Origin of the sequence: Streptomyces sp. NPDC002130, from assembly GCF_040296465.1 — a bacterium.
GTDB lineage: Bacteria > Actinomycetota > Actinomycetes > Streptomycetales > Streptomycetaceae > Streptomyces.
This window is the reverse complement of record NZ_JBEOXI010000047.1, coordinates 1-42,738: the sequence shown is the minus strand read 5'-3', so window position 1 is coordinate 42,738 and position 42,738 is coordinate 1. Positions and strand designations below refer to the sequence as shown.

At 70.5% G+C, this 42,738-nt stretch carries 45 protein-coding genes and 1 tRNA gene; 21 read left to right on the top strand and 25 right to left on the bottom strand.

Features of this window, described 5'->3' with window-relative positions; all coding sequences use genetic code 11:
- Positions 1-636: UTP--glucose-1-phosphate uridylyltransferase (locus tag ABT116_RS11995; protein ID WP_351631302.1), on the bottom strand; the 636-nt coding region annotated here is incomplete at its 3' end.
- A 168-nt stretch (positions 637-804) separates the two neighbouring features.
- On the opposite strand from ABT116_RS11995, the gene ABT116_RS11990 reads away from it, so the two are divergent.
- Complete coding sequence (locus tag ABT116_RS11990) at positions 805-1,353, top strand: 5-formyltetrahydrofolate cyclo-ligase (RefSeq protein ID WP_502983858.1); 549 nt, start codon at positions 805-807, stop codon at positions 1,351-1,353.
- A gap of 58 nt (positions 1,354-1,411) precedes the next feature.
- On the opposite strand, the gene ABT116_RS11985 is transcribed toward ABT116_RS11990, so the two are convergent.
- Complete coding sequence (locus tag ABT116_RS11985) at positions 1,412-4,249, bottom strand: penicillin acylase family protein (protein WP_351631296.1); 2,838 nt, start codon at positions 4,247-4,249, stop codon at positions 1,412-1,414.
- Positions 4,250-4,487: 238 nt separating this feature from the next.
- Between ABT116_RS11985 and ABT116_RS11980 the strand changes: the two genes are divergently transcribed.
- The 6 genes from ABT116_RS11980 (at position 4,488) to mscL (ending at position 10,440) form a co-directional block, all read left to right on the top strand.
- Entirely contained in the window at positions 4,488-6,017 is a 1,530-nt protein-coding gene (locus ABT116_RS11980; RefSeq protein ID WP_351631294.1) for a potassium/proton antiporter, read from the top strand.
- Positions 6,018-6,282: 265 nt separating this feature from the next.
- Positions 6,283-7,575 carry an MFS transporter gene (locus ABT116_RS11975; protein ID WP_351631291.1) on the top strand — a complete coding sequence of 431 codons (1,293 nt, stop codon included), beginning with the start codon at positions 6,283-6,285 and terminating at the stop codon, positions 7,573-7,575.
- 67 nt (positions 7,576-7,642) lie between these two features.
- Positions 7,643-7,960 carry an FmdB family zinc ribbon protein gene (locus ABT116_RS11970; RefSeq protein ID WP_351631289.1) on the top strand — a complete coding sequence of 106 codons (318 nt, stop codon included), beginning with the start codon at positions 7,643-7,645 and terminating at the stop codon, positions 7,958-7,960.
- Positions 7,961-8,038: 78 nt separating this feature from the next.
- A complete protein-coding gene (locus tag ABT116_RS11965; RefSeq protein ID WP_351631286.1) occupies positions 8,039-8,899 on the top strand; it encodes an S-methyl-5'-thioadenosine phosphorylase in 861 nt (286 codons plus the stop codon).
- A gap of 449 nt (positions 8,900-9,348) precedes the next feature.
- Entirely contained in the window at positions 9,349-9,864 is a 516-nt protein-coding gene (locus ABT116_RS11960; protein WP_351631310.1) for a hypothetical protein, read from the top strand.
- A 117-nt stretch (positions 9,865-9,981) separates the two neighbouring features.
- Positions 9,982-10,440, top strand: a complete 459-nt coding sequence (gene mscL, locus ABT116_RS11955; protein ID WP_351631284.1) for a large conductance mechanosensitive channel protein MscL — start codon at positions 9,982-9,984, stop codon at positions 10,438-10,440.
- 49 nt (positions 10,441-10,489) lie between these two features.
- Here mscL and ABT116_RS11950 read toward each other — a convergent pair whose 3' ends face one another.
- Positions 10,490-10,669 (bottom strand): hypothetical protein, encoded by a 180-nt coding sequence (locus ABT116_RS11950; RefSeq protein ID WP_351631282.1) that lies wholly within the window; start codon positions 10,667-10,669, stop codon positions 10,490-10,492.
- 56 nt (positions 10,670-10,725) lie between these two features.
- Here ABT116_RS11950 and ABT116_RS11945 point away from each other — a divergent pair, with 56 nt between their 5' ends.
- The 4 genes from ABT116_RS11945 (at position 10,726) to ABT116_RS11930 (ending at position 15,519) form a co-directional block, all read left to right on the top strand.
- Complete coding sequence (locus tag ABT116_RS11945; protein WP_351631280.1) at positions 10,726-11,958, top strand: low temperature requirement protein A; 1,233 nt, start codon at positions 10,726-10,728, stop codon at positions 11,956-11,958.
- Positions 11,959-12,165: 207 nt separating this feature from the next.
- Positions 12,166-13,197 carry a P1 family peptidase gene (locus tag ABT116_RS11940; protein ID WP_351631278.1) on the top strand — a complete coding sequence of 344 codons (1,032 nt, stop codon included), beginning with the start codon at positions 12,166-12,168 and terminating at the stop codon, positions 13,195-13,197.
- 166 nt (positions 13,198-13,363) lie between these two features.
- A complete protein-coding gene (locus tag ABT116_RS11935; protein ID WP_351631276.1) occupies positions 13,364-14,581 on the top strand; it encodes a L,D-transpeptidase in 1,218 nt (405 codons plus the stop codon).
- 191 nt (positions 14,582-14,772) lie between these two features.
- A complete protein-coding gene (locus tag ABT116_RS11930) occupies positions 14,773-15,519 on the top strand; it encodes a DUF6227 family protein (protein ID WP_351631273.1) in 747 nt (248 codons plus the stop codon).
- A gap of 17 nt (positions 15,520-15,536) precedes the next feature.
- Here the strand turns inward: ABT116_RS11930 and ABT116_RS11925 are convergent, their stop codons facing one another.
- The 5 genes from ABT116_RS11925 to ABT116_RS11905 form a co-directional block, all read right to left on the bottom strand.
- On the bottom strand, positions 15,537-15,695 hold the full coding sequence (locus tag ABT116_RS11925) for a hypothetical protein (protein WP_351631270.1): 159 nt from the start codon (positions 15,693-15,695) through the stop codon (positions 15,537-15,539).
- Between the two features lie 117 nt (positions 15,696-15,812).
- The gene (locus ABT116_RS11920; RefSeq protein WP_351631268.1) at positions 15,813-17,873 is read right to left on the bottom strand and encodes a PTS fructose transporter subunit IIABC; all 2,061 of its coding nucleotides are present in this window, start codon (positions 17,871-17,873) and stop codon (positions 15,813-15,815) included.
- A 191-nt stretch (positions 17,874-18,064) separates the two neighbouring features.
- Positions 18,065-19,012, bottom strand: a complete 948-nt coding sequence (gene pfkB / locus ABT116_RS11915; RefSeq protein WP_351631265.1) for a 1-phosphofructokinase — start codon at positions 19,010-19,012, stop codon at positions 18,065-18,067.
- The gene (locus ABT116_RS11910; RefSeq protein ID WP_351631262.1) at positions 19,009-19,770 is read right to left on the bottom strand and encodes a DeoR/GlpR family DNA-binding transcription regulator; all 762 of its coding nucleotides are present in this window, start codon (positions 19,768-19,770) and stop codon (positions 19,009-19,011) included. Before ABT116_RS11910 ends, pfkB begins: the two co-directional genes overlap by 4 nt.
- Positions 19,771-19,994: 224 nt before the next feature.
- Entirely contained in the window at positions 19,995-21,500 is a 1,506-nt protein-coding gene (locus tag ABT116_RS11905; RefSeq protein ID WP_351631259.1) for an MFS transporter, read from the bottom strand.
- Between the two features lie 62 nt (positions 21,501-21,562).
- Here ABT116_RS11905 and ABT116_RS11900 point away from each other — a divergent pair, with 62 nt between their 5' ends.
- A complete protein-coding gene (locus tag ABT116_RS11900; RefSeq protein WP_351631257.1) occupies positions 21,563-22,546 on the top strand; it encodes a helix-turn-helix transcriptional regulator in 984 nt (327 codons plus the stop codon).
- A 9-nt stretch (positions 22,547-22,555) separates the two neighbouring features.
- Here the strand turns inward: ABT116_RS11900 and ABT116_RS11895 are convergent, their stop codons facing one another.
- Positions 22,556-23,272 (bottom strand): TetR/AcrR family transcriptional regulator, encoded by a 717-nt coding sequence (locus tag ABT116_RS11895; protein WP_351631254.1) that lies wholly within the window; start codon positions 23,270-23,272, stop codon positions 22,556-22,558.
- Between the two features lie 436 nt (positions 23,273-23,708).
- On the bottom strand, positions 23,709-24,707 hold the full coding sequence (locus ABT116_RS11890) for a sigma-70 family RNA polymerase sigma factor (RefSeq protein ID WP_031107295.1): 999 nt from the start codon (positions 24,705-24,707) through the stop codon (positions 23,709-23,711).
- Between the two features lie 194 nt (positions 24,708-24,901).
- Between ABT116_RS11890 and ABT116_RS11885 the strand changes: the two genes are divergently transcribed.
- A complete protein-coding gene (locus ABT116_RS11885; protein ID WP_351631251.1) occupies positions 24,902-25,420 on the top strand; it encodes a GNAT family N-acetyltransferase in 519 nt (172 codons plus the stop codon).
- A 34-nt stretch (positions 25,421-25,454) separates the two neighbouring features.
- Here ABT116_RS11885 and ABT116_RS11880 read toward each other — a convergent pair whose 3' ends face one another.
- Entirely contained in the window at positions 25,455-26,240 is a 786-nt protein-coding gene (locus ABT116_RS11880) for a dioxygenase family protein (protein ID WP_351631248.1), read from the bottom strand.
- Between the two features lie 90 nt (positions 26,241-26,330).
- Here ABT116_RS11880 and ABT116_RS11875 point away from each other — a divergent pair, with 90 nt between their 5' ends.
- Positions 26,331-26,864 carry a MarR family winged helix-turn-helix transcriptional regulator gene (locus ABT116_RS11875; protein ID WP_351631245.1) on the top strand — a complete coding sequence of 178 codons (534 nt, stop codon included), beginning with the start codon at positions 26,331-26,333 and terminating at the stop codon, positions 26,862-26,864.
- Positions 26,865-26,960: 96 nt separating this feature from the next.
- Here ABT116_RS11875 and ABT116_RS11870 read toward each other — a convergent pair whose 3' ends face one another.
- On the bottom strand, positions 26,961-28,508 hold the full coding sequence (locus tag ABT116_RS11870) for an MFS transporter (protein ID WP_351631242.1): 1,548 nt from the start codon (positions 28,506-28,508) through the stop codon (positions 26,961-26,963).
- A gap of 122 nt (positions 28,509-28,630) precedes the next feature.
- Positions 28,631-29,275 carry a TetR/AcrR family transcriptional regulator gene (locus ABT116_RS11865; protein WP_351631239.1) on the bottom strand — a complete coding sequence of 215 codons (645 nt, stop codon included), beginning with the start codon at positions 29,273-29,275 and terminating at the stop codon, positions 28,631-28,633.
- Between the two features lie 323 nt (positions 29,276-29,598).
- Here ABT116_RS11865 and ABT116_RS11860 point away from each other — a divergent pair, with 323 nt between their 5' ends.
- The 3 genes from ABT116_RS11860 to ABT116_RS11850 all read left to right on the top strand — a co-directional run bounded on the left by ABT116_RS11860 (position 29,599) and on the right by ABT116_RS11850 (position 33,075).
- Positions 29,599-30,942: a M6 family metalloprotease domain-containing protein gene (locus ABT116_RS11860; protein ID WP_351631307.1), complete on the top strand. Its 1,344-nt coding sequence runs from the start codon at positions 29,599-29,601 to the stop codon at positions 30,940-30,942.
- A 253-nt stretch (positions 30,943-31,195) separates the two neighbouring features.
- Complete coding sequence (locus tag ABT116_RS11855; RefSeq protein WP_351631237.1) at positions 31,196-32,857, top strand: IclR family transcriptional regulator domain-containing protein; 1,662 nt, start codon at positions 31,196-31,198, stop codon at positions 32,855-32,857.
- 145 nt (positions 32,858-33,002) lie between these two features.
- Positions 33,003-33,075 (top strand) — tRNA-Arg (locus tag ABT116_RS11850).
- Positions 33,076-33,156: 81 nt separating this feature from the next.
- Here the strand turns inward: ABT116_RS11850 and ABT116_RS11845 are convergent.
- The 10 genes from ABT116_RS11845 to ABT116_RS11800 all read right to left on the bottom strand — a co-directional run bounded on the left by ABT116_RS11845 (position 33,157) and on the right by ABT116_RS11800 (position 40,017).
- On the bottom strand, positions 33,157-34,314 hold the full coding sequence (locus ABT116_RS11845) for a tyrosine-type recombinase/integrase (protein WP_351631235.1): 1,158 nt from the start codon (positions 34,312-34,314) through the stop codon (positions 33,157-33,159).
- Positions 34,314-34,526, bottom strand: a complete 213-nt coding sequence (locus ABT116_RS11840; RefSeq protein ID WP_040252376.1) for a helix-turn-helix domain-containing protein — start codon at positions 34,524-34,526, stop codon at positions 34,314-34,316. Before ABT116_RS11840 ends, ABT116_RS11845 begins: the two co-directional genes overlap by 1 nt.
- The gene (locus ABT116_RS11835; RefSeq protein WP_351631231.1) at positions 34,519-35,814 is read right to left on the bottom strand and encodes a replication initiator; all 1,296 of its coding nucleotides are present in this window, start codon (positions 35,812-35,814) and stop codon (positions 34,519-34,521) included. Before ABT116_RS11835 ends, ABT116_RS11840 begins: the two co-directional genes overlap by 8 nt.
- A gap of 150 nt (positions 35,815-35,964) precedes the next feature.
- The gene (locus ABT116_RS11830) at positions 35,965-36,210 is read right to left on the bottom strand and encodes a SpdD protein (RefSeq protein ID WP_351631229.1); all 246 of its coding nucleotides are present in this window, start codon (positions 36,208-36,210) and stop codon (positions 35,965-35,967) included.
- 25 nt (positions 36,211-36,235) lie between these two features.
- Positions 36,236-36,430, bottom strand: coding sequence for a hypothetical protein (locus tag ABT116_RS11825; RefSeq protein ID WP_018471713.1), 195 nt, complete (start codon positions 36,428-36,430; stop codon positions 36,236-36,238).
- Between the two features lie 15 nt (positions 36,431-36,445).
- The gene (locus ABT116_RS11820) at positions 36,446-36,637 is read right to left on the bottom strand and encodes a mobile element transfer protein (RefSeq protein ID WP_351631226.1); all 192 of its coding nucleotides are present in this window, start codon (positions 36,635-36,637) and stop codon (positions 36,446-36,448) included.
- Positions 36,638-36,650: 13 nt separating this feature from the next.
- On the bottom strand, positions 36,651-37,310 hold the full coding sequence (locus ABT116_RS11815) for a DUF2637 domain-containing protein (RefSeq protein ID WP_351631223.1): 660 nt from the start codon (positions 37,308-37,310) through the stop codon (positions 36,651-36,653).
- Positions 37,311-37,398: 88 nt separating this feature from the next.
- Positions 37,399-38,775 (bottom strand): FtsK/SpoIIIE domain-containing protein, encoded by a 1,377-nt coding sequence (locus ABT116_RS11810; protein WP_351631221.1) that lies wholly within the window; start codon positions 38,773-38,775, stop codon positions 37,399-37,401.
- Positions 38,775-39,131, bottom strand: a complete 357-nt coding sequence (locus ABT116_RS11805; protein WP_351631219.1) for an SCO3933 family regulatory protein — start codon at positions 39,129-39,131, stop codon at positions 38,775-38,777. Before ABT116_RS11805 ends, ABT116_RS11810 begins: the two co-directional genes overlap by 1 nt.
- Before the next feature lie 166 nt (positions 39,132-39,297).
- On the bottom strand, positions 39,298-40,017 hold the full coding sequence (locus ABT116_RS11800; RefSeq protein WP_233580483.1) for a GntR family transcriptional regulator: 720 nt from the start codon (positions 40,015-40,017) through the stop codon (positions 39,298-39,300).
- Here ABT116_RS11800 and ABT116_RS11795 point away from each other — a divergent pair.
- From ABT116_RS11795 to ABT116_RS11780, 4 genes are read left to right on the top strand one after another with little or no spacing between them, the layout of a single operon-like run.
- Entirely contained in the window at positions 39,931-40,173 is a 243-nt protein-coding gene (locus tag ABT116_RS11795) for a hypothetical protein (protein ID WP_351631312.1), read from the top strand. The genes ABT116_RS11800 and ABT116_RS11795 overlap by 87 nt on opposite strands.
- Before the next feature lie 20 nt (positions 40,174-40,193).
- Positions 40,194-40,601 (top strand): NUDIX hydrolase, encoded by a 408-nt coding sequence (locus tag ABT116_RS11790; RefSeq protein WP_351026277.1) that lies wholly within the window; start codon positions 40,194-40,196, stop codon positions 40,599-40,601.
- Positions 40,602-40,647: 46 nt separating this feature from the next.
- Positions 40,648-41,073 (top strand): ATP-binding protein, encoded by a 426-nt coding sequence (locus ABT116_RS11785; RefSeq protein WP_351631216.1) that lies wholly within the window; start codon positions 40,648-40,650, stop codon positions 41,071-41,073.
- Positions 41,073-41,453 (top strand): hypothetical protein, encoded by a 381-nt coding sequence (locus ABT116_RS11780; RefSeq protein WP_351631304.1) that lies wholly within the window; start codon positions 41,073-41,075, stop codon positions 41,451-41,453. Before ABT116_RS11785 ends, ABT116_RS11780 begins: the two co-directional genes overlap by 1 nt.
- 190 nt (positions 41,454-41,643) lie before the next feature.
- On the opposite strand, the gene ABT116_RS11775 is transcribed toward ABT116_RS11780, so the two are convergent.
- Together ABT116_RS11775 and ABT116_RS11770 are read right to left on the bottom strand one after the other, a co-directional pair.
- On the bottom strand, positions 41,644-42,216 hold the full coding sequence (locus ABT116_RS11775) for a hypothetical protein (RefSeq protein WP_351631213.1): 573 nt from the start codon (positions 42,214-42,216) through the stop codon (positions 41,644-41,646).
- Positions 42,213-42,738: AAA family ATPase (locus tag ABT116_RS11770; protein WP_351631210.1), on the bottom strand; the 526-nt coding region annotated here is incomplete at its 5' end. The genes ABT116_RS11775 and ABT116_RS11770, both read right to left, overlap by 4 nt.

Sequence of the window (42,738 nt, the reverse complement as noted above, 5' to 3'; positions counted from 1 at the left end):
GACGTAGCGGCCGATGACGGCGTAGTTGGACGGGGCGTCGGCCGGGTCGGGCTTCTCGACGAGGCCGCTGACCCGGACGACGTCGCTGTCCTCGGTGGTCTCCACGGCCGCGCAGCCGTAGAGGTGGATCTGCTCGGGGGCGACCTCCATGAGCGCGACGACGCTGCCGCCGCGCTGCTCCTGGACCTCGACCATGCGCTGCAGCAGCGGGTCGCGGGGGTCGATGAGGTCGTCGCCGAGGAGGACCGCGAAGGGCTCGTCGCCCACGTGCGGGGCGGCGCACAGGACGGCGTGGCCGAGGCCCTTGGGGTCGCCCTGGCGGACGTAGTGCATGGTCGCGAGGTCGCTGGACTCCTGCACCTTGGCGAGACGGCCGGCGTCGCCCTTCTTCTGGAGGGCCGACTCCAGCTCGTAGTTGCGGTCGAAGTGGTCCTCGAGGGGGCGCTTGTTGCGGCCCGTCACCATGAGGACGTCGTCGAGACCCGCGGCGACCGCCTCCTCGACCACGTACTGGATCGCGGGCTTGTCCACGACCGGCAGCATCTCCTTGGGAGTGGCTTTGGTGGCCGGCAGGAACCGGGTGCCGAGGCCTGCTGCGGGAATGACAGCCTTGCTGATCCGAGGGTGCTGAGTCATGTCGGCCACCTTATCCGGTGCCTTTGCATGGAATCTGCGGCTCCGGTTCATAGGAGCTCATATGAGCGTATTGCGACGGTACGGGAGCAACCATTGAGGCCTATCGCACGTCCGGGCGAGCCTGACAAGCGGAGTTTGCGGCGCGGGTTCCTCGCGGTGAGGAGCAGGTTGACGGCGGGTGACCTGCGGGAAACGTCGGCCGCGCTGGCCGGGCGGGCGCTGGAGCTGCCCGAGTTGGCGGAGGCCGGCACGGTCGCGGCGTATGTCTCCGTGGGGAGTGAACCCGGCACCCTCGCGCTCCTGGACGCCCTGCGCGCCCGGGGCGTGCGCGTGCTGCTTCCGGTCCTGCTGCCCGACAACGACCTCGACTGGGGCGCGTACGCGGGCGAGGACTCGCTCGCGCCCGTCCGGCACGGCGGCAGGATGACCCTCCTGGAGCCCGTGGGTGAGCGCCTCGGGCCGGACGCCGTGACCACCGCCGACGCCGTACTGCTGCCGGGGCTCGCGGTGGACGCGCGCGGCATGCGGCTCGGGCGGGGCGGCGGCTCGTACGACCGGGTCCTCGCACGGCTGGAGCGGGCGGGCGCTCATCCCGCCCTGGTGGTGCTGCTGTACGACTCCGAGGTCGTCGAACACGTCCCGGAGGAGCCGCACGACCGGCCGGTGCACGCGGTGGTGACACCGTCGGGGGTACGGCGGTTCGGGCAGGCGCCCTGACGCGAAGCGGCCCTCCACGCGTGCGTGGAGGGCCGCTCGTTCTACCGGCGTCAGTGGCTCACGGCTTGAGCACCAGCTTGTCGGCCGTGCTCTTCTCGACCGCCTGGTCCGAGAAGGCCCACGGCAGCAGTTCGCCGTCGGCCCACTTGTCGGTCTGGTCGACGTAGTGGGCGCTGTAGGCGTGCCCGGAGGCGCCGGTGAGGTTGATCCACTTCGACTTGTCGAGGTCGCCGAGGTTCACCACCATCCGCATGGACGGCACCCACACCACCCCGTAGCCGCCGGCCGCGTTCCAGCCGGTCGCGTTGACCGTGGCCTCGCCGCCGCCGAGCTCCCAGGGGCCGCGGTTGAGGGCGTACTGGATGAAACCGGGGCCCGCGGTGCCGAGGGTCTGGTTCTTCAGGAACAGGCGGTGCAGCCGGCCCCAGCTCCAGGTGTCGATGTCCTTGCCGAGCTTGGCGGTCAGCTCCCAGCGGGCGTCGATCATGGCCCGCTTGAACAGCTGGTCGCGGTTGTGGGCGGCGGGGCGGGTGCCCACCTTGGGGGTCGTCCACCAGTCGCTGTCCGGCTGGTCCATGAGCTTGCGTACCACCTCGAACCACCGGTCGCCGCCGTCCGGCTGCGCCTGGTCGGGGTCGCGCTGGCCGCACTCGCGGACCTTCTCGGCCTCGTCGGCGGGGCCGGTGGTGTTGACCGGCTCGACCCACAGGCACTGGCCCTTGGGCCGCAGCTCCTTGGGCAGCTTGTTGCCGAAGGCGAGCTTGAGGATGTTGCGCCAGACGGCGTTGAAGTAGGCCGCCGCCGCGGAGTCGGCGTCCTGGGTGTAGTCCCAGCCCTCCAGGAGCTTCTGCGCCTCGCGGACGTCCTTGTTCTCCGGGTCGATCTTCAGCAGCGTGGGCACCAGCAGCCGGGCGATCTCGCTGCTGTTGTCCAGTTGCATCTGGCGCATGTCGTCCGTGGAGATCTTGCCGCCGTCCTTGATCTTCGACTGGATCAGGTCGGTGATCCGCTGGCTGCGCGCGCCGTAGCCCCAGTCCGCGGTGAGCGTGTACGGGTACTTGTCCGGGTCGATCACGGCCTGGTTGGCGGTGACGATGTACCCGCGCTCCGGGTCGTACTCGTAGGGCAGCGCGTCCTGCGGGATGTAGCCGGTCCAGCGGTATTCGGAGTCCCAGCCGGGCGCGGGGATGGAGCCGTTGTCCTTCTTCGAGCGGATCGGGATCTTCCCGGGCAGCGTGTAGCCGATGTGGTTCTCGTTGTCGGCGTAGATCAGGTTCTGCGAGGGCACCTCGAACTGCGACGCGGCCTTGCGGAAGTCGGTCCAGTCCTTCGCCTTGTTCATGGCGAAGACGGCGTCCATGGTGGTGCCGGGCTGCAGGGCGGTCCAGCGCAGCGCGACGCCGTAGCCGTCGCCTCTGTCCGGTGCGGCGGTGTCGACGGTGGCCTTCTTGCCGACCTTGACGAGTTCCTCGTCGCGGTCGGACAGCAGGGGCATCCCGTCCTCGGTCTGCCGTACGACGATCTTCTTGGGCTCGCCCCCGGCGACCTTGATGGTCTCCTCGCGGGTCTTGAAGGGCTTGACCTTGCCGTCGTACAGGTAGCCGTTGCCGGTGATCTTCTCCAGGTAGAGGTCCGTGACGTCGACGCCGGAGTTGGTCATGCCCCAGGCGATGTCCTGGTTGTGACCGATTATCACGCCCGGCATGCCGGCGAAGGTGTAGCCGCTGACGTCGTACTGGCAGGTGCTGGAGACGCTGCGGCAGTGCAGGCCCATCTGGTACCAGACGGACGGCAGGGAGGGCGACAGGTGCGGGTCGTTGGCCAGCAGCGGCTTGCCGGTGATGGTGTACTCCCCGCCGACGACCCAGGAGTTGGAGCCGATGCCGTCGCCGTTCACGCCGACGGCCGGCGGGAGGTCGTCCAGGACCCGGGTCAGACCGCCGAGCTGGCTGTCCAGACCCGCGGTGCCCGAGGCGCCGGAGGCGGTGCCCGCCGTGCCTGAGGCGGTGCCTCCCGTGCCGGAGCCGCCGGACGCCGTGCCGGTGGAGGTGCCGCCGGTCCCGTTCGCGCCGGAGGTGCCGCTGGTGCCGGACGCGCCGCTCGTGCCGCCCTGCTCGAACGCCCCCGCCAGCTCGCTGTACTGGCCCTCCTGGACGATCGCCTTGTTGCGGCTGTACGGGTACTGCGGGTACAGGTCGGCGATCTGCTTCGGGCCGAGGCGGCTGGTCAGCAGGGCGCGGTCGATCTCGTCCTGCATGTTGCCGCGCAGGTCCCAGGCCATCGCCTTGAGCCAGGAGATCGAGTCGACCGGGGTCCACGCCTGCGGCTTGTAGTCGTTGGTGAAGCCCAGCGCCGCGTACTCCAGGGAGATGTCCTCGCCGTCCTTGCCCTGGAGGTAGGAGTTGACGCCCTTGGCGTACGCCTGGAGATATTTCTTCGTGGAGGCCGACAGCTTGGTGTCGTACTCCTGCTTGGCGACCCGGTCCCAGCCGAGGGTGCGCAGGAACTCGTCGTTGTCGACCTGGCTCTTGCCGAACATCTCCGACAGCCGGCCGGAGGCCATGTGGCGGCGGACGTCCATCTCGTAGAACCGGTCCTGCGCCTGGACGTACCCCTGCGCCATGAACAGGTCCGCGTCGGAGGAGGCGTAGATCTGCGGGATGCCGTAGTCGTCGCGTTTGACCTCGACGGGACCCGAGAGGCCCTTCAGTGTCAGGGTGCCCTTGGTCTGCGGGAAGGAGGCCCGGACGGTACTGATGGACCAGTACGACCCGTACGCCACACCCCCGATGAGGGCCAGCACGAGGACGAGCACGAAAAGTCGGGCTTTGCGCCCCTTTCTCCTGCCGGACTTGCCGGGCTGCTGACCCGTGGAGGCGGTGGTGTTGGGGGGCATCGCTGTCCTTGCTGTCCTAACGCGAGCGGCAGGTTCGGCTGTGCTTTTAACTGAGCGCTGGAGCAACGATAGGCGCAGGGCCTTCCGCCCCTTGACGCGGAGTCGGGATCAAGCCCGGACGGACGTTCGATCTTGCCCCCGGAAGCGTCAAGAAATCGTCAAGAGTTAGGTAAGGTAACGAAGTAGTTGGCGCGCTGCGCCACAGCTTCATGTGCGATGTACGTGAGCCCACGCGCGCATGCGTGCGGGCCAGGGAAGGATTCGGCCGCTGACTGTTCACCACCTCAACCAGCTCCTGCTCGTCTGCTCGCTCGTTCTGCTCGTCGCCGTCGCAGCGGTACGGATCTCCTCGCGCAGCGGGCTCCCCAGCCTGCTCGTGTACCTGGGGATAGGCGTCGCCATGGGCCAGGACGGCGTGGGCGACATCCACTTCGACAACGCCGAGCTGACCCAGGTCATCGGATACGCGGCCCTGGTCGTGATCCTGGCCGAGGGTGGCCTGGGCACGAAGTGGAAGGAGATCAAGCCGGCCCTGCCGGCCGCCACGGCACTGGCGCTGGCCGGTGTCGCGGTGAGTGTCGGGGTCACGGCGTCGGCCGCGCATTATCTGATCGGGCTGGAGTGGCGGCAGGCGCTCATCATCGGGGCGGTCGTCTCCTCGACGGATGCCGCGGCCGTCTTCTCGGTGCTGCGCAAGATCCCGCTGCCCGCGCGCGTGACGGGCACGCTGGAGGCGGAGTCCGGCTTCAACGACGCCCCGGTGGTCATCCTCGTGGTGTCCCTGTCCACGGCCGGTCCGGTCGAGCACTGGTACACGCTGCTGGGCGTGATCGTGGGAGAACTGGCCATCGGCGCGGCCATCGGGATCGCGGTGGGCTGGCTGGGCTCCTGGGGCCTGAGGCACGTGGCGCTGCCCGCGTCCGGCCTCTACCCGATCGCCGTCATGGCGATCGCCGTGGTGGCGTACGCGGCCGGCGCGCTGGCCCACGGCAGCGGCTTCCTCGCGGTGTACCTCGCCGCGATGGTGATGGGCAACGCGCGGCTGCCGCACTGGCCGGCCACGCGCGGATTCGCCGACGGGCTCGGCTGGATGGCTCAGATCGGCATGTTCGTCCTGCTCGGCCTGCTGGTCACCCCGCACGAGCTGGGCGACGACATCGTGCCGGCGCTGGTCATCGGGCTGGTCCTGACCATGGTGGCCCGCCCGCTGAGCGTGGTGCTCTGCCTGTCGCCGTTCCGGGTGCCCTGGCAGGAGCAGACCCTGATGTCCTGGGCCGGGCTGCGCGGTGCCGTGCCCATCATCCTGGCGACCATCCCCATGGTGGAGGGCGTCGACGCCAGCCGCCGGATCTTCAACATCGTCTTCGTGCTGGTCGTCGTCTACACCCTGGTCCAGGGCCCGACGCTGCCCTGGCTGGGCCGCAAGCTGCGGCTCGGCGACGGTTCGGAGGCCGCCGACCTCGGCATCGAGTCGGCGCCGCTGGAGCGGCTGCGCGGGCACCTGCTGTCCGTGGCGATCCCCGGCGAATCGAAGATGCACGGTGTGGAGGTGGCCGAGCTGCGGCTGCCGCACGGCGCGGCCGTCACCCTCATCGTGCGCGGGGGCGAGTCCTTCGTTCCGCTGCCGACGACGATATTGCAGCGTGGGGACGAGCTCCTCGTGGTCGCCACAGACCCCGTCCGGGACGCGACCGAGAGCCGGCTGCGGGCCGTGGGGCACGGCGGCAAGCTGGCCGGCTGGCTGGGGACGGGCGGGGCGGGCCAGTGAGGGCGTTTTGCGCGGTTTGGGATTTGTAGGGCACCCAGGGGCATGGTGCTCACTTTCACAGGAGAGCAGCCGTTGATCCCTGTACGATGAAGGCGTTACCCAGATCGAACCAACTCTGCCTGACGCAGAGCTGGCGCGACCGTATGGCGGTCGGGACACCCCTCCTCACCGGGCCCCGGCATCTACCGCAGTTCCGCGCAAGAGGACAGCTCTCGGCGCCGCCCGCTACGGGGCCGCGCTACCAGGCGGCAGAAAGGCACGGGCCGTGGCGTCCACGGTCACCTCGAAGGCGTCGGAGAACCCGACGGCTTCCGCCCGCCCGGGATACGGCCGGCTGCTGCGCACCCGCGGCGCCTGGACGTTCCTGCTCCCCGGCTTCGCGGCACGCCAGCCGTTCGCGATGCTGACCATCTCCATCGTGCTGCTGGTGCAGCACACCACCGGCTCCTACGGAGCGGCGGGCGCCGCCGCGGCCGTCACCGGTGTCTCCATGGCCCTGTTCGCGCCCTACAGCGGACGCCTCGCCGACCGCTACGGGCAACGCGCCGTGCTGGTCCCCGGAGTGCTGCTGCACGCACTGTCCGGGCTGACGCTCACGGCGCTCGCGCTGCTGGACGCGCCCCTTTGGGCGGTGTTCGCGGCGGCCGTCCCGACCGGCGCCTCGGTGCCGCAGGTCGGTCCGATGGTGCGGGCCCGCTGGGGCGTCAAGCTCAAGGACTCGCCGCTGATGACCACCGCGGCCGCCTTCGAGTCCGTCACGGACGAGCTGACCTTCGTGGTCGGTCCGCTGCTGGCCACCGCCCTGTGCACGGCCGTCGACCCGGCCGCCGGACTCGTCACCGAGGCCTCGCTGACCCTGCTCGGCGGCCTGCTGTTCGCCGCGCAGAAGAGCACGCAGCCCTCCGTCGCCGGCAGCGGGCACGCGCGCGTGGAGCACGCTTCGGCACTGCGCGTCCCCGGAGTGCGCGTGCTGATCGTGACCTTCCTGGGCATCGGCACCGTCTTCGGCGGTATGCAGGTCTCGCTGGCCGCGTTCACCGAGTCGATCGGCGAACCGGGCCTGAACGGCGTCCTCTACGGCGTCTTCGCCGCGGGCAACATGCTGTCCGGCGTGGTCTGCGGGGCGATCGCCTGGAAGGCGGCTCCGCAGCGGCGCCTGGTCGTCGGCTACACGGCGCTCGCCCTGGCCGCGTCGGGCCTGTGGGCCGCCCACTCGGTGCTGGTCCTCGCGGGGCTCGGCCTGCTGGTCGGCATGTGCATCGCGCCCGCCCTGATCACCGGTTACACCCTGGTCGACAGCCTGGTCCCGGCCGGTGCCCGCACCGAGGCCTTCACCTGGCTGACCGGAGCGGTGGCGCTCGGCCAGGCCGCCGCCGTCACGGTCGCCGGACAGCTGGAGGACCGCTTCTGGTCGGGCGCCGGTTTCCTGGTGCCGATGGGCGGCACGCTGCTGGCCCTGGTGACCCTCCTGGCCCTGCGTTCCCGGCTGGTGGCACGGGGCAACGGCCGCACCGTCGCACGTGGCGTGGGTCACCGCGTGCCGGTGGCAGTGGACTGAGCGGCCGGAATACGTCACTATGGATCGTCGTTAGCACTCATCGAGTGAGAGTGCCAGGAGGAAGACAGTGCCGACCTACCAGTACCAGTGCACCGAGTGCGGCGAAGGCCTCGAGGCGGTGCAGAAGTTCACCGACGACGCCCTCACCGAGTGCCCCAACTGCAAGGGCCGCCTGAAGAAGGTGTTCTCGGCGGTCGGCATCGTCTTCAAGGGCTCCGGCTTCTACCGGAACGACAGCCGCGGCTCCTCGTCGAGCAGCTCCCCGGCGAAGTCGTCGAGCACCTCGTCCTCGGGCTCGTCGTCCTCGGACTCCGGCTCGTCGAGCTCCGCTTCGAGCTCGTCGTCGAGCACCGGCAGCTCCTCCAGCAGCACCACCGCCGCGTAGGGCCTGATTCTTACGGGACCCTGTCGCCCTCCGGGCGACGGGGTCCTCGGCGTTTCCGCCTGCGGTTAGGGTGCGGGCATGGCGAACAAGGCGAACGCGACGGACAGGGCAGGCGCCGGGATCGGCGTCATCGGCGGCTCGGGGTTCTACTCCTTCCTCGACGACGTGACCGAGATCCAGGTCGACACCCCGTACGGGCCGCCCAGCGACTCCCTCTTCCTCGGTGACGTCGCCGGCCGGCGGGTCGCCTTCCTGCCGCGGCACGGACGGGGCCACCACCTGCCGCCGCACCGGATCAACTACCGCGCCAACCTGTGGGCGCTACGGTCGGTCGGTGTGCGCCAGGTCCTCGCCCCGTGCGCCGTGGGCGGCCTGCGCCCCGAGTACGGGCCGGGCACGCTGCTGGTCCCGGACCAGCTGGTCGACCGCACGAAGTCCCGCGCCGGCACCTTCTTCGACGGGCTGCCACTGCCCGACGGCTCGGTGCCGAACGTGGTGCACGTGTCGCTGGCCGACCCCTACTGCCCCGCCGGGCGGGCCGTCGCACTGAAGGCGGCGCGCGGCCGGGACTGGGAGCCGGTGGACGGCGGCACGCTGGTCGTCGTCGAGGGGCCACGCTTCTCGACCCGTGCGGAATCGTTGTGGCACCAGGCGCAGGGCTGGTCGGTGGTGGGCATGACCGGCCATCCCGAGGCGGCGCTCGCCCGCGAGCTGGAGCTCTGCTACACGTCCCTGACGCTGGTCACCGACCTCGACGCGGGTGCCGAGACGGGTGAGGGGGTCTCGCACGACGAGGTGCTCCGGGTGTTCGCGGCGAACGTGGACCGGCTGCGGGGGGTGCTGTTCGACGCGGTTGCCGGGTTGCCCGGGGAGGGCGAGCGGGACTGTCTGTGTGTGAGCGCGCTGGGCGGGATGGATCCGGGGTTCGTGCTGCCGTAGGGGGCTTGCGGGCTTGGGCTCTGGGGCGCGAGGGGGTGTTCGGGGCCGGGGGGGCGTCCAGGGCTGGGGCCTCCGAAGCCGGAGGGCGGCGGGGCCGGGGGCGTTCCGAGGCAGGGGCGTTCCGAGGCAGGGGGCGTTCCGGGGCCGGGGCGTTCCGAGGCAGGGGCGTTCCGAGGCAGGGGCGTTCCGAGGCCGGGGCGTTCCGAGGCCGGGGCGTTCCGGGGTCGGCGGGGGGGCGTCGGTGGTGGAACGTCCCGTTCGGGTGAGGGGATTGTCCACAGGTCGGTAGTGGGTCCACAGGCCTGAGCGGGCGGTGGCGCGAAGCCTCATCGTGGGGAGCGCAAGCCGGTCCCTCGTCGCAGGTGGTGGTCTTCGTGCCCTTCGCTCGTTCCTCGGTCGTGTCCTCTTCTCCCTCCTGGTCGCTCGCCTCGGGCCCGCCCGGGGCGGAGGTGCCCGCGACCCGAGAGGTGCCGCGGTTCGACCCGGTACGCGTGCGCGGCGGTCACCGCTCCGGCCGGCTCGTCCGGCACCGTCGGCGGGCCGTGGCCGTCGGACTCGCGGTCACCGCGACGGCGCTCGTGGCGGCGGGTCCGCGCGATGCCGACGGGGCCCGTGGTCATCCCCGGGCCCGGCCTCCCGCGCACACGGCGACGATGTCCGGTCAGCAGCCCGCGCACCCGCGTCGCGCCACGGGGTCGGTGACTGCCCCGGTCCGGATCTCCGACGCGGCCACCGTGCGGCTGCTGCGGCCCGGTGACCGGGTCGACGTCATCGCCGCCGAGGGGGCGGTGCCGGGTGGCGATGCCCGGGTGGTCGCGCGCGGGGCCAGGGTGACGAAGGTGCCGGAGCCGGTGGAGGGCGCGGGCGACAGCGGGGCGCTGGTCGTGCTGTCGGTGCCGCGGGCCGTCGCGGCGCGGCTGGCCGGTGCCGGTGCCACCGGGCGGCTGGCGGTGACGTTGTGGTGACGCCCGGGGAGCCCCGGTGCCCTGTTGAGGGACCCAGGGTCCCGTCTTGCCCCGGCGTTGACGTAGGTTGCGGAGCGTTTTGTTCCACAAGCTGCTCGTGTGAGGAGACGCCCCGAGGTGAGCAAGAAGAAGGAGCCGAGCATCTTGCAGGGCTTCAAGGCCTTCCTGATGCGCGGGAACGTCGTCGATCTGGCGGTGGCGGTGGTGATCGGTGCCGCCTTCACCAACATCGTGAACGCCGTGGTGAAGGGGATCATCAACCCGGTCGTCGGTGCCATCGGAACCAAGAACCTCGACCACTACAGCTCGTGTCTGAGCTCGAGCTGCAAGGGCGAGCAGGGTATCCAGATCCTGTGGGGATCCGTTCTGGGCGCCACCCTGAGCTTCGTGATCACTGCGGCGGTCGTCTACTTCCTGATGGTCCTGCCCATGGCGAAGTACCTGGCCCGGCAGGAGGCCCGCCGGAAGGCCAAGGAGGGCACGCAGGAGATCATCGAGGTGACCGAGCTGGAGGTCCTGAAGGAGATCCGGGACGCCCTGGTCGCCCAGCGCGGCTCGGGACACGACCGGCAGTAGCGGCGCTGCGGGCGGCCGGACGAGCGCTACGGGCGGCCGCCCGGCCGGTTCAGATGTGGTGGGGCGGCTTCTCGTCCAGGAAGCGCCTGAGGTCCGCCGCACTGCCGCCGGAGTCGGTGCGCTCGCCCCAGCCGCGGTCGGTGTCGTCGGAGGACTGCTGGTCGAGCGGGTCGTCGAAGACCAGCGCGGGCTTCGGCTCGCGCGGCTCGGGGCCGGGGACGGTACTCATGCAACCAGGGTACGGTCGCGGAGAAATTCCCCGTGCCTTCTGCTGTGCTGGGACGCATGACGTCCAGCCCCGCTCCCCCGCCCGTCCCCTCCGGCGCGCCCGGCGGCCGGGGACCGCTGCGCAGGCTCAGGGCCCGTGGCCGCGACGAGGCGCACCGGACGGCCTCGCCGCTGGAACTCTTCTTCGACCTGTGCTTCGTGGTGGCCGTCGCCCAGGCGGGCATCGAGCTGGTGCACTCCGTCGCCGAGGGGCACGCGGGCCAGGGGATCCTCGACTACGCGATGGTGTTCTTCGCCCTGTGGTGGGCGTGGATGAACTTCACCTGGTTCGCCTCGGCGTACGACAACGACGACGTGCTCTACCGGGTCGTCACGCTGGTGCAGATCGCGGGTGTGCTGGTCCTCGCGGCGGGGGTCTCGCGGGCGTTCGGGGAGCACGAGTACCTCCTGGTCTGGCTCGGCTACGCGATCATGCGGGTGGCCATCGCGGCGCAGTGGCTGCGGGCGGCCCGGGCCGGGGAGGGCCCGGAACGCACGACTGCCCTGCGCTACACCGGCGGCGTGCTGGCGTGCCAGGTCGGCTGGCTGGGGCTGCTGTTCCTGCCCGAGGGGGCCCGGCCCTGGTGGTTCCTGGTGATGGCGCTGCTGGAGATGTGCGTGCCGCCCCTCGCGGAGAGGGGCCACACCACGTCCTGGCATCCCCGTCACATCGCGGAGCGGTACGGGCTGTTCACCATCATCGTGCTCGGCGAGACGGTCGCGGCGGCCACGGTCGCGGTGAAGTCCGGCATCGACGAGAGCGACGCGCTGGGCGAGCTCCTCCCCATCGCGGCGGGTGGGCTGCTGATCGTCTTCGCGGCCTGGTGGATCTACTTCGTGGTGCCCATCCACGGCCATCTGCGATCCAACCGGCAGGCGTTCCTGTGGGGCTACGGCCACTACCTGGTGTTCGCCTCCGCGGCGGCGATCGGGGCCGGGCTGGAGGTCGCGGTGGAGGAGACGGTCGGCAAGGCGCACCTCTCCACGCTGGCGGCGTCGGCGGCCGTGACCCTGCCGACGGCTCTGTACCTGCTCACGGTGTGGGCCCTGCACTCGCGCCACTTCAAGCGGGGCATCACTCAGCAGCTGGTGCTGCCGACGACGGCCCTGCTGGTGATCTGCTGCACGTTCCTCGGGCACTGGGCGGTGTTCGCGGCCGGGGTGGTCTGCGCGCTGTCGGTGGGGGCCGCAGAGACCGTGGCCGCGCTCCGGGCCGCCGGGGAGAGCGGGCCGGCGACGCGCACCGGGTGAGGGCGCGTCCGCGATCCGGCCCCGCTGACCGCGACCCAGCTGACGTCGGCCCGCTGACGGTCTACGGGCTCAGGTCGACGGGTTGACGGTCTACGGGCGACGGGCTGACGGTCCACGGAGGACAGGCGCCGGCCCCGGACGGGCTGACACGGCACGCACCGGCTCGGTGCGTTCACCGGGGCCGACGGCTGGACGAGACTGTGCCTCATGACAGTTGACGCACTGACGGATGTCTCCGGCCTGCGGGTGGGGCACGCGACACGCACCGGCGACGGTTGGCTCACCGGCACCACGGTCGTGCTCGCCCCGGAGGGCGGGGCCGTGGCCGCCGTGGAGGTGCGGGGCGGCGGGCCCGGCACCAAGGAGACGGACGCGCTCGACCCGCGCAATGTGGTGCGCAAGGTCGAGGCGGTCGTGCTGACCGGCGGCAGTGCCTACGGGCTCGACGCTGCGGCGGGGGTGATGGCCTGGCTGGAGGAGCGGGGGCGTGGGATCCGGGTCGGGGCGGATCCGGCGCATGTGGTGCCGGTGGTGCCCGCGGCGTGTGTTTTCGACCTGGGTCGGGGTGGTGACTTCCGGGCCCGGCCGGACGCGGCGACCGGCCGGGCCGCGGTCGAGGCGGCCGCGGCGAGCGAGCTCGGCGCCCAGGTGCCCCAGGGGTGCGTGGGCGCGGGCACGGGAGCCGTGGTCGGGGTGGTGAAGGGCGGTGTTGGCAGCGCGAGCACGGTGCTCGGCTCGGGGATCACCGTGGCCGCGCTGGTGGTGGCCAACGCGGCGGGGTCGACGGTGGATCCGGAAACGGGGGTGCTGTACGGGGAGTTGTTCGAGGGACGACGGGTGGAGTACCCGGAGGCGGAGGTCCACGCGGCCGCGCAGCGGCGTCTCGCCGAGACGGCCGCCAGGAGCACGCCGCCGCCGCTCAACACCACGCTCGCCGTGGTCGCCACGGACGCGGATCTGTCCAAGGCGCAGGCGCAGAAGCTGGCCGGCACGGCGCACGACGGCATCGCCCGCGCGGTGCGTCCGGTGCACCTCCTCAACGACGGGGACACGGTGTTCACGCTGGCGACCGGCGACCGCACCCTGGACGCCGCGGACCCGCTCGCCCTGAACGAGATCCTGGCGGCGGGCGCCGACATGGTGACGCGCGCGATCGTCCGGGCCGTGCGGGCCGCGGAGCCGGTGGACGGTCCGGGCGGGGCGTGGCCGTCGTACGGGGAGCTGTACGCGGGCCGTTGAACAGGCGCGCCGCGCACAGCGGATGCACAGCGGACCCGGGATTTGTCGCGGTTCTGTCACGTGACGGCCTTCATGGGGAACGGACGGAACCCGACCGGCCCCCGGGCCCCTCTACTCCCACGTACTGGAGCGGATCACGCAACATCACATGAACTGGGAGCAGCCCGTGACAACGCCGAACATTTCAGCGCGGCGCACTCTGGGGGCCTGTGCCGTCCTGGTGGTCGGCGCCCTGACCCTCACCGCCTGCGGTGGCAGTGCCAACGCCAAGGACGACGAGAAGGGCGGCAAGGGCGGCACCAAGACGTCGGTAGCGAAGATCGCCATCTCGGCGAAGGACGGTTCGACGGGCGCGTCCATCAACGCGACCGGCGTGAAGGTCAGCGACGGGAAGCTGACCGACGTGAAGATGACGGTGGCGGGCAGCGGCCAGGCCGTCGAAGGCTCGATTTCCGGTGACGGCAAGGTCTGGAAGCCGAAGGAGCAGCTGGAGCGCGGGACCAAGTACCAGATATCCGCGACCGCCAAGGACGCGGACGGCCGGACGGCCGCGGCCAACTCGATCTTCACGACGGTGACGTCGTCGAACAGCTTCATCGGCACGTACACGCCGGACAACGGCACGACGGTCGGCGTGGGCATGCCGGTGTCGTTCACCTTCGACAAGGCCATCACCGACCGCAAGGCCGTGCAGTCGCACATCACGGTGACGTCCAGCAGCGGGCAGCAGGTCGTCGGGCACTGGTTCAACGGGCAGCGGCTCGACTTCCGGCCGGAGGAGTACTGGAAGGCCGGCTCCAAGGTCACGATGAAGATCGACCTGGACGGGGTCGAGGGCGCGAACGGCGTCTACGGCGTGCAGAAGAAGACGGTCACCTTCACGGTGGGCCGTTCGCAGGTCTCCACGGTCGACGCCAACACCCAGACCATGACGGTCGTCCGGGACGGCAAGACCATCAAGACGATCCCGATCTCGGCGGGCAGCCCGGAGCACACCACCTACAACGGGCAGATGGTGATCTCCGAGAAGTTCGTCCAGACCCGGATGAACAGCCGGACGGTCGGGCTGGGTGGCGAGTACGACATCCCGGACGTGCCGCACGCGATGCGTCTGACGACGTCGGGCACGTTCATCCACGGCAACTACTGGTACAACAAGGGCAACCCGCCCTTCGGCCGCCAGGGCACCAGCCACGGCTGCGTGGGTCTCGCCGACGTCCAGGGCGCGGGGGGCAGCACGCCCGCCAAGTGGTTCTACGACAACTCCCTCATCGGGGACGTGGTGATCGTGAAGAACTCCCCCGACAAGACGGTGGCGCCGGACAACGGGCTCAACGGCTGGAACATGGCGTGGAGCCAGTGGACCGCGGACAGCGCTTCCTGACCTCTTGGCGAACCACCTGAAGAACCGTCCCAACTGGGGATTTTGACGGACCGAACGGGCCGCGCGGGAACTTTTCGCGCGGCCCGCGCGTTTTCCCGGACGTACGTTTTCTCGGTTCCCGGACATGATGTCCGACCGAGGGGCTACGGTATGCACCCACAAGGTGACATGCAGCAACGCCGGGAGAAACCTTGAGCGTTCCGTACGAGACGGCAGCGTACGAACCCCACGACTCGCCCGAGACTCCGGAGGAGCACCTCGCGCGGCTCCTCGGCCGCGCCCTGAACTCCTTCGAGCTACCGGACGAGGCGATAAGGCGCCTGGACTGCGCGCTGGCGCACGACGGTTCGCTGCATTCCGCGCACCACAGCACGGGCCTGCACCGGGAGACGTACCGGCACACGTGGCTGCTCGCCGACGGTTCGGCGCTCACCCTGTGGGAGCTCGTCCACAACACCGCGCCGGGCGGCGAACCGCAGCACGAGGTGTACGTCGACGAGGAGGAGCTGCGCGCCGCCACCACGCGGCTGCCGCTGCCGCCGGACGCCCCGGACTTCGAACTGCCGGTGACGGTGCAGCTGTCACCGGTCCCCGCCCCCCGGCACGCGTACGCCGCGGAGAACTCGGCGGACCACGCGCGCAGGTTACTGCGCCGGGCGGAGAACGTGGACCGGCCGGGCGTGGACACGGCGGCCCTGCTGGCCACGGCGTCCGGGCACCAGATCACCCAGGCCTTCGGCCGGCCGTGCCGCGCGGGCCGGGCGGGGCTGGGTTTCTCGCTCTACGAGCACGCGTTCCTGCTGCGCGACGGCGACGAGGTCTCCCTCTGGGAGGTCGAGCACACGGCGACGCCTGACGGACGGCACATGTGTGAGGTCTACGCCAGCGAGGACGCGGCGCGCGAGGCGATGGAGCGGCGGGCGGCGCAGCTGTCCTGAGGCGGAACCGAGGCTCCTCAGAGGCCTCTGTCTCCGAGTTGACGCACCAGCTCGGCGAAGGCGGCTCTCTCCTCGGTGGTCAGCTCCACGGACTCCGACCGGGGGCCCTTCTGCCGCTGTTGCGGGAGGGCGGGGAGCGGGTGGCCTTCGGGCCATCGGGAGACGTGCTCGGGCATGCGCCCCAGTAGACACCACGGCCCGGGACTTCGGTCCCGGGCCGTGACTTTCGTGATCTATCTCGCAGGTGGCATGAACGGTTCACACGCCTCGAATGGGGCGAACTCGCACCAGTGTCACGCCGCGACGGGCTGCTTCGTCTCCGTCGCCTGGACCGCGCCGCCCTCGCCGGGGGCCGGTGCCGCGCCCGGGGCCGGCTTGCGCATGCCCTTCAGGACGACGACCAGGGCCGTCGTGACACAGACACCCGCGGCGATGGCGACCAGGTAGAGGAACGGGTTGCCGATCAGCGGGACCACGAAGATGCCGCCGTGCGGGGCACGCAGGGTCGCACCGAAGGCCATCGACAGGGCGCCGGTGACCGCGCCGCCCGCCATGGAGGCCGGGATGACGCGCAGCGGGTCGGCCGCCGCGAAGGGGATCGCGCCCTCGGAGATGAAGGAGGCGCCGAGCACCCAGGCCGCCTTGCCGTTCTCGCGCTCGGTCTGGGTGAAGAGCTTGCCGCGCACCGTCGTGGCCAGGGCCATGGCCAGCGGCGGGACCATACCGGCCGCCATCACCGCGGCCATGATCTTCATCGCCGAGTCGCTGGGGCTGGCCACCGCGATACCGGCCGTGGCGAAGGTGTAGGCGACCTTGTTGACCGGGCCGCCGAGGTCGAAGCACATCATCAGGCCGAGGAGGGTGCCGAGCAGGATCGCGTTGCTGCCGGACAGTCCGTTCAGCCAGTCGGTCATGCCCTTCTGGGCCTCGGCGATGGGCTTGCCGATGACGACGAACATCAGGAACCCGACGATCGCCGAGGAGATCAGCGGGATCACCACCACGGGCATGATGCCGCGCAGTGCCGCCGGGACGTTCACCTTCTGGATCGCCATCACGACGCCACCGGCGATCAGACCGGCCGCCAGACCGCCGAGGAACCCGGCGTTGATGTTGAACGCGATCATGCCGCCGACGAACCCGGGGACGATGCCGGGCCGGTCGGCCATGCCGTAGGCGATGTAGCCGGCCAGGACCGGGACGAGGAAGCCGAAGGCGACGCCGCCGATCTGGAAGAGCAGGGCCGCCCAGCTGTCGGCCTGCGTCCACAGGAAGTGGTCCATCACCGACGGGGCCTTGTTGATCTTGTAACCGCCGATCGCGAACCCGAGGGCGATGAGCAGACCGCCCGCCGCGACGAACGGCACCATGTAACTGACGCCGGACATCAGCCACTTGCGCAGCTTGGTGCCGTAGCCCTCGCTCGAGTCGCCCGCGCGGTCCACCGGGGAGGCCGGGGCGGAACCGGAGGTGACCTCGCCGCGTGCGGCCTTCTCGCGGACCTCGGCGATGAGTTCGGCGGCGCGGTTGATGCCCGCCTTCACCCCGACGTCGACGGTGGGCTTGCCGGCGAACCGCTCCTTCTCCCGTACGGGCACGTCGTGGGCGAAGATCACGGCGTCGGCCGCCGCGATGACCTGCGGGTCGAGCCGGGTGAAACCGGCCGAGCCCTGGGGTTCCACGGTGAGTTCGACGCCCGCCTCCCGGCCGGCGTTCTCGAGCGACTCGGCCGCCATGTAGGTGTGGGCGATGCCGGTGGGGCAGGAGGTGACGGCGACGATACGGAACGGCCGCTCCTCGCCCCCGGCTTCAGCTGCGCCGCCGGCTTCGGCTGTGTCCGTGGCGGCGGCGGGAGAGGCCGCTCCCGCCGACGCCACGGGGTCTTCGGAACCCGCGGGTGCGGGTGCGTCCGGCTCGTCGCCGCGGATCAGCGCCGCCGCGGCCGGCGCGTCGCTCACCGCGCGCAGGGCGTCGGTGAACTCACTGTTCATCAGCTGCCGGGCCAGCGACGACAGGATCGTCAGATGGGCGTCGTCCGCGCCGGCGGGCGCGGCGATCAGGAAGATCAGGTCGGCGGGGCCGTCCGCGGCGCCGAAGTCGATGCCCTCGGCGCTGCGGCCGAAGGCGAGCGTCGGCTCGGTGACGTGCTCGCTGCGGCAGTGCGGGATGCCGATGCCGCCGTCGAGGCCGGTCGGCATCTGGGCCTCGCGGGCCGCCACGTCGGCGAGGAAGCCGTCCAGGTCGGTCACCCGGCCCAGGGCCACCATGCGCTCGGCGAGGGCACGCGCCGCCGCTTCCTTGGTGTCGGCGGACAGGCCGAGGTCGACCAGGTCCGCCGTGATCATGTCGCTCATCGCGGGCTCCTTAGCACGCGTATCGCCCGGTGGGAGGGGTGGGCGGGGAGGGGGACGGGGGTGCGGTGGGGGGTGGCGGGGGTGGAGGCGGGGGGTAACGGGGAGGCCCGCCGCTCGCGCGTCGGTCCGCGCTGCTCGTCGTACGTCATGACACGGGCTCCTCGTACGTCATGACACCTGCTCCTCGTACGTCATGACACCGGCTCCTTCAGCACGCGGTTCGCCGGGACCTCGGCCGTGACCGTCACGGCCGCCGGGTCCAGGTCGCGCGGCGTCGGCATCACGCTGCCGGGCAGCTGGACGGCCGCCGCGCCGTGGGCGACCGCGGAGGCGAGGGCCTCGGGGCCGTTGCCGCCGGCGATCAGGAATCCGGCGAGGGAGGAGTCGCCGGCGCCGACGTTGCTGCGGACGGCGGCCACGCGGGCGCTGCCGAACCAGGCGCCCTCCTCGGAGACGAGCAGCTGCCCGTCGGCGCCGAGGCTGGCGAGGACGGCCCGGGCACCCATCTCGCGCAGTTCCTCGGCGGCCTTGACGGCGTCGCCGACGGTGGCGAGGGGACGGCCGACGGCTTCGGAGAGTTCTTCGGCGTTCGGCTTGACCACGTCGGGCCGCTCGCGCAGGGCCGCGAGCAGCGCGGGCCCGGAGGTGTCCAGGGCGATCCGTGCCCCGGCGGCGTGCGCGCGGGCGACGAGGTCGGCGTACCAGGAGGGGGCGAGTCCGCGCGGGAGGCTGCCGCAGCAGGCGATCCAGGATGCGTCGCGGGACTGCCGCCGTACGGTCTCCAGGAGCAGTTCCCGCTCGGCGTCGGAGAGTTCGGGGCCGGGCGCGTTGATCTTCGTCAGGACGCCGTCGGACTCGGCGAGGGCGATGTTGGAGCGGGTGGCCCCGGCGACGGGGACGGGCGCGACCTCGATGCCCTGCTGGTCGAGCAGGTCGGCGACGAGGGCGCCCGGGGCGCCGCCCAGCGGCAGGACCGCCACCGTGCGCTGACCGGCCGCGGCGACGGCGCGCGAGACGTTCACGCCCTTGCCGCCCGGGTCCATCCGCTCGCCGGTGGCGCGGATGACCTCGCCGCGGTCGAGGGACGGCACCTCGTAGGTGCGGTCCAGAGACGGGTTGGGGGTGACGGTGAGGATCATGCGCGCACTACTTCCGTGCCGCCGCGCTCGATCGCGACGGCGTCTTCGGGGCTCAGTCCGCTGTCGGTGATCAGCAGGTCCACATCGCTCAGGTCGCCGAAGCGGGCGAAGTGCTCCTGGCCGTGCTTGGAGGAGTCGGCGAGCAGCACCACCCGGCGGGCGGCGGCCACGGCCGCGCGTTTCACGGCGGCCTCGGCGAGGTCGGGCGTGGTCAGGCCGTGTTCGGCGGAGAAGCCGTTGGCGGCCACGAACAGCACGTCGGCGCGGATCTCGCCGTACGCCCTGAGCGCCCAGGCGTCCACGGCGGCACGCGTGCGGTGCCGTACGCGCCCCCCGACGAGGTGGAGTTGGATGCCGGGGTGGTCGGCGAGGCGGGCCGCGATGGGGAGGCTGTGCGTGACGACGGTGAGGGAGGCCTCCAGGGGGAGGGCGGCGGCCATCCGGGCCACCGTCGTCCCGGCGTCGAGGATCACCGTGCCCTCGCCGGGCAGTTCCGCGAGGGCCGCCTTGGCGATGCCGTCCTTCTCGTCGGCGGCGGTCGTCTCGCGCTCGGCGAGGTCCGGCTCGAAGTCGAGGCGCCCGGCCGGGATGGCACCGCCGTGCACCCGGCGGACCAGTCCGGCGCGGTCGAGGGCCTTCAGATCCCGGCGGATCGTCTCCGCCGTCACCTGGAACTCCTCGGCCAGCGACACGACATCCACTCGGCCGCCGTCACGGGCGAGCCGGAGGATCTCCTGCTGCCGCTCCGGTGCGTACATGTCCGTTCGCCTCCGCCTCATGCCCGAACGTGTGGTTTCAGCGGGAGGCTACGCCGAGATTTCCGCAAAGTAAACAGGTTCGGACCCAATCGGGCATGAGCAGAAATCAGAAGCAGAGCCGCGAGCGGACATCGGGAGCGGAACGTAAGCGGACATGGCGAGCGGACATCGGGAGCGGAACGCGAACGGGCCCGGCACCGAGGTGCCGGGCCCGTTTCCTGCGGTCAGACCAGCAGCGCTTCCTTCTCCCCCGCCGGCGCCTGCTCGCCCTCCACATGCTGCGCGGGCCGCTTCGGCAGCGCGAACATCAGCAGGAAGATGGCGCCCATCACCGCGGCGACCCAGCCGAGCGCGTTCTGGAAGGCGTCCGCGAAGGCCGGACCGATCTGCTCCGGCCGCAGGTGGTCGGAGATCGTGCCGAAGAACACCACCGACACCAGGCCGAGGCCCAGCGCGTTGCCCATCTGCTGCACGGTGTTGATCAGCCCCGACGCCGAACCGGCGTGCTCGCGCGGCACCTCCGAGAGGATCGCGTCGGTCAGCGGCGCGACGATCAGGCCCATGCCCACACCCATCACCACGAGCGGGAGCGCCATCTGCCACGGAGCTATGTCCAGCCCGTAGTGCCCGGCCTCCCAGATGTAGAGCAGCACCCCGGCCGCCATCACCAGCGCGCCCGCCTGGAGCACCTTGCGCCCGAACCGCGGCACCAGCTTCTGCACCGACATCCCGGCCGCCACGGACACGGCGATCGAGAACGGCACCCCGGTCAGCCCGGCCTTCAGCGGGCTCCAGCCCAGCCCGAACTGCATGTACAGCGTCCACACCAGGAAGAACACGCCGAGCGCGACCCCGAAGACGGTCTGCACAGCGATCCCGGCCGCGAAGCTCTTGACCTTGAACAGCGACAGCTCGACCAGCGGGGAACCGTCCCGTGCGGCCTTGCGCTTCTCGTACGCCACCAGCGCCGCGAGGACGACGAGCGACCCGGCCATCGAGACGTATCCCCACAGCGGCCAGTCCAGCTCGCGGCCCCGGATGAGCGGGTAGAGCAGCATCAGCAGGCCCAGCGTGACCAGCGCGACGCCCACCAGGTCCAGCTTCAGGGCACGCGGCGCCTTGGACTCGCTGATGTAGCGGCTGCCGAGGATCAGGCCGGCGACACCCACCGGCAGGTTGATCAGGAAGATCGACCGCCACTCCCAGCCGAACAGGTTCCACTCGGTCAGCAGCGCGCCCAGCAGCGGACCGGACACCGCCCCGAGGCCGACGACCGCGCCGAACAGCCCGAAGACCTTGCCCCGTTCGTGCGCCGGGAACGTCGCGTGCACGATCGACAGCACCTGCGGCACCATCAGCGCCGCCATGCCGCCCTGCAGGAACCGCGAGGCGACCAGCATCTCCGGGTTGACCGCGAGACCGCACAGCGCGGAGGCGACCGTGAACCCGCCGATGCCGACGAGGAAGATCCGCTTACGGCCGTGGATGTCGCCGAGCCGCCCGCCGGTGATCAGCCCGGCGGCGAAGGCGAGGGCGTACCCGGCGGTGATCCACTGGATCTGGCTGAACGACGCGCCCGCCTCCCGCTGGATCGAGGGGATGGCGATGTTGACGATCGTCACGTCGACGAGGTCCATGAAGGCCGCGGTCATCACGATCGCGAGGGCGAACCAGCGTCGGCGGTCGGTCCCGCCGCCCGCCGTGCCGAGGGTGGTGTCGGTGGAGTTCATGCTTCGAAGTTAGACCCCTACTAGGTCAGATAGTGTCCTATTGCTGCGGCATCCTCGTCGGTATGACGACGGACACCCCGGCTCGGCTGCTGACGCTTCTCTCCCTTCTCCAGACGCCCCGCGAATGGCCCGGCGGCGAGCTCTCCGAGCGGCTCGGGGTCTCCCGCCGCACGGTCCGGCGGGACATCGACCGGCTGCGCGAGCTCGGCTATCCCGTGCAGGCGACCAAGGGTGCCGACGGCGGCTACCGCCTGGTCGCCGGCAAGGCCATGCCGCCGCTCGTGCTCGACGACGAGGAGGCCGTGGCCATCGCGGTCGGGCTGCGCGCCGGGGCGGGGCACGCGGTGGAGGGCCTGGACGAGGCCTCGGTGCGGGCACTGGCCAAGCTGGAGCAGGTCCTGCCGGGCCGGCTGCGCCACCGCGTGACCACCCTCCAGGCCGCGACGACGCCTCTGACCAGCGGGGACGGGCCGAGCATCGCGCCCGAGACGCTGACCGTCATGGCCTCGACGGTGGCCGGGCACGAACGGCTGCGGTTCGCCTACCGGGCCGCGGACGGCACCGAGTCACGACGCCTGACGGAGCCCTACCGGCTGGTGTCGACGGGCCGCCGCTGGTACCTGGTGGCGTACGACATCGACCGAGACGACTGGCGCACGTTCCGCGTCGACCGGGTCAGCGAGCCGTTCGCCACCGGAGCCCGCTTCGTGCCGCGCGAACTGCCGACGGGGAACGCGGCGGAGTACCTGCGGCGCTCCATGCAACAGCGGCAGCAGTTCTACGAGTTCGGGGTCACGTTCGCCGCACCGGCCGACTTCGTCGCCGCCCGGGTGCCCGACTGGCTGGGCACGCCCGAGCCGTTGGACGACCGCAGCTGCCGGTTGCGGGGATCCGTCGGTGACGCCGTGCAGTGGGTGGCGTTCCGGCTGGCGATGCTGGAGTGCGACTTCGTGGTGCACGAGCCGGAACAACTCGTGACGGCTGTCAGGGAGTTGGGGGCACGGTTGAGCAGGGCGGCCGGGGTGCCGGACGCGGGCGGCGTGTGAACCGTCGCGTCACCGTCCCCACGGGAAGTCCCGCAGGGCCGCGAGATTGCGCAGGGCGAGCTCCGCCGGACCGTCCGGACCCTCGACGGGCCCGTCCCCCGCGGCCCAGGCCTCCAACGCGGCACGGACGGCGGCGCTCGCCACAGCGGCGGCGAAGCGCAGCTCGGGGGTGAGCGCGGGTGGCTCACCCGTCGCGGCAACGTTGTCGCCGCCGCCCCCGGGTACCCCGGTCACACCGGAGGTCCCGGGTGTGCCCGCACGTGTCACCCGTTCCGCCAGCACCTCCCCGAGCAGCCGCTCGGACGCCTGGCACACCTCCGCCCACACCCTGCCCAGGGACGGGGTCGCCTCGGCCAGGCGCAGGAGTGTGCGGACCCACTCCCAGGAGGACGCCGAGACGCCTACGCCCGGGGTGAGGGTGTGGTGCACCCCCTGCTCCAATGCCCGCAGCACACCGGCGTCGGGGGGAGCGGCACGCACCGCCTCCACCCAGCGCTGGGCGCCGGTCGCGTAGAGCGGGGCGACGGCTTCTTCCTTGGTGGCGAAGTACCGGTAGAAGGTGCGCGGGGCGATGCCGGCGGCCTGGGCGATGTCCTCCGCGCGGGTGGCGCGCAGGCCGTGCCGTACGAAGAGACCGGCTGCGACCCGGGCGATCTCCATACGTGTTTCGGCCTTCCGCCGCTCGGTCAATGAGGACGGAGGCGGGGTCGGGGTGGTGCTGCTCACGCCCGGCAGGCTATGCCCATGTGACACAATCTGCCACTGGCGGGCCACCCCGTGGTTCAGGTACGGGGTGGCCCGCCCTCCAGAAGCAGAGAGCCGGGCCCCGGCGTCCGGGGGGAAGGACGCCGAAGCCCGGTCTCGGGGAAAGTCCCGGCGCCGGGGGGATTGCGACGGGACGTGGCTGTCGGGGGTCAGGGGCGTGACCCCGGGTCCGAACTGGTGGACCCAGAAGTCTTGTTCCCTGAGTCCGCGGATTGAAGCGGCGTTACAACGCCATGTTTGCGCGGTCTTTCGCCACCCGGCGTACGCGGTGCGCCCCGGGCGCACACGGTCCGTCACCCACTGGCCGTGGGAACGAGTCGTACGCCCGGACGCTCACCGTCTTCCACCGGTCTGACGCGCCCGGCGAAGGCAGGTTGTCCGCCCGGCGCCTCGGGGGTCACGCCGCCGCGTCGAACCCGGTGCTGCGCGCCAGCTTCTTCAGCTCGAGCAGCGCGTGCTTCTCGATCTGCCGGATGCGCTCGCGGGTCAGGCCGTGCTCCTTGCCGACCTCGGTCAGCGTGCGCTCCCGGCCGTCCTCGATGCCGTAGCGCATCTTGATGATCGACGCCGTGCGCTGGTCGAGCCGGCCGATGAGGTCGTCCAGCTCCTCGCTGCGCAGCAGCGTCAGCACCGACTGCTCGGGCGACACCGCCGAGGTGTCCTCCAGGAGGTCGCCGAACTGGGTCTCGCCCTCGTCGTCCACCGACATGTTCAGCGAGACCGGGTCACGAGCCCAGTCCAGGACGTCGGTGACGCGCTCCGGCGTCGAGCCGAGCTCGGCCGCGATCTCCGCGGGCTCCGGGTCCCGGCCGTGCTCGCGGTTGAACTCGCGCTGCACACGGCGGATCCTGCCGAGCTCCTCCACGAGGTGGACGGGCAGGCGGATCGTACGGGACTGGTCGGCTATCGAGCGGGTGATGGCCTGGCGGATCCACCACGTGGCGTACGTGGAGAACTTGAAGCCCTTGCGGTAGTCGAACTTCTCGACCGCGCGCACCAGGCCGGCGTTGCCCTCCTGGATCAGGTCCAGCAGCGGCAGACCGCTGCGGGGGTAGCGGCGGGCGACGGCGACGACGAGGCGCAGGTTGGAGCGGATGAAGACGTCCTTGGCGCGCTCGCTCGCGTCGACCAGGGCCTGCAGCTCCTCGGGGGAAGCCCCGGCCTTGTTCTCCTCCAGGCCGTCGAGGATCTGCTGTGCGAACACACCCGCTTCGATGATCTGCGACAGCTCGACCTCCTTGGCGGCGTCGAGCAGCGGTGTGCGCGCGATCTCGTCGAGGTACATGCCGACCAGGTCGCGGTCGGCGATCTCGCCGCCATGGGCGCGAACACTGCTTGCCGCGTCGGCCGTCTCGCCGGTGGCGGACTGACGACGGGCGACGGCACGGGTTGCCATGCGAGCTCCCTTGCGATGGTGAGGTCAGCGGGTGGTCCTTCGGACGCCGGGCTCCGTCTTCCGGGACTCTCCGGACTCTCCTCGGGTGCCCTGCATCCGATGGAAACAACGACTGGAATCAGGACAGAATTCCCAACCCGGCCTCCGATTTTTCTGATCATGCAGTACCCTGTCCGGCCACGCAGGGAGGCGCGATGCTGTCGGAGCGTACAGAGGTGCAGGTCAGGCCGGGAGTCGAGAGCGACCTCGAAGCCCTCACGGACCTCTACAACCACTATGTACGTGAGACGGCGATCACATTCGATACCGCGGTTTTCACTCCGGAGGAGCGCCGCCCTTGGCTGCTCTCCCACCCTGAAGACGGGCCGCACCGCCTGATGGTTGCCACGGAGCCGGTTGCACAGGAGGTTCTGGGCTACTCCACTTCCAGCCCTTTCCGAATGAAGCCCGCCTATGCCACCTCCGTGGAGACGACCGTGTACGTCGCCCCGGGCGCCGGCCGGCGTGGCATCGGCACACTCCTCTACACGGCCCTCTTCGCGGCCCTGTCGGGTGAGGACCTGCACCGTGCCTACGCGGGCATCGCGCTGCCGAACGAGGCGTCGGCCCGGCTGCACGAGGGCTGCGGATTCCGGCACGTCGGAACGTACCGGGAGGTGGGCCGCAAATTCGGCCGGTACTGGGACGTGGCCTGGTACGAGAAGCCGCTGTAGGACCGCCCCCGCGGGCACACGGCCCGGGCCTGCCTCAGCCGAACTGGACCGACCGCTTCGCCAGCCCCATCCAGAACCCGTCGATCACGGACTTCTGCGAGTCCAGCTCACCGGCCGCGTCGGCCGCCCCCATGGTCACGAACAGCGGGGCGAAGTGCTCGGTGCGCGGGTGGGCCAGCTGCCCCGCGGGCGACTTGCGGGTGAAGTCGAGCAGGGCGTCCACGTCGCGCGCCTCCAGCGCCCGCCGGCCCCAGTCGTCGAACTCCGCCGACCACGCGGGGATGCCGCCCTGCCGCAGGGCGGCCAGGTTGTGGGTGAAGAAGCCCGAGCCGACGATGAGCACGCCCTCGTCCCGCAGCGGGGCGAGCTTGCGGCCGATCTCCATGAGTCGGACCGGGTCGAGCGTCGGCATGGACACCTGCAGGACCGGGAGGTCGGCCTCCGGGTACATCTCGACCAGCGGGACGTACGCGCCGTGATCGAGGCCGCGGTCGGGGACGTCCTGGACGGGGATGCCGGGGGCGCGCAGCAGTTTGCGCACGGACTCCGCGAGCTCCGGTGCGCCGGGGGCGTCGTACTTCACCCGGTAGTAGTGCTCGGGGAAACCCCAGAAGTCGTAGACGAGCGGGACGGCCTGCGTCGCGCCGAGGGCGAGCGGGGCCTCCTCCCAGTGGGCGGAGACGATCAGGACGGCCTTGGGCCGGGGCAGTCCGGCGGACCAGGCGGCCAGCTCACCGGGCCAGACGGGGTCGTCCGCCAGGGGCGGCGCGCCGTGGCTGAGGTACAGAGCGGGCATGCGCTCCTGGGTGACGGCGGACATGCTGCGGCTCCTTCCAAAACGTGGTTCCCTGACAAAACTGTACGGGCCATTTGTTTAAAGTTCAAGGAGGGGCCACGTAGAGTGGAACACATGAAGGCACCCGCATCCGCACCGACAACCGGCTCGACCGCCCGACCCCAGGAGCCGCGCTGGCTCACCGACGAGGAGCAGCGCGTCTGGCGCTGGTTCATGGAGGGCGCCACCCTCCTCGACGACCATCTCGACCGTCAGCTGCAGCGCGACGCGGGCATGCCGCACGTCTATTACGGCCTTCTGGTCAAGCTCGCCGAGGCGCCGCGGCGCAGGCTGCGGATGACCGAGCTCGCGATGCTGGCGAAGATCACCCGCTCCCGTCTCTCGCACGCCGTCGCGCGTCTGGAGAAGAACGGCTGGGTGCGCCGGGAGGACTGCCCCGACGACAAGCGGGGCCAGTTCGCCGTCCTCACGGACGAGGGCCTCCAGGTGCTGCGGAAGACCGCGCCCGGGCATGTCGAGGCCGTACGCCAGGCCGTCTTCGACCGGCTCTCGCCGGAACAGCAGAAGTCCCTCGGCGAGATCATGCGGATCGTCGCCGAGGGACTTCAGCCTGCCGAAGCGGGTGCGGACCTGCCCTGGCTCCGCTGAGCCGCGCGGGGCCGGGGCAGGTCCTGGATTCCGTAGGTGCGAGGCGTCCCCTTCCTCGCGCCTGCGGATGGCCCGAAGGGGTGGGGTTCGCGGCCGTCAGTGGGCGACGACCGGGATCTGCACCTCGTCCGCCGCGTCCTGACCGGAGTCGCTGCCGGTCACGGTGCCGGTGCCCGGGCGGCCGGCGTTGACGAAGGTCAGGGCGATCGCGGCGGCCACCACGAGGATGCCGACGGCGAACCAGATGGCGCTGGTGTAGCCCTGCACCATGGCCTCCAGCTGGACCAGCTGCTGCTGGGACCGGCTGGTCGCCCCGGCGATGTGGTCGGCGACGTACGCCGTCGTCGCCGAGGCGGCGATGGTGTTCAGCAGGGCCGTGCCGATCGCGCCGCCCACCTGCTGCGAGGTGTTGACCATCGCGGAGGCGACACCGGAGTCCCGCGGCTCGACGCCCTGGGTGGCCAGCGACATGGCCGGCATGAACGCCGTACCCATGCCGAGACCGAGCAGCAGCATCGCCGGCAGCAGCAGAGCGGCGTACGAGGAGCCGATCTCCAGCTGGGTCAGCAGCAGCATGCCGAGTGCGGCGACCAGGAAGCCGGGGCCCATCAGCAGGCGCGGCGCGACCCGGGTCATCAGGCGGGTGCCGATCTGGGTGGAGCCGGTGATCATGCCCGCGATCATCGGCAGGAAGGCGAACCCGGTCTTGACCGGCGAGTAGCCCTTCACGATCTGCAGGTAGTAGGTCAGGAAGAGGAACAGGCCGAACATCGCGATGATCGCGAGACCGAGGGAGAGGTAGATCCCGCCGCGGTTGCGCTCGGTGACCACGCGCAGCGGCAGCAGCGGGGCCTTGACCTTCGACTCGACGAGCACGAAGGAGAGCAGCAGCACGGCCGAGGCGACGAACATGCCGACGGTGACGGAGTCGCTCCAGCCGTTCGACTCGGCGCGGGTGAAGCCGTAGACGAGGGCGACCAGGCCGAGGGTGGACAGGATCACGCCCGGGATGTCGAGCGGGGAGCGGTTGCGGCCGCCCTCCGGCTCGCGGATGACGAAGTACGCGCCGGCCGCGGCGACGATGGCGAACGGGATGTTCACGAAGAACGTCCAGCGCCAGTCCAGGTACTCGGTGAGGAAGCCGCCCAGGATCAGACCGACGGCGCCGCCGCCACCGGCGATCGCGCCGTAGATGCCGAACGCCTTGGCACGCTCCTTGGCGTCGGTGAACATCACAGCCAGCAGGGAGAGCGCGGCGGGCGCGAGCAGCGCACCGAAGACGCCCTGGAGGGCGCGGGCGCCGAACATCATCGCCTCGTTGGTGGCCGCGCCGCCGAGCGCTGAGGCCGCGGCGAAGCCGCCCAGACCGACGACGAAGGCCTTCTTGCGGCCCCACAGGTCGGCTATCCGGCCGCCGAACAGGAGCAGACCGCCGAAGGCGAGGGCGTAGGCCGTGACGACCCACTGCCGGTTGCCGTCGGAGATGCCGAGGTCCTGCTGGGCCGAGGGCAGGGCGATGTTCACGATGGTGGCGTCCAGGACGACCATCAGCTGGGCGAGGGCGATGAAGACGAGCGCTTTCCAGCGGCCGGCGTCCGGCTCTCTGGCCGGTGTGGCGAGGGTCTTCGAGGCTGTTTCAGACATGGGGATACCCACTTCGGGACTTCGTGACGGAAAAAGGTGACGAAAGGGAACGGCGCGCCCGAGCGGACGACCGTAGGGACTGTCCTGGTGTTCAGACGGACGGAAAGGGCTGAACCAATCGGTCAGGGTCGGCGGAGGTCCTCCAGGGTCACGGCCGTGCCCGGCAGGACGGAACGAGCGGGAGCCCGCAGCCCGTCCAGGAACAGCTGGAGATGGCGATGGACGAAACGGTCGGCCCGGAAGCAGTCCGTACCGGCCGGGGGCCGGCTGAGCTGGGCCACGGCGATCATGACGTCCCCGACGTCCACGTCGGACCGGAGCTGCCCGGCCGACCTGGCGCGGTCCATGACCTCCGCGATCAGCCGCTCGACCCGTTCGCGCGCGGCCTCCAGGTCCGGGTGGTGCTGGTCGAACGTGCTGGAGACCATCGGGCACAGCGCGCTGATGCGCTCGTCGGCGGCGGCGTGCACGAAGCGCTCCAGCGCCTCGAACGCGTCGCCGGTCTCGGTGAGCGCGGCCTCGGCGGCCGCGGCCGTGCGGTCCATGACGGAGCAAACGACCTCGCGGACGAGTGCGTCGCGGTCCGGGAAGTTGCGGTACACCGTGGCATTGCCGACGCCGGCCCGGCGGGCGATCTCGTCGAGCGGCACCTCGGGGCCGTGCTCGACGAACATCTCCCGGGCGGCGGTGACGATCCGCTCCCGGTTGCGCAGGGCGTCGGCGCGGGGCCGGGACACCTTGCGCGCTTCGGGGCTGGCGGTCTGCACGGCGTACTCCTCGTTCCGGTAGGCGGGTGGTGCTCCGATCCGGGGAGCGGGTCCCCGTTTCGGTCGGACACATGGCTAAACGGGGAGTAGGTCCCCGGTATTTCCCGCTCCCGCGGAAATTCTCTGTGACCTGGCTCACAAAGCACTGCACAGCGCTGCATGTGGCCTGGCTCACACGCCACTCAGACCGCTACTGACGGGAAACCCACGATCGGTCTCTTCCAGCGCGCGTCCCCCCCAACCCGCGACGCAGGGTGATCGCAAGGGTGCAGCCGGAGACGGGAGGCTGCCGTGGCGCGGGAGGTCCCTTGCAGGTCCCTTGCATACAGCCACCGCCCCGGCGCCCCCGCCCGGGCGGCTCGGGCCCGCCCCGCCGCCGGATACCCGGGCGCCGGCTGGCCGCACTGGTCTGTGTGAGCGCCCTGACCTTCACCGTCAGCACCTCGGCCGGCACGGGCCGGCTCGCCCCGGGCGCCGGCACGGCGGGATCAGGCCCGATCGTCCTGTCCCACACCCCCGCACACGGCCCCTGCATGATCCGCGGCGCACGCGAGGTCCAGATGTCCGAGGGCATCCCCACCGCCACCGGCTACACCCGCTCCACCGGCACCGTCCACGCCCTCACCCTGATGATCGACTTCTCCGACGCCCCCGGCGAGGGCGACGCCCAGGACCGCTTCCGCGAATTCTTCCCGCGGACCCGCGAGTGGTTCCGCACCAGCTCCTACGGCCGCCTCGACTACCGCCCCGAGACCCCGATCCCCGGCTGGCTGCGGATGCCGAAGTCCTTCCGGGAGTACGGCATAGAGCGCGGGGCTCCGTTCGAGCCCGGCTACCGCACCCTGGTCCAGGACCTCGTGGCCGTGGCCGACCCGGAGGTGGACTTCCGCGCGTACGACCTGCTCAACGTGCTGGTGAGCCCCAACGCCGGCCCCTCCGCCCTGGACACGGTCCTGTCCGTCACCTTCGCCGGCAACCCGGACGCCCCCGTGGCCGACGGCATACCCGTGGCCAACGCATCCTTCGTCTACTCCCGCCAGGACGACGGCTCCGGCTCCTACGACCGCACCGGCTACCGCGTCCTCCCCCACGAGAACGGCCATGTCTTCGGCCTCCCCGACCTGTACACCGCGGAGGGCGGGGGCGCGGTCGGCCACTGGGACATCATGAGCGAGGACTGGGGCGCCAACAACGACTTCCTCGGCTGGCACAAGTGGAAGCTGGGCTGGCTCGACGCCGCCCAGGTCCACTGCGCGGCGTCCCCCGGCACCACGGAGTACACCCTGACGCCGCTGGCCCAGGCCGGTGGCTCCAAGCTGGTCTTCATCCCCCTCGACGGCCGCACCGGCTACGCCGTGGAACTGCGCACCCAGGCCGGCAACGACGAGGCGGTGTGCCGCCCGGGCGTCCTGATCTACAAGGTCGACGCGGAGGTGGACACGGGCATGGGCCCGGTCACCGTCACCGACTCCCGCCGCAACAGCGGCGGCTGCACGCGCGCGCCGAACGTCCACGCGGAGCTGTCGGACGCGCCGTTCACTCCCGGCGAGACGTTCCGGGACGCGGGCCGGGGCGTCACGGTCGAGGTGAGGGGGGTGGGGGCGGGAGCGGCGGGGGCGGGGGGAGGGGTGGAGGGGGGGTATCGGGTGCGGGTGACGAGGGAGTAGTGCGGGGGGGGTGTCTGGCGGCCGGGCCGCGGGGCCATCTGGCTGGCTGTGCCTCTGCCTCTGCCTCTGCCTGCTGCCTGCTGCCTGCTGCCTGGCCACGGTCACTCGGCCACCAGCTGCCCGGCCACCTGGCACCTGGCACCTGGCCACCGATCTCGTATTACTCCGATCATTCGGATCACTCGGATCACTCGGATCACTCGGATTACGGTGGGCCTGCCGCGACCGTCGCGAGCGCAGTACCGGAGAGCCGATGCCAGCGAAGCCCATGCCCGAGCCCCCGGAGGGGTCCGCCCCGTCGGCCGACGAAAACGGGCCGACGGCCGAGAAGGACGTCCCCGAGGAGGCGGTCACTCCCCTCATCCGCGGCATCGCGGTCCTGCGGGAACTGACGGAGGCGGGCGGCACGCTGAGCCTGAGCGGTCTGGAACGCGCCACCGGCCTCGCCCGCTCCACGGTGGACCGCATCACGGCCACGCTCGCCCGCATGGGCTACGTCCGCTTCGACGGCCGGGACGTCCACCTGTCCCCCCGTCTGATGGAGCTGGGCAACGCCTACATGTCGGCCCTGCGCCTGCCCGCTCTGCTCGCCCCGCACGCGGACGCCCTGGCCGACGAACTGGACGAGTCGGTCTCGCTCGCGGTCGCCGACCTCGACGGCATCCGCTTCATCCACCAGGCGACCCGCCGCCGCGCGATGTCCCTCAGCTTCCGCATCGGCGACCTGCTCCCCGCCGAACGCACCGCGCCGGGCCCGCTGTTCGCGACGGAGTGGACGGCCACGGACTGGCGACGCTGGCGAAACCGGAAGGCGGCGGACCCGAGGGACCTGTCCTTCACGGCCGTACCCCCGCGCCGGTACGGAGCGGACGCGCGGGACGACGAGACGTTCGCACGCCGCACGCAGGAGGCGTCGGCGAACGGCTGGTCTTTGGACGACCAGCTCATCGAGCCGGGTCTGGTGGCGATCTCGGTACCGGTCCGAGCCCCGGGAACGGACGGCAGGATCGCGTGCGTGGCGAGCGTGGTCAGCCACACAAGCCGCCACACCGCACGCCACCTGCGCACGACGCTGCTCCCGAGACTGCGGTCCGCGGTAGGGGCCATGGAACAGGAACTCCAGAACACCCCACCCCCCGAGCCCGGCCCTCCCCCCTCGGACCTGGCGCGCTGGACGGGCGCGTCCAAGCAGCAACTGGGCCGCGAGTTCATCGAATCCCTGGCCCGTGGCCTGACCGTCCTCACGGTGTTCGGCGAGGGCAGGCCGGAGCTGACCCTCACGGAGGTGGCCCGGGCGACGGGCCTGGCCCGGGCGACGGCCCGCCGCGCCCTGATCACCTACGAACACCTGGGCCTGGTGGCCTCGACGGGCCGCACGTTCACCCTGACCCCGAGGGTCCTCTCCCTAGGCTTCCCGCCGCTGTCCCGTACGTCCCTCCCCGAGATCGCCCAGCCTCACCTGGCCGATCTGACGTCCCGCATCCACGAATCGACGTCACTGGCGGTGCTGTCGGACTCCGGCGAGGAGATCCAGTACACGGCGAGGGTGACGACGGCCCGGGTGATGAGCGTGAACATCACGGTGGGCACCCGCCTGCCGGCGTACGCGACGGCACTGGGCAGGGTCCTGCTGGCGGACGCGCCCGCCGGTGATGAAGGGACCCTGGCCTCGGTCCGCTCGCAGGGCTACGCCCTGGTGGACGAGGAACTGGAAGAGGGCCTCCGCTCTCTCGCGGTCCCGATCCGCGACCGGTCGGGCCGGGTGGTGGCGGCCCTGAACACAGCGATGCACGCGAGCCGCCACACCCCGAGGGAGTGCGTGACGGACCTACTCCCGGAACTGACGACCACGGCCACCCGCATCCAGACAGACCTCCACACGGCGTCCCGCTTCACCCGGGTCCCGCTGTCCTGACCGGCTCCCTGCTCACCCCACCCGACCTCTCCCCCACCACCCACCGTCCGCCCCGCCCCCACACCCGCCCGACCCGCATCCGGTACGCTGACGCCTGTGGTCCTCCCAGACCACGGGCACGTCGCTGCTTGCGTCCACTGCCACTGCCTTCGTAGCTCAGGGGATAGAGCACCGCTCTCCTAAAGCGGGTGTCGCAGGTTCGAATCCTGCCGGGGGCACAGAGATAAGGGCCAGCTCAGGAGGGGTTTCCTCCCAGGCTGGCCCTTCGTCGTTTCAGGCGCCGTGCCACACGCGTGCCACTACGTCCGCTCGGCGCCCTCTCCGTGGGTACCTGAAGCCACTCCCCCGCCGCCCCGGATCATGGCCCCAAGGCGGTCCGCGATGGCCCTGTCCCGGTCGCTGGTCATGTGCTGATAGATCAGCGCGGCTCGGGAGCTACTGTGCCCCATCCGCGTCATCAGCTCCCGCGTGCTGGCCCCGGCCGTGGAGGCCAACGTGTTGCCCGTGTGCCGCAGGTCGTGAAAGTGCAGTTCGGCCGTGACGCCAGCTGCCTTCCGGGCCTTGACCCAGTCGTCGCGGAAGTTGCTGCGACGCAACTGCCCGCCCTGGGGTCCGACAAAGACGTGCCCCTCACGGCCGGGAGCGGCGAAGTGCTCCAGGTGGTGCGTGACCGCGTCGAGGAGTTCGGCCGGGAAGGAGACGGAGCGCACCCCGGCCGAGGACTTCGGCGCCTTGTCGAAGAGCCGACCGTCCTGCAACTCGGCCTGAGCACGGCGCACGGTGACGGTCAGCCCCTCCAGGTCGATGTCCCGGCGCCGCAGGGCCGCCAGCTCACCGAACCGCAGCGTGGTGAAGGCCGCCAGGAGCACGAGCAGCCGATAGCGCGGCGCCATCGAGTCGGCCACGGCGAAGACCTCGGCCACCGTGAGGACAGGCCGTTCGGGCACGTCGTAGCGGTCCGCACCTTTGATGCGGCACGGGTTGCGCCTGATCAGCTCGTCGTCCACGGCTGTGTTCATCAGGGCGCGCAGCAGTTGGTATGCCTTGACCACCGTCGGCTCACCGAGGCCGGCCGCGAGGAGCTTGCCGCGCCAGCTGCGTACCCGGGCCGTTGTCACGTCGGCCACGCTCCCGGCCCCGAAGGTGGGCAGGATGTGCAGCCGCATTACCGACTCGTTCCGCTCGCGAGTGCGGTCAGCTAGCTTTCGGTCCCGCAGCCACGCGGTGGCGTACTCCTGGAAGTTCACTGCCCCGGCGTCCGGGTCCGACCACTGCCCGCGCGTGATGTCCGACTCGATGTGTGTCAGCGCGACTTGGGCGTCTGTCTTGGTCGGGTAGGTCTTCTCCGCCGGGCGCAGTTGCCCCGTCTCCGGGTCCCGGTAGCGGACCTGCCAACGGCCGGACGGAAGCTGCCGGACCGAGCCGAAGTCCCGTCGTCTCCCCTTCTTGTTGGCCATCAGGCAGCCCTCCGCAGGGAGCTGCGCCGATGGCCGATCGGCTGCACTGTATGGGCGTCGATGAAGGCGTTCAATGCGCTCTCCGGGATACGGACGTGTCGGCCGACCTTGACGAACACGATGCGTCGCTCGGCGATCAGGCGGCGCGGAAAGCGTTCTGTGGTGCCGAGGAGTTCGGCCACCTGCGACACGGTCAGGTAGCGGTCAGCCATGGGTGGGCTCTCCTTCCGTTCCGGGGGCGGGTTCGAGGGTTTCGGTTAGCCAGGCTTCGGCGTCGGTGAGGCCGGTTCCGGCGTAGACCCAGTGCGCGAGGACGAGAGTCGTGTCCTGGTCGGTCTCGGCCGCAGCGGCGGCTTGTGCGCGTCGCCATTCGGCGCGGGCGTCGCGGAGGGCGCCGAGGGTGGTGGAGTAGCGGCGGGACTTGGTGGAGAAGTGGCCGCGGAAGCCGAGCATGTGGGCCCAGGCGCGGAGGCGGAGGTGTTCGAGGTCCTTGCGTGCGCCGAGGGTCCAGGCGGTGCGGATGAGTCGGCGCGCGTGGTCGGTGAGGTCGAGCTGGGCGAGTTCGGCGAGGAACTTCAGCGGCCGGTCCAGAGCTCCCGTCGCTGTCTCGGCACCCTTGGTGGCGTACTTCGCGATGTACGCGGCGACGGCCCGTTCGGTCAGCTCTTGGCCGCCGTCGAAGTCGGCCGAGCGGATGGTGCGCACGTCGAGCTGACGGCCGAAGGAGAAGGCATGCGCCCGCCCGTCGATGACCGGGCCGTCCACGCGAGCGGCGGCGGTGGCGGCCTGGATGGCGTCAGTCAGCAGCTCGGCGGTGGCCCAGGCAGGTGGTGGGGTGTCGCCGCCCTCGGGGCCGTCGATGCGGATTACGGCATGGAAGTGGACGGCTCCGCGCTTCTGGTACTCGGCGACCTTGGCGTAGGACACCCGGGCGTACTCGCGGAAGGCCCGCTGAGTCAGTCCGGCACGCTTGGCGACCTCCCGGCGCAGATAGGTCGAGAAGCGCCGCCACAGCGGACCGGCGTGCGCGTTCCAGAGCACGGCTGCTTCGTAGTCGTAGGTGTCCGGGCCGAGGGGGGTGCCGAGTGCGGGGTCGTCCTGATCGTGGAGCGTGCCGCAGCGGCAGCGGCGGACCGAACCGGCCGGGCCGGTGGGGCGGTTGTGGACCGGGCCGAAGCTCGGCGCGGTGAAGGTGGCGAAGACGCGCGGGTGTGCGGCAACGCGTTCGGGGACGCCCTTGCCGCCGCGCAGGCCGCTGGTAATCAGGTGGAAGGTGTCGCGGCGGTAGACCTCGGCGCAGGCCGCGCAGCGGGTGGTGCGGCGGTTGTTGCAGCGGACCAGTAGGTGACCGGCCGGGAGGCTGGAGGAGTCGAGGTGGTGAAGGACGTTGCCTATCTCGCCGGTGCGGGTGTTCACGTCGTACTCGGTGCGGTGGCCATCGAGGCGGATCGGGTGGGTGCAGCCGCCGAGGCCGGCGAGCTGACGCAGGAGTGCGGGCATGGTGCCCAGGGCGGCCAGTTCGCCGAGTTCGTGGAGCGGGGGCGGAATGGCGCGGGTGATGATGGCTTCTCCTTCTGGTTCGGCTGGAGGGAGAGGGCCCCGGGGCGGCGGATGCTTGGCGGTATCGAGGCCGCCCCGGGGCCTGGTGTGTCAGTGGCGGTGCTGGTCGCGGATCATCGAGCGCAGGACCACGGCGGCGACGGCTACGGAGATGGCCGTGACGGCGACGGCGGCCAGGAGTGCGGTCAGCACGACGCCGCCGACGAGGACGGCCGCGACCGCTCCCGTGCTGACGGAGATCTGAGGGGCGGGACGCCGCGCGGGTGCCTGGTCGGCCACGGTGTGGGGGTGCGCGGGCGGCGGTGTCGGGCTGTCGGGGTACTTGGGCAGGAACACAGCGAAGCTCTCCTTACCTACTCGTCTAGTCATGTGAGCCGTTGACGATGTCCACGCCGGAGCGCGTTCCGGACTCGATGGCGGGGGCCATGAACGTGTGCGAGAGCCAGAAGCCGAAGAGGGCGATCAGGACGACGATCCACGTGCGGACGCCGAGGAACTTGACCGCTCCCCAGGCGAAGAAACCGAGGACGACGACGAGCGGCAGACTGACAGTCACGGTTTCCGGGTCCTTTCAGCGGACGGGGCAGCGGTGGGTACGGGCGGCCAGCTCGGCGGCAGCGCGGCTGTCGTAGTCGGTGGAGAAGCCGCAGCGCGGGGCCGTGCAGGCGGCGGTGTGCTTCTCCCGGCCGCGACCGTCGTAGTACGTGCCGACCTGGACGGGGCCGATGCGAGTGACGGAGCGGAAACGGCGGTTGGTGCTCACGTAGGTCCTCCTCTCAGAGCTGGGCGGCGATGGCGTCGGCCATGGGCGACGGAACGCCGAGGCGGGTGCGCAGGGTCGAGGTGTCGATGGCCGTTCCGGTGCGGGCGTGGTGCTCGGCGGCGACTTTCCGGGCGTGCTCAACCAAGGCAGCCGGGACGGCTACCGGCGATGGGGCCGGAGGCGGAGCCGGTACCGGCTCGACTTCCGGTGTCACCGGGGGTTCCGGAACGGGATCGGGCTCCTCCTCCTGGTCCTCGATGCCCTCGGGCGTCTCTCCGTCGACGGGTTCACTGGTCTCGTCGCGCGATGTCGGCGAGGAGTGGACGAGAAGGGTTCCGCCGAGGAAGGCGACCGCGGGCCAGCCCGCGACGAGGATGCGGAGCCAGGCCGGGACGTGGTCCAGGTCGAGCAGTCCGGCGGTGGCGATGTTGGCGCCGAGGGATGCGGCAAGCGCGATCAGGAACCAGCACCACCCGGCCGTTTTCGCCTCCCCGGAGCGCAGTCGGCGCCAGGCTGCGACGAGCAGCAGATCGACGCTGATCGGGTAGGCCCACGCTTTCCACCCGTCTTGTCCGGCCGCCGAGGCGACGTCGTGGAGGTGGGCGAAGGACAGTGCGGCGGCGATAACCGCTTGGACGAGCACCGCATCGACGCGGGCCAGGTGGGCGCGCATGCTGCGGCTCCTTCCGGATTCAGGCATGGGAGGGGTAGGGACGTGGCGTGAGGCGGTCACGCCGACCGGGTTTGACTGGGGGTGCAGGTCAGTCGGTCACCGGTCGGGGCCACATGACCGGGCCCGGTGTCTCGACGGGCCGCACGGGCACATCGGGCCGGAAAGGCTTGAGCGCGGGCAGGTTGGGGACCAAGTGGGCCGACTCTCGGCAGGTCTCGGCCGCGTCGCCGAGCGAGAGGTACGGCGTGCGGATGCGGGACCAGCCGCCCGAGGTGTCACCGGCCACGGCGAGGCCGGGCCGTTCGGGGGCAATGGCGCATGCGGCGGAGACCGCCTCGGGGGCGATGTCGCCGAGCGCCATCTTGGCGGAGGCTTCGTCGTTGACGCGGTGGCAGACGCGGCCGGTCAACTGGGCTCGCAGCATGGTCGCTCCCTTGCCGAGTTCGGCGCCGAAGCGCTGTCCGCAGACCTCCAGGTAGATGCCGGCCGCGCGGCCGAGCTGGGCGAGCCGGATGAGCTGGGTGACCATCTCGTCGCGCCGTTCCTCGTCCTTCCTGGTAGCGACGAGGAAGAGTTCAGCGACCTCGTCAACGAACAGCACAAGGGGGCCGGGACGTTCGGACTCGGGCAGTCCCCAGACATCCGAGGTGACCTCCTCGGCCGGGGTGTCCGGGGCGATGTCTTGCCGGGCCTTGATCAGGTCGTATCGGTCCTCCATTTCCTTTACGAGCACGAGCAGCAGCTCGGCGGCCTGCTCCGGGTCGGTCGCCAGCGCCGACAGCCGTGGAGCGAACGGCGCCAGCTCCACACCGCGCTTGCAGTCGATACCGACCAGGGCGACCGGCTGAGGGGCAAGTCCGGCGATCAGGTGCCGCAGATACATGGACTTGCCCGACAGCGTCGCGCCGAGGGTGAGTTGGTGCGGGATGGTTCGGTAGTCGCGCACGAATGGCGTGGCGTCCTCCCGCAGGGCAACCGGGACGCTCAGCAACCCACTGTCGATCTTGCGCGGCATTCGCACCCGGCGTAGGACATCGAAGCCGACGAGCCGCAGTTCGACCACGCCCGGCTTGACCGTCGAGACGTACACGGCATGGACGCCCCAGGCGTGCCGCAGCCGTTCGGCCGAGGCGGCTACGTCAGCCGGTTCCTGCCCCGGAGCGAGCCGGAGCCGAAGCCGCAGCCCGGTCGAGGTGGGCCGGATGATGCCCCGACGCGGCGGCACGGGACGAACTTCACGGCGAGTGGTGGCCTTGACCGCCAGCATCCGCAACCGGGACGGAGCCACGGTCAGGCCGCAGGCCTCCATGACCGAGCCGTACGAGCTGAGGAGCCGGGCCGTGGATATCGGCAGGCCGACCGTGGACCAGTACACCCCGGGATGCTTGGCCCGGGCGTAGGCGGCCCCGCCGCCGAGTGCGGCGACAGGACCACCCACCTCCAGAAGTGTCGTCAGATCGGTCATCAGGCAGCGGCCCCAGAAGCGGCCGGGAACGCGGCCGGAGTCACGGCGGCGGCGCGGTAGGCGATGCCGTGCCGCTGCTGCCCGTTGAAGACGCTCTCCCACGGCCGGGCCACCAGACCCGGCAGCGAGACCGGAGCCCCGAGCGTCAGCCCCTCGGACACCCCGCTCTCGGGAACGGTGACCTTGATCAGCGACGATTCGCCGTCCTCCAGGTAGACGACGCCGATCGTCATCAGGGCCTCTCCGCTGGTGGCGTCCTTGGCGATCTCGCCCGTCTGCCGGTCGCGGACCTTGGGCTCGGGGGCCTCGGTCAGCAGGATCGTTGCGGCCGAGGTCTCTACACGGATGGTGCGCAAGACTCTTTCCCATCTACTCGTCTATACAAGATGCGTTGTTCGAACCCGATCTCCCGGGAACGGCAACCACCTTGCCACACAACTTGCCCACTCGTCTATACGAGTAAGCCTGTTGGGGTGTACGAGTTCGGGCAGGCAGCCCCGCGCACCACCGCCGATCAGGCGCTCACGTCGCCGGGAGCTGGTACGACAGGACGTACGCATCCGCCGCCATGACCGTGTCACAGACCTCCACGGCCCGCCCCTCCTGGTCGAACGCGGTCCGGATCAGGTGAATGACCGGCACGCCGGAGGCCAGCCGCAGCGTCCGCACCTCATCAGGCGAGGGCATCCGGGCACGGATCTCCTCCTCGAAGTGGTCGAGGCGGTGCCCCAGTTCCTCAAGCCGGGCGTAGATGCCACCGGGCCCGGGGTTCGGCTCAGCGATCGGCGTCCCGCGCGCGATGTCGAGCGGCAGATACGAGGTGGCGAACTCCACCGGCCGCCCGTCCAGCAGATACCGGCGACGCCGGGCCAGCACGCGCCGCACGGACCCGAGCCGGGTGGAGACGTCCTGGCTTGCCTTCTCCTCCTTGACCTCCAGGCTGTCCACCTGCGGGTGGCTGCCGGCGGCGTCGGCCTCCACGATGAACGCGGACTTCCCCTGCTCGCGATGACGCCGGGCGAACCGGTCTGAGGCGAGACGCCTGACAGGCGGACGTGGTCGCACGAAGACGCCCTTGCCATGCTCGGCGTGCACCAGGCCCTCGCCCTGGAGGACGGAGAAGGAGTTTCGAACCGTCATACGGGAAACCCCGTAATGCTCGACAAGCTCCGCTTCCGAAGGCAGCTTTTCGCCCTCCTTGAATCGCCCACGGTCGATGGCCTCGCGCAGCTGGTCGGCGATCTGCCGAAAGACCGCACGATCACTCGTGGGATCGAGGTCGCCGAGGAGGCCGGAGGAAAGAGAGGGCACGTGTACTCCTTTAGGTATCTAGACGAGTGGGCGAGCTTTGTTGCTACGGTGGAGAGCCTAGCCATCCGAGAGGGCAGAGGAACGTGAGCACCGAACGTCCGCACTCCGTGAGCGTCGCCGGAGTCATCGTCGACGACCAGGACCGCGCCCTCTTGATCAAGCGCCGCGACAACGGCCACTGGGAACCCCCGGGCGGCATCCTCGAACGCGAGGAAACCATCCCCGAGGCCCTTCAGCGCGAAGTTCTCGAAGAGACCGGCATCAAGATCGCGCTTCCCGCGACCCTGACCGGGATCTACAAGAACATGAAGGGCTTGATCGTCTCCATGGTCTTCCGCTGTGAGGCCGCCGACGGCACGCCCACCACCGGAGACGAGACCCGCGCACTGCGCTGGGCCACCCGCGAAGAAGTCATCGAACTCGCCGACGAGGCATACGCGATCCGCGTCCTGGACGCATTGGACGCGGCAGCCCCGCCGGCCATCCGCGCCCACGACGGCGTGAAACTCGTCTAGCCCGAACCCGCTGCACATGGCGGCCTACCAGCACGAAGGAACTTGTATGCACGAGTATACGAGCACCGCCCGGGTCTGGGGACTCACTTGCCCAGGATTTCCGGAAGAGGTGAGCCGGGCCCGCCGCTGGACGCGGGACATCCTGCGGGGATCTCCCCTGGCCGATGACGCCGAGTTGATCGTGAGCGAGCTGAGCGCGAACGCGATCCTTCACACGGCGAGCGGCGGGCTGGGCAGCTTTCACCTAGCCCTCGCGGTCTCCCCCAAGGTGGTCGCCCTGTCGGTCACCGACGAGGGAGGGACAGGCACCGCCCCGAAGGTCGAGCAGCCGAGCATGGACGCGGTACACGGTCGCGGCTTGGGCATGGTCAGCGTCATCGCACACCGGGTCATCGTCCACGGCAGCCACAGCGGCTACACCGTCACCGCCGAACTCTTCACGCACACCCAGCCAGGAGAACACCCGTGCTGATGGACAAGCCCCAGAGGGGCTTCTGGTGCGAGTGCTGGACGCAAGACGTCAACGACAAGACAGAGGCGCCGGCACTCCGGGCATCCTTCGACGCGTACTCGGCACCACAGGCAGACAGGTGGGTCGCGGTCGCCTTACGCACCATCTCACCAGCACTCGACCCGGACGCCTCCGACGAGGCATGGGCCTGGCTCTATGACGGCCGCATCGAGACTCGACGAGCTCTCTTGCGCATGGAACCCTGCACCGTCTCGGTGACCCACGCCAGCACCCGCATCACCTGGACGATCCGGCCAGCGGTCTTTCTACCGATGGCACACCGCCAAGGTGTCGAACTCCCAGCCTGCGCGTACGACTTCGTTCCCCGCGCCAAGGACTGAGTTACAACTTTCTCTACTGGTTCAAGGCGGCTCGCTCCGCTCCCCGCGCGCGGCCCGGCCCCCGGCCGGGCCTGCGCTCCTGTCTCCGCCCCGCTCCAGCCCGGCCGGCGCCCGTGCCGCGCGACACCCTCTGATCACGCTTGGACCAGGCCACCTGCTAGACCGGGTCCTCTTGAGTGGGCAGCAGGTGTTACGCCGTGATGAGCTGGGATAGCTCGTCGAACTTCCTGAGCATGCGCCCTAGGCTCGGACTTCTTTCAGCTGCGAGAGAGATGTCCATCCTTGCCGTCAGTCTCGGCTGCCATGTCGGTTTCACGTACTTGACTGGCTTCAAGGCAGCCGCGATGGATCTCCTCCTACCTGGTTCATAAGAGAACCCGTCCATCTGCAGGGTTTCCGCTGAGGCATAAAGCCAATCTTCCCAATTCCTATCCGCTAGGCAGAGCTCGACCGGGATGTGCGTAACGCTCCGGGCGCGTTGCACCATACTCGGTCCCAGTTCACAGACGAGGTCTCCCTCTCCGTCGAGAACGACAAGAACTGCTTGACAACCAGGCCTTGATGCGGCAGTCGCAACATAGCCTTCGATGCCACCTTGAACGGTGGCATTCTCCCTTCCATTGCAGGGGATCGGCTTCCCTAGGAAGTCTCTATAGTCCTCTTTAAGGAGCAACCAATTCCGCAGTAGGATTGGCAGCGACTTAGCGTCTCCCGGACCTTCCACCACTATGCCGATATGCTGAGAGTAAGGGCCCGCTGTCATGACGCCGCCGGGTCAAGCGAATCGGATCGCAGCAGTTGCCCTGGAGTGATCAACCCTTGCCTTACAGGCTCCCGAGCGTGTTCGGCTACCTTCGAAATCCGAGACTCGCCGTCTTCATTCCAAACAACGCGAATCGCGTCAACTCCTAGCGTGTCGATGATATCTGCACTATGCGTTGTGATGACTACCTGGGATTCCTCTGCCTGCTGGCGAAGGATATCCACCAGAGTACGCAGGGCCCCGAGGTGGATGGCAATCTCTGGTTCCTCAATCACCAGCAACTTTGGACGAGAGGGCTGATGCATTGCCAGTAGAATGCCGAAAGCCCGTAGCGTCCCGTCAGACATATGCTTGGCCAAGAACTCGCGCCGCTTCCCAGGCTCGACTTCCTGGAAGAAGGCTAGAGTTTCTTTGTCAGCGAAGTGACGCATTTCGATCCGACTGATCCCCGGGACGATAGCAGACAGTTCGTCCACCAGTTCTCCGCGCCGACTTGCCGATAGGCTTTCAAAAACGCTTGCA

Coding starts and splice junctions, on each gene's coding strand:
- ABT116_RS11910 (WP_351631262.1), bottom strand. CDS start 19,770: ATGTACGCACCGGAGCGGCAGCAGGAGATCCTCCGGCTCGCCCGTGAC.
- ABT116_RS11880 (WP_351631248.1), bottom strand. CDS start 26,240: ATGTCCGCCGTCACCCAGGAGCGCATGCCCGCTCTGTACCTCAGCCAC.
- ABT116_RS11890 (WP_031107295.1), bottom strand. CDS start 24,707: ATGGCAACCCGTGCCGTCGCCCGTCGTCAGTCCGCCACCGGCGAGACG.
- ABT116_RS11845 (WP_351631235.1), bottom strand. CDS start 34,314: ATGGCCAACAAGAAGGGGAGACGACGGGACTTCGGCTCGGTCCGGCAG.
- ABT116_RS11940 (WP_351631278.1), top strand. CDS start 12,166: ATGACAGTTGACGCACTGACGGATGTCTCCGGCCTGCGGGTGGGGCAC.
- ABT116_RS11985 (WP_351631296.1), bottom strand. CDS start 4,249: ATGCCCCCCAACACCACCGCCTCCACGGGTCAGCAGCCCGGCAAGTCC.
- ABT116_RS11855 (WP_351631237.1), top strand. CDS start 31,196: ATGCCAGCGAAGCCCATGCCCGAGCCCCCGGAGGGGTCCGCCCCGTCG.
- ABT116_RS11815 (WP_351631223.1), bottom strand. CDS start 37,310: ATGCGCGCCCACCTGGCCCGCGTCGATGCGGTGCTCGTCCAAGCGGTT.
- ABT116_RS11840 (WP_040252376.1), bottom strand. CDS start 34,526: ATGGCTGACCGCTACCTGACCGTGTCGCAGGTGGCCGAACTCCTCGGC.
- ABT116_RS11870 (WP_351631242.1), bottom strand. CDS start 28,508: ATGTCTGAAACAGCCTCGAAGACCCTCGCCACACCGGCCAGAGAGCCG.
- ABT116_RS11835 (WP_351631231.1), bottom strand. CDS start 35,814: ATGCCCGCACTCCTGCGTCAGCTCGCCGGCCTCGGCGGCTGCACCCAC.
- ABT116_RS11925 (WP_351631270.1), bottom strand. CDS start 15,695: ATGCCCGAGCACGTCTCCCGATGGCCCGAAGGCCACCCGCTCCCCGCC.
- ABT116_RS11965 (WP_351631286.1), top strand. CDS start 8,039: ATGGCGAACAAGGCGAACGCGACGGACAGGGCAGGCGCCGGGATCGGC.
- ABT116_RS11885 (WP_351631251.1), top strand. CDS start 24,902: ATGCTGTCGGAGCGTACAGAGGTGCAGGTCAGGCCGGGAGTCGAGAGC.
- ABT116_RS11795 (WP_351631312.1), top strand. CDS start 39,931: ATGCTCGACAAGCTCCGCTTCCGAAGGCAGCTTTTCGCCCTCCTTGAA.
- pfkB (WP_351631265.1), bottom strand. CDS start 19,012: ATGATCCTCACCGTCACCCCCAACCCGTCTCTGGACCGCACCTACGAG.
- ABT116_RS11810 (WP_351631221.1), bottom strand. CDS start 38,775: ATGACCGATCTGACGACACTTCTGGAGGTGGGTGGTCCTGTCGCCGCA.
- ABT116_RS11875 (WP_351631245.1), top strand. CDS start 26,331: ATGAAGGCACCCGCATCCGCACCGACAACCGGCTCGACCGCCCGACCC.
- ABT116_RS11950 (WP_351631282.1), bottom strand. CDS start 10,669: ATGAGTACCGTCCCCGGCCCCGAGCCGCGCGAGCCGAAGCCCGCGCTG.
- ABT116_RS11980 (WP_351631294.1), top strand. CDS start 4,488: ATGCGTGCGGGCCAGGGAAGGATTCGGCCGCTGACTGTTCACCACCTC.
- ABT116_RS11785 (WP_351631216.1), top strand. CDS start 40,648: ATGCACGAGTATACGAGCACCGCCCGGGTCTGGGGACTCACTTGCCCA.
- ABT116_RS11920 (WP_351631268.1), bottom strand. CDS start 17,873: ATGAGCGACATGATCACGGCGGACCTGGTCGACCTCGGCCTGTCCGCC.
- ABT116_RS11905 (WP_351631259.1), bottom strand. CDS start 21,500: ATGAACTCCACCGACACCACCCTCGGCACGGCGGGCGGCGGGACCGAC.
- ABT116_RS11945 (WP_351631280.1), top strand. CDS start 10,726: ATGACGTCCAGCCCCGCTCCCCCGCCCGTCCCCTCCGGCGCGCCCGGC.
- ABT116_RS11775 (WP_351631213.1), bottom strand. CDS start 42,216: ATGACAGCGGGCCCTTACTCTCAGCATATCGGCATAGTGGTGGAAGGT.
- ABT116_RS11900 (WP_351631257.1), top strand. CDS start 21,563: ATGACGACGGACACCCCGGCTCGGCTGCTGACGCTTCTCTCCCTTCTC.
- ABT116_RS11780 (WP_351631304.1), top strand. CDS start 41,073: ATGGACAAGCCCCAGAGGGGCTTCTGGTGCGAGTGCTGGACGCAAGAC.